Here is a 55,269-nt window from a genome sequence, read left to right on the forward strand (position 1 = left end):
ACGGGAAGATCCACTCCGGGCGGCCTGCCGAGATCACCTGCACCCCACCATGATCCACGATGGACGCGAGACCCAGTTACGAGACGTCCCTTAGGGACGTTCACCGCGTACCTGCTAGGACCATGCTCATGGTCACCTGTTCGAGCCGGGTGAGGACGACGTCGAGGTGCGCCGACATGCTGGCCGGCACCTGCGGGTGGGCCGCCTGCTGGAAGGCACGGAAGTGCGGAAGCAGCCCGCATAGCACCGGCCGCCGGGCGAAGAAGCCCGTCACATCGCCGGCGGCGCGGGCGCGACGCAGAAGCGATGTCAGGGCAACGATCTTGTCGGCGGTGGAGGCGAGTAGCACCGGTTGGTCCTCGACGTCAATGGGCGGGTCGGGTTCGTCGAGGGCCCGGTGTTCGGCCTGGAGGGCGGCGATGATCCGTGGGACCTCGGGCCCGTAGCGGGTGGCGAGGACCTGGTAGACGTCCAACGCCGCAGGCGCGAGGTCCGGTGCGTCGTGCAGCAGTGCCGCGACGATCACCTCCGGCGGCGGCGCGGGTACGTGTTCACCGATGGTGACCGCGACCCGGACGGCGTGAACCAGGGCGGGCCGGTCGTCGATGGAGTGCCCCGCGCACCACGTCTTGGCGTCACGCAGTGCGCGGTCGACGACGGCGGGCCGTGGAGGGGATAAGACGGTCATAGCCTGATACCTCCTGATTGCCGTACGATCGGCGCCATGTCTGAGCCGCTACCGCAGTGGTGTGAGCAGACGTGTGTCGTATGCCCCGCGCAGCAGCTCGGGCCGGGTCAGTTCGATGTCGTCGACCGGCCCGGACCCGAGTTCGCCTACAACCCGGACATCGGCTGGCGGGTCACCGCGGACGGCGTCGCCGTCTGCGTTCACCCCTACCGAGTAGGCCTCCCACCCGGCCGGTACGCCTCTCGAGGGGAACCGGTCCCCGTCGAGGCGCCCCGGCCGGCGCCGGTGCCCGCCGCACTGCGTCTGCCCGACGACGTGGTGGACCTGGAAGGCTGGCTCGTCGCCGTGCTGCGGGACGCATCCCCCGAGGGGATCTTCACCGCTGTCGCCCGCGCCGAGCGGGTAGCCGGTGAACGGTTCGATCCCAAGCTGGTGGTAGCGGCCATGCGGCGGGTGTTGTCGGTGGAGTTGGCTAACCGGTGACCCCGACCGGCACGGCGTGCGAGGCCGCCGGCTGGTCGAAGTCGAAGTCGTGGCTGCGGCCGTCGCGCCCGAGACCCGCCGCCTGGTAGTGGGCGTTGAGCTGGTTGAGCCGCCGTGTCACCTCAGCGGAATCCAGCCAGTACCGCAGGGGCTGCTCACCCCAGCCAGCGGCGGCGTAGTAGGCGTCGGTCACGCACCCGCGGGTGTAGGTGAACTCCTCCAGCTCCGTCGCGTGCGGGAACACCACCCCCAGGTCTGCCTGCATCCGGGACATCAGGGTGAACTGGGCCAGCACCGCGTGGACCATCTCGTCCACCGGCGCCGGCACCAGCAGCTCCGCAGCCTCCTCGTCACCGCCGGACAACTCGAACACCGCCGCCTTCAGCGCCAGCACCCGCAGCGCCTCGACCAGCAGCGGCCCCGCGTCCCGACCCAGTGACCAGCGGCTGATCGCTGGATACCCGGTGAACGTGGCCCAGCAGCTGGAGTACTTCATCGATGAGCTGTGCAACCGGCCGTAGGCCGGGTGCTGCCGCATCTGATCGAGGATCTCGGCGGCTCGACGGCCGACCTGTCCGGCCTCTGGCATGGGTGGATTTGCCATGACGCTTCCCTCCTCGGGGACAGTGAGCATCGGGAGACAAACAGCCGCCTTGCGGCGGCTGCTGCGCCCTCACCGCCGGGACAGAGCCCGTGGGGTGACGTGACACATCAAACGCCGTCGCTATCGGTGTCGATAAGGAGTGTCAGCGACCTCCGACAATCCGCCGACATTCGTGTTTGTCACGTCTGCGCTGGTCACCCAGCCGTGGTCGCTCGAGCGCACTGCATGTGCGATTCATGGGATTGGGTGCCGAACTGCAACCGCCGGCCGGCGGGATTGTCAGCAGCATGTCGGAACTGGCCGACGGTGCTGGCCGACATCGATGGTCCTCGCCTTTAGTCGCTTCATACCCGGCCAGCACAACAGCTTGCCGAGCGCGGAGCAAACCCCGGATGCGCTTTCGGTAGCCGCCGTGTTCGAGGCGGACGACGTGACGCGGATCGAGAAGGAAGGACTGTCGTGCCTGTTGCCAGGAGGCTTGCGCTTCTGCTTGCCGTACCGATGCTGGCGACCCTTGTCTTCGCGGCGTGGGGTGTGGTGTCGACCAGCCGGCAGGCGCGTGCCGCCGACCGGCTGCACGACTTGGTCGCGGTCTCGGCGGCGGGTGGTGACGTGATCCACCAGCTCGGTCGTGAGCGTCACGCCGCGGCGCGCCTGCTCTCCGGCGCGGGCGAGGGCACAAACGGTTTCCTGGAACATGTCGCCGCTTCAGACCGGGCGGTCGAGGCGTATCGGCAGCGGCGTGCTGACCTGGACACCGCAGATCGCGATATGGCCCGACTCGTGGCGCCCTTCGACGGGCAATTGCGGCTGCTGCCCGCTCTGCGTGAGCAGGTCGCGTCCCGGTCGGTGTCGTTGACGGCGGTCCTGGTCCGCTACCGGGTCATGATCGCCCAGGGCTTGGCGGTGCGGGAGACCGTGGGTCAGGTGGGCGGCGCCAACGGCATGGTCGCGGACCAGTTGCGGGTGGCCACGGCGTTGTCCAAGGCAGCGGAGTACGCAGGGATGCAGGAGACCGTTGTCGCGGCGAGCGCTGGTGCTCCTCTCACCCCAGCGGTGCAGCAGGAGCTGGCAGCCAACCGGGCTGGCTACGACGAGGCGCTGCTGACGGTGGCGGACGGGTCGCCCGCGCGGTGGCGGGTGTGGCTGGACCAGGCACTGTCCGGGCCGCAGATGCTGGCCGCGCAGCGCTTCGACGACGAGATCGCCCGCACCCGGATCGGGCAGAAGCTGCGGGTGAACCGCGCTCGGTCAGCCGCAGCGGGTGGTGAGCGCCAGGACCGCCTGCACGAGGTCCAGGCCCGCGTCGATCGTGACATCGCCGCGACGGTGGGCGACCTACGCACCGAGCAGTGGGCGACCACCGTGGTGCTGTCCGGCACGGCGCTCGCGCTCGTGCTCGTCGCGGGGCTGCTCACCTACCGGCAGAGCCAAGGGCTGGCGCGGCGGCTGCGGCGGGTACGCGACGCCGTGACGCGCATGGCGGAGCGGGATCTACCCGACCTGGTGCGGCGCGTCGACGAAGCAGACCCGGCCGATCCCGCGTCGATTCCCCCAGCGCCGACGGCGATCGCTCCCACCTGCGGTGCCCGGGACGAGGTGGACGAGGTCGCCATTGCGTTCGACACGCTCGCCCTGCGCACCTTCGGCATCTCGACCGATCTGGCGCGGCAGCGGCGGGTCGCCGCGGGTGCGGTCGAGGCGGTGGGCCGGCGATGCCAGGGGATGACGCACCGGTTGATGCGGGAGCTGGATCTGGCGGAGCGCGACGAGGCCGACGCGAAGACACTGGAGACGTTGTTCGCGGTGGACAACCTTGCCGCGCAGCTCCTGCACGCCACGCAGAGTCTGCTGGTGCTGTCGGGCCGCTCGCTAGGTGCGGTGCACACGGAGCCGGTTGATCTGGTGACGGTGGCGCAGGCGGCGCAGGGCCGGATCCAGGAGTACCGACGTGTCGTCCTGGGCGTGGTCGACGACCGGGTTTGGTGCCCTCGGCATTGATCGACGATCTGGTGCACCTGTTGGCATCGCTGCTGGACAACGCCACCCGCTACAGCCCCGGTGACGTGGTCATCACGGGCCACCTGCTGGGGGACCGGGCGATCGTGCAAGTCACCGATGCCGGCACGGGAGTCAAGCCGGACCTGCTGCAGCGGCTTAACGCCGAGTTGGCCGCGCCCGCCCCGATGATCGAGGTGGAGCACATCCGCCGGCAGGGGTTGGCCACGGTCGCGTTGCTGGCTGCCGCGCACGGCCTTCGGGTGCGGCTGCTGCCGGTGCGCCCCCACGGCACGGTCGCCGAGGTAGAGATCCCCGCGACCGCGCTGCTTGTCGCCGCCCCGCCGCCGAGCGCCTTGCCCCCGGAGCCGATCGCGGGCCGGCGTGCCCCGGGTGGGACGCCCGCGTCCACCCTCGGCCTGCCCGCTGCGGCCACGGCACCGGGCCGCCCTCGGGAGGTGGCTGCGCTGCCGGGTTACCGGGACGCAGCGCACAGCATGGATGCGCCGACGCAGGCCCTGCCGATGGTCCCGACCCCGCGGCGTCCGCCCGGTCAGCAACCGGCCCTCGCGCACGACGAGACCGCCTGCGGGCCGGCCGCTTCACCGTGGTTCGTCGAGGGCGCGACCGTCCATCTGGCCAGTGCCGCCCCGCCGTTGGACCACGCCGTGACGACGCCGAACGGTCTGCCGAGACGGCGGCCGATGGCCACCACGTTCGGCCCGCCTGTCCACCCCGCCGTCGACGTGCCCCTACCTTCCCGCGGCGGTCTGGCCGGTACGGCGGCGGCCTACCAGCGCGGCTTGGGCCGCCGATCCCCTCATCCGAAGGAAGGCACGTCATGAGAGAGCTGAGTTACCTGCTGTCGAACAACCTCGTCGCCCGAGTGCCGGGAATCAGCCAGGCCGTTGCGGTGTCCGCTGACGGGCTGTTGTTGGCCTGGACCGACGGGCTCAACCGGGAAGCCGCCGAACGGCTCGCGGCGGTCGCGGCGGGCATGAGCAGTCTGCTCAACGGTGCCGCTCGGGACCTCGGGGCGGGCGGCGTGCAGGGAAATCTGACCGACCTCGCCGGCGGATATCTGATCCTGACTGCGGTCAGCAGCGGCGCGTCCCTGCTGACCCTCGCCACCCGTGACGCCGATCTCGCGTTCGTCACCGAGGAGCTTGGCCGCTTCGGTGACCAGGTCGGTGACCAGCTCACCCCCGCGTTCGCCGGCGGTTTCGCCGGAGCCGGGCGTCGGTGACGCCGGTGGCTGCCGTCGCCAACCCGCCCGCCCGCAGGACCGGGCCACCGAGCCTGAAGATCGTGCTCACCGGTCCGTTCGGCGTGGGTAAGACGACGCTGGTCGGGGCGGTGTCGGACATCGCCCCGGTGACGACCGAGGTTTGCATGTCGGCGGGCGCTGGCGAGGACACCTCGCACGCGCCGGCGAAGACCACGACCACCGTCGCGATGGACTTCGGCCGATTGGATGTCAACGGGGTGACCGTCTACGTCTACGGCACGCCGGGCCAGGACCGGTTCTGGTTCATGTGGGACGCGTTGATGCGCGGCGCCGCCGGTTCCGTGGTGCTGGTGGACACCCGCCGGCTGGCGGACTCGTTCCGGCACGTCGACTACGTGGAGAACGTGGGGCTGCCGTTCGTGGTGGCCGTCAACCAGTTCAGCGACGTCCGCAACTACCCGGTGCCCGACATCCGCGAGGCCCTGACCCTCGACCCTGACGTGCCGATCGTCGACATCGACGCCCGCGACCGCGACAGCGTCCGCCGCCTGCTGATCGCCCTGATCCAGCACGTCCTCGCCCGTACTCAGCCCGCCGCGGCGGTCGCTCCGTCCTGACCACCACCGGCATCCCCGTCCCCAACCACCGAAGGAGCGCCAACCGTGCACCGTTCGCCCTCACGACTGCGACGCGGACTCGCCGCGGCGACCGCCGCCAGTCTCCTGACGAGCATCGCCGCCTGCACCAACTCGACCGCCGACACGGACACGGTCCGGATTGGGCTGCTGGTGTCGCTGTCGGGCACCTACACCGCAGTCGGCGAGGACATGAAGCGCGGCTTCCGTCTCTACCTCGACACACACGGCGGCAAGCTCGGCGACCACAAGGTCGACCTGGTCGTGGCAGATGAGGGGGACGGCCCTGCCACCGCGGTGCCAGCGGCGCAGAAACTCCTCGAACGCGACCGCGTCGTCGCGCTGACCGGACTGGTGGGCGGGGCCACGGTGGACAAGGTGCAAACCCTGACTACCGAGCGCAAGGTGCCCCTGCTGGGCGCGAACGCCCGGCCCGCGTTCGCGGCAGTCGCCGGGAAGCCTCGTGACCTGTCCTACACCTGGCACACCTCCTACAACTCCGACGAGCCGGGCATCGCCATCGCCGCCTACATCAAGCAGCAGGTGGGTGACGGGACGGTGTATGCGATCGGCCCGGACTACCAGGGCGGCTGGGACGAGCTGCGCGGCTTCACCGACACCTTCACCAAGCTGGGCGGGAAGCTCGCCAACCCGGACGGGAAGGCCCTGTTCACGCCGTTCCCGGGGACGGAGAACTTCCTGCCGTATCTGAACAAGGCCGCCGAGTCGAAGCCGAAGGCGGTCTACACGTTCTACGCCGGGGCGGCGGCGGTGGCGTTCGTGAAGCAGTACCGGCAGTCCGACCTGAAAGACGTTCCCCTCTACGCGGCAGGATTCCTCACCGAAGGCTCCGTCCTGTCGGCGCAGGGACCGGCGGCCACGGGAATCCGCAACGTCCTCAACTACAGCCCCACCCTCGGCAACGCCGCCAACCAGAAGTTCGTCGCCGCCTGGTCGGCGGCCGGCCATCCAGGGCAGCCGGCAACGTTCGCGATGGCCTCCTACGACGCCGCCGCCGTCCTCGACCGCGCCCTGTCCGCCGTCGACGGCGAGGTGACCGGGGAGAAGCTCAACGCCGCGATCGGCAAGGTCGGACGGGTCGTCTCGCCGCGCGGGGACTGGCAGTTCCACCCCAGCGAGCACCGGCCGGTGCAGCGCTGGTACCTGCGCGAGGTCAAGCCCGACGGGCCGGTGCTGTCCAACGTGCTGGTGCAGGACCTCACCACCCTGCCCGCCAGCTGACCCACCACATTCGAGGAGAGGGGCGCTGCGCACGTGGACGCCTACCTGATGCCCGCACTGGACGGGGTTGCCTACGGACTGCTGCTGGCGATCGCGGCTGCCGGTTTGACCGTCGCGTTCGGGGCTGGTGGCGTGCTGAACCTCGCGCACGGCACCCTGATCGCCGCTGGCGGCTACGTCGCTGCCGCCACCAGTTCGGGCACCTGGGCCGGTCTTGCCCTCGCGGTCGCCCTCGCCACCGTAGTGGGGGCGGCCGGCGGCGGTGTGCTGGCGGTGGCGACGGCGGCCCTGCGCGGGCGGGGCCACCTCGACCAGGCGCTGCTCACCTTTGGTGTCTCCCTCATCGGCGCGGACCTGCTCACCACCGTCTACGGACCCGACACGCTGCGCCCTCGCCTACCCGCCGTCTTGGAGGGGACTGTGCAGGTTGCCGGGCACCGGTACCCAGTGGACCGGCTGGCCGGGGTGGGGATTGCCGTGCTGGTCGCCGCAGCGGGGTACGTGGTGTTGCATCGCACCCGGGCGGGGCGGCTGGTGCGGGCCACGGCCGACGACCGGGCCATGGTCGCCGGCATCGGCGTGTACCCCCGCCTGGTCGACGCCGCCGTCCTCGTCGCCGCCGGAGCCCTCGCCGGTCTGGCCGGGGCGCTGACCACGCCGATCCTCGGCGTCGGCCCCAACACCGCCGACACGACGCTGCTGCTGTCGCTGATCATCGTCGTCTGCGGTGGCCTCGGCTCCGTCCCCGGCGCCCTCGCCGCCGCTGTCGCTGTCGGCATCGTGCAGACCCTCGGCGTCACGGCCTTTCCCGAGGTCGCACCCTATTTGCTCATCGGCGCGATGGCCGTGGTACTGCTCGCCCGCCGCTCCTTCCTGCCGGACGGAGGCCAGGCGTGAGCACCCGCGACCGCACTGCCGTCGTCGGCGTGTTTCGGCCGCTCACGCGGCTCCGGCCGCGCTACGCCGCCGGGGCTCTGGCTGCCGCCTCCGTGGGCGCGGTGGTGGTGTCGTCCGATCCGTACCTGCACGCGACCGTGGCGCGGATGATGCCCCTCGCACTGCTGGCGGTCAGCGTCGCTGTGGTCACCGGCCACGCCGGCCTGCCCACCCTCGGCCAGGTCGCCCCGTACGCCGCTGGCGCCTACATCACCGCCCGCCTGGCCCTTTCCGGCGTAGACCAGGCGGCGGCGCACCTGCTCGCCGCCGCTACCGCAGGCGCGGCCGTCGCCGGACTGCTCGGTGTCGTGCTGGCCCGCTACCGGGGCACCGTGGTGCTGATGCTCAGCCTCGCCGCCGCGGAGCTGACCGCCATCACCGCCAGCCAGTGGCGGACCGTCACCGGCGGCACCGACGGTCTCGCCGGCATCCCCGCGCCCCGCCTGCTGCCCGGCCTGCCCCCGCTGCTCGCTGACCGGGCGATACTGCTCTACACCACCGTGGTGGTGATCGCCGTGACGGCCGCTGCCATGGTGCTGCTCGGTGGTGACCGGCGGACGCTGCTGGCGGCCGTGCGCGGCAACGAGGCCCGCGCCGCCGCCAGCGGACATCGGGTCACCGCCTACCTGTGGGCGGTGCACACCGGCGCCGGAGTCCTCGCCGGCACCGGCGGGGCGCTGCTGATCCACACCCACCAATGGATCACCCCCGCCGACGTCGGCTTCACCACCGCCGCCCTGGCCCTCCTCGCAGTGGTCATCGGCGGCACCACCTCGCTGCCCGGCGCCGCCGCCGGCACAGTCGTGGTCCTTACCGTGCGGGACGTGCTTGCCGCCGGGCTGCCCGGCCACGCACCACTGCTCCTCGGCGCACTGTTCGTCACCGCGGTGTACCTGCTGCCTGGCGGCCTGACCGCCGCGCCCACCCGCCTGCGCCGTCTGCCTGCCCGCCTCCGCCCTCAGCGCCGCCGAGACCTGCAGACGGCCGGCGGCGAGGCCCGACCCGCCGTCAGGAGCACGCCGTGAGGACCGTCCACCGCATCGACCCCGAACCGGTGCCCTCGCAGCGCAGCCCCAGCGACATCGACCGCGCCCACGGCAACGGCCTCATCGCCACCGCCCTGCGCCACGCCTACCAGAGCCTGACCGTCCTGGACCTGGACACCTTCACGGTCGCCCCCGGTGACCGGCACGCGGTCATCGGACCCAACGGCGCCGGCAAGTCCACCCTCCTCGGCCTGCTCGCGGGCACCACCCGCGCGCACACCGGCACCATCACCTACAACGGGCAGGTCATCACCCGCCGCGGCGCCGCCTGGCGGGCCCGCTCCGGCATCGGCCGCACCTTCCAACACCCCACCGTCTACCCCGAACTGACCGTCGGCGACTGCGTGCGTATGGCCGGCTGGCACCACCGCCACGATCCCGATCAGACACCGCAGGAAGCGCTCGACCTCGTCGGCCTCGCCGACTACGCCGACCAGCCGGCCGCCGCACTGTCCCACGGGCACCGCAGGATGCTCGACCTGGCCGTCGCCCTCGCCGGGCAGCCCCGGGTGCTGCTGCTCGACGAACCCGCCGCCGGCCTCACCGACACCGAAACCACCCGCCTCCTCGACGTCCTGGCCGGCCTACCCAGCTGGATGGCCGTCGTCCTCGTCGAGCACCACATGGACGTCGTCTCCGCCCTCGCCGACTGGATCACCGTGCTCCACCACGGCCGCCGCCTCACCGACGGCCCCGCCGACCTCGTACGCGCCGACCCCGCCGTCGCCGCCCTCTACCTCGGCCCCGGGGGTGACGATGCTGCGCATCGGTGACCTCACCGCCGGCTACCACCCCGACACCCCCATCCTCCACGCGGTCAACCTTGATCTCGCCGCCGTCGCCGTTCACGCCGTCGTCGGTCCGAACGGCGCCGGGAAAACCACCCTGCTGCACACCCTCGCCGGGCACCTGCGACCCACCGCCGGGTGGGTCATGCTCGACGGCCATGACGTCACCGGCTGGCGTCCCACCCGCGCCGCCCGCGCCGGAGTCGCCCTAGCCCCGCAGGGGCGACGGCTGTGGCCGTCGCTGACCGTCGCCGAACACCTCACCGTCACCCGCCCCGCCCGCCACCAGCACGGCCGTGCCTGGAGCGTCGACGAGCTGCTGGAGATGTTCCCGGCCCTCGCGGCGCGGCTGCGGCACCGCGGCCACCAGCTCTCCGGCGGAGAGCAGCAGATGCTCACCATCGCCCGTGCCCTGCGCACCGCACCCCGCCTGCTGCTGTGCGACGAACCCACCGAAGGACTCGCCCCCACCGTGGCAGCGCACGTCACCAACGTGCTGCGGGATCTGCCCCACCACGGCGTCACCGTCCTGGCGGCCCTGCCTCAGGCCCGCGCTGCCGCCGACCTTGCCGGCACCGTTCACGTGCTGACCACAGGACGACTCAGCGCGCCCCTGGACGCGAACGACGCCGACGGCCTGCTTCGCCGCCACCTCGACCTCGCCGCCGAGACACCTCCGCCTTCCCCTCACAGCCCCGGTCGCAGCGCTCACCTGCCCGCAACCACCGGCCAACGGATAGGTGGCCCACCGGCACCGACCACCACCTGATGCCTCGCTACCGGAGGACGACCAATGACCCACGCACCGCCAGCACCCATCACCAAGTCGGACCCCGGCACCGCTATCTGGCCGGCCGCTGACATCCGCCGGCCAGTCACGCGGCATGGCCCTGGCTGTTCTCACCGACCTGCCGGGTCTGCTCGACTACCCGCGAACGGCCGACCGTGCCGGCCGCTCCGGCTTCGGCCTTGCCGCCGCGAGCCGCGACGGCCGAGCCCGCTGGCTGCTGATCCTGCACCCCGACACCGGCGAGGTTCCCGCCCACGAAGCGGCCCGCCGCACCGGCGTCGGCTGGCTGGTCGTGAACTACGTCCTCTACCTCATCCACAGCCACGCTCCGCGCCGCTGCTGGGAGCCCTCCTACCTCCCCGAGCGGGCGCAACCGCCGCCGCGCCTGTACCCGCACCTGAAACGGCGCTGGATCGTCCATGCCGACCACCCCTGCACCACCACAACCGCACCAGCATGAGGAGAAGCGTGATGACCACCCCGCAGCGCTACCAGTTTCGCAACGCCCCCGCCCAGCTCGGCCCCTTGCAGCAGGTGTTGGACCCGATCACCCGCCGGGAGCTGGCGGCCGTCGGAGTGAAGCCCGGCCAACGGGTGATGGACGTCGGCGCGGGAGCGGGCTCAATCGTCGCCCACCTAGCCGACCTGGTCGGCCCCACCGGCTCGGTCACGGCGGTCGACCTGGACACCAGCCTGCTCAACCCCACATCGGTCGTCGACGTCTACCAGCGGGATCTGCGCACCGAGCCGCTGCCCGCCGAACCCGGCAGCCTGGACCTGGTCACCGCTCGGTGCCTGCTGGAACACCTGCCCAACCGGGAGGGCCTCATTCGGCAGATGATCCGCCTGTTGCGGCCGGGTGGGTGGCTGGTCCTCGGCGAGATCGTCTACTCGCGGGTCGTGGTCCGCCGAGCGCCGACCGAGACCGACGTCGACCTGATCACCACGGTGGTGCACGCCGTCCTCGACACCCTCGCCGCCCGCGGCGTCGACCTGCATTGGGGTGACAAGACCCCTGGTGTGCTGCTCGCCGCCGGCATCAAGTACGTCCGGGGCCGCAGCCACACCGAGACCTGGACCGGCGGCGGCCCGGGTTGCGCCTTGTACGCCGACAACGCCCGCCAGCTGCGCGACCCGCTGCGCGACGCCGGCATCACCCCCGCGCAGCTGGACCGGTTCGCCGAGCTCATGGTCGACCCGACCGTGGTCGTCGGCTCCTACCAGTTCGCTTGCACCCGTGCACAGACGCAGCAGTGACCCCCACCTGCTGCTGCGCTCCTACCAGTTCGGTGCACTCCACGCCCGCAAGGCGACCTGACCCATCGGTCGGGAAGGTTCGCCGTCTACCTCACCGATTCGAGGCGCCCCGTCCCGGCAGTGGTTCGCGCCCCGCTGACCGGAGTTGGGGCGGCGGCAGTCAACCCGAATGACTGCCGGGCCGGCCCCTGCCACGGTCCCCACGCGGGCAGGGACATCCGCCGGCCAGCGGCCGGCGGCGGGCACTTCCTTCACTCCTCCGCCGCCGGCCGCCTCCATCACAACCAGAGGAAACCGCATGCGATCCCTGCTAGACCGAGGCACCCGGTCACCGTCGACAGCCCCACCACACCGCCCACCGCACATGGCCGGCGCGGCCGGTCGCCGCGAGGCGATCGCCGACGCGTTGCGCCGCAGCGCCGGCCTGCGTGCCGACGGTGCTCTCACCGACGCCTACGCGTGGGCGCAGTACGCCCACGACCACTGCCGGTACCTGCCCGCCGACGACCCGCACCGGGTGGGGGCCGCGCTGCTCAGCAGCTGCGGCTACCTCGACCCGGTCACCATCGCCGTATGCCTCACCTGGTCACATCTGCACCCTCGGGCTGGCCGGCTGCCTACCGCCGACGGGCTGCAGGCGGTCGCCGCCCGCGCCCGCGCCCTCGACCACGTCCCGCACCCGCTGCAACGCGCCGCCCTGACGGGTCTGGCACGCCTGACGGTCAGCCCACGTCCCACCGACGTAGCGCCCCGCCACGCCCGCAGTGGCCCCATCACGCACCAGACCACCACCCACCTGTTCCCGTTGAACACCAGGACGGCGGCGCCGTGACGCCGTCATACCGGCCCAGCATGCTCGGTCCCTGCTGGGCGGCGGTCACGCCGGACATCCACCGCGCCGCCAACCACTTCTGGTCCCTCCTCGCCGACCGGCTCCGCCCACCCCTGCCCGAACGCGACGCGCCCCTGCTCCTCGCCACCCTCGGCCACCTCATCGCCGCCGACGACAACCACGCCGGCCGCATCGCCCTGCTCGCCGCCCTCGCCCCCACCTACCAGCACCTCGGCATCCAGCTCTACCACCACCAGCTCATCCTCGACGCCCTCATCGCCACCGCCGCCCGCCACAGCTCCGGCACCTGGACACCCGAAGCAGCCAGGCAATGGCAGCGCTGCGGCCACCACGCCCTAAACCTCACCCACCGCGCGACAACCAGGGTCGCAACCAGCTCTGCCTGGACACCCGCCGAGATCATCGACCGCGAACAAGCCGCCGACACCATCACGGTCCTTACCCTGCGGCCCCGACGCCGACTGCGCTACGAAGCTGGCCAAGCTCTCCCCGTCACCACACCCCGCCGGCCCGGCGTGTGGCGGTGGTACTCCCCAGCGAACACCCCCCGACCCGACGGCACCATCGAGCTGCACATCCGCGCCATCACCGACGGACCGGTCTCACCGCTGCTCGCCCACCACGCTGCCGTCGGCGAGCAAGTATGGCTCGGCGCACCCTACGACACCGGCCTCACCCTCCACCCCCACCAGCCTGGCGATCTGCTTCTCGCCGCGGGCGGCACCGGCCTGGCGCCCCTGCGCGCCATCGTCGAACACCTCGCCGCCACCCCGCCCCAGCGCCGGGTCACCCTCGTGGTCGGGGCACGCACCATGCCCGACCTCTACGACAGCATCGCCCTCGACAAGCTACAAACCATCCACGGCGACTGGCTCACCGTCGTCCCTGCGCTCTCGGACGAACCGTTCGTCGAACCTGCGGCCCAAGGCGACGTTCTTACACTCGCCCTGGCGCACTACCAGCCCGGCCACCACGTCTACGTCGCCGGTCCGCCCGACCTGATCAGACGGGCACGGCTACGTCTTCCGGCCGCCGGCATACCGCAGGAGCACCTGCACCTCGCGGAAGCCTTCACCCGTCACGACATCGCTCGTCGGCGCTCGACCGACCAGCAGCGACTCACTCGCCAGGACTGACCCAGCCGCGATGACAGCCCTACAGGAGCTCCGTGCGCCGCAAGCGCGCGCCGCACTGCAACAACCGCAGGCCGCGAGGCGGAAGATCCGCCCCTGCTGCCGGCACGCGTTCCCGGAATGCCTCGTAGCCGCCGCCACACCCCGCGGGCTTCCCACACCCGGGGCAGCCATCCGCACAGCCTTCAACGGAGAGGAGTACGTCATGCCGACGCGGACCCAGCCGGCCGTCACGTGGACACCGGCGTTCGTCGCCGGCACGGTCGCCGCGACGCTCGACCGCGCCACCGAGCACAGCCTGCCACGCGCGATAGGCGATGTCGCCCGCGCGCACGGCCTGTCGTCAGCCACGGTCGAGGAGTGGGTGTCCCGCGCCCGGGCTGTGCAAGCCGCCCCGGTGCCGCCCGAACTGCTGTCCTGCCGTGCCTGCGACCAGACCATGATTTTGGTGCAGCTTCCCGGCTGCGGGCAGATGTACCTGTGCGCGCCCGCCTGCGGTCGGGCACCCGTGCCGGCGGAGACGATCCGCGAGACTGTCGCCGCAGCGGTGCTGCACCGCACGCCGCATCTCGTGCCTGCCTGCAAGACCGCCGACGCCGCCTCCTACGCCCCCGGTGCCATCCACCGCGTCAGCGTCGGCGCCATCCCCGCCGACCTGCACATCACCTGGCGGACGGTTCCCCGGCAGCTCGCCGGGCCTTTGATGGCGATGGCACAACGCCTCTACCACGCCCGGCTGTACGCCGACGGCGGCCAGCGCACCCGGGCCATCGACGTCCTGTACACCGGTCTGCTTCACATCGATCCCTCAGGCGACAAGCTCGCGTTGGACACCGCCACGGCGAGGGCCTCCATGCTGCTGGCCGCACTCACCCTCGCCGACGGCGACCCAGCGGCCGCGCTGCCGTGGGCCGCTTGGGCGCACCGCTCCCTGCGGCGCCTCCTCGGCGCCAGCGACCCGGAAACCTGTGCCGCTCTCAAGGTCCTCGCCGCCGCCCACCGCAGCGCTGGGGACCTGACCAATGCCGCTAACGCCTACAGCGACCTCATTCGCCACTACACGAAAGCCGAGGGTCCCCACACGCTGCCCAGCCTCGCCGCCCAAGCCACCCTCGCCCTCGTCCTCTACGACGCCGGCCGCTGCGAGGCAGCACAACAGTTGCTAGCCCACACCATCGCCACACATCGCCGCGCCCACCCCCAGCATCGTGGCAGCGCCAGCATGGTCGAGGCACTCGACCGCATGCGCTCTACCTGCATCAACCAACGTCACGATCACCGAGCAGAACCATACGGGCGGTAAGTTGCCCCGAATCTCTGTTCTGTAGGCCGCCGGGGCTCGCTCGGGGAGGATGGAGTGGGGGAAACCGGTGAGCCTGTCCGATCACCCGGTGAACGACAACCGGCGGTGCGTCTACCGGGCACTGCTGTGTGCCCCTTCGCGGACCTGGACCGTGCGCCAGCTATCGCAGGCGGTGCCGACGGTTGCGGGTGGGGCGGTCCGGGACGCCGTCAACCAGCTCCTCGCCGAAGGCCTGCTGCGGCAGGTGCCCTACCAGCGTGCCCTGACCTGCGGCCTGACCGACAAGGGACGGCAGGCGTTGGCCCGGCTGCTGCGAGGCGCGTAATATTTCAGCCGTACCTGGTGGAGTCGGATTCTTCGCTGGCGGCGGGCTGTTTTGGCGCGGTACTGGTGTTGGCGACGCCATCGTGACCATCGATGTATGTGGTCGATGGGTCGGATGGTGGTGATCAGGTGTGTCAGCAGACGGCTGACCTCGCCGAGGGCGAGGGGAATGAGGCCGTGGTGGTCGGCTCCGGAGCCCCCTTTTTGGCATGGGCGGCGGTGACGGCGAGGTAGGCGTGGGCGCGCAGAACAAGTACTGGTGGCCAGGAGCGGCACGACGGTGATGCCTGGAGATGGGGGCGAGTGGCTATGACGGACGAGATGGTCTCCACCGGGACGGGGCCATAACTGGCCCCACCCACGAGCTGCCTGTCGCTGTTCCCGGTTACCGAAGGTAGTCGGCGCTGATGCTTACCGAGCGGCGATTGGCGCCGACCCGCGCGGTGTCTGCGGCAGATGCGTGCGTTCGTCCAACAGGAATCGCGAGGCGCGGGCGTCAGCTCAGGGAAGGTCGGGATCTCGATGCTCGGCCACGAAACGCTTGCCTGCTTCCTCGTCGACCAGCGAGTTGTCGACCAGCCATTCAACCGCCCGCCGCCTTGCGCGCACGTCGCGGAAGGCGTGCCATGCCGGCAGCAGGTGCGGGTACTCCTCGTGCAACTCGTTCTTGAACCGGCGGAAGGCGCCCCTGCCCTGGATAGCTCGCGCGAGTCGGCGACCGGCCGCCGCGTCACTGATCCGCTCAGCGAAGTCGGCCATGTCCTGGTACCAGACGTAGGAGGGCAGCGGGTCGATGCCTACCAGGTCGAGGTCGTCAAGGTCGACGGGCCTGTGTCCGTCGATGCCGCCGTCCGTCGTCCAGAACACGATCTCGCCGGTCCGCGGGTTGATCAGCCATCGGTGCTCGTAGTCGGTCTGGTCCTCGAGCGCGGTGGCGATCTCCTCCAGGTCTAGCCTGCTCAGGTCAAGCATCCGGCCACCATAAACCCCGCTTCTGTCCGCGCTTCGACTAGCGACAGCGCGACCAGCGGCAGATGAGTGCATCTGCAACGACCGGCAGGGGACCATAATGCAGGTGATGGATGCACGCGGCGTGAAGGGAGGACTGCCGGTTGACGACGAGCGCTGACGAGCTGTTCGCGGCACGTCTCGCCTTCCCGTTGGGCGATCGGGTGCGAGGCACCGTAAGTGCCGTCCCGATGGGCGCGGGACGGGCAGGGGTTCTGGTAGACCTTGGCCAGCCGCCGCAAGGATGGGTTGACGTCCTCCACCTGCCGGATGACCCGGCCGACTGGCCCGCGGTCGGCAAGGCTGGGCTCTTCGAGGTGGGGCAACACCGGCCCGGCCAGGTGCGGCTGTTTCCGTTGGACGCCGGGATGCGAAGTCGTGGGGCCCGCTTTTTGCGCTGGTCTGGTGAGGAATGGGCCGCGATCACCAGACGGTACTCCGAGGGTAAAGTTGTCGTGGGAACTGTCACCAACGTTTTTCCAGGCAACCGCGAGTACACAGTCACGTTCGACGACTGCTGGTCGGCGGTCGAGTATGAGGACAATGCGCCGTCGGTCGGTTGGACCGGCCCATTCCGTGTGACCCGTCTGCTGGAGTGGACCCACCGAATCTTGCTCACGCCGGCGAAGTAGCGATCGAGTAGCTGGGCGAAACTAGATCAGTCGGGCCGAGCGCCTCCGAGCTACGACGGGCTGGCTGACGCACTCGACTCGGCTACAACCGTGCACCGTCATCCATGGACACCGGCTCCGCTCGCTAACGCACGGTCGGCGGCATGAGCGTGCAGTGGATCATCGTGGCGGACCGCGACGCCTTTGCCTTCTTTATCGCCGTCTGCGGGTGCTTGGCGGCGCGGACCAGCGGGATGCACGATGCAGTTATGCCAGGTCAGGTCGAGACGGCTATTCGAGCTCGGGTTGGGGCGGGTACGCGCCTCCCAACGCCGACCGGTCGCGCCACCTTCGGGGTCGGCGAGGTTTCCCCAGCCGGGTTGGTCTTGCTCTTCGGGACCAAACAGACTCGGACGGTCTTCAGCTGGTCCTGCCTTGAGGGCATCCCGGGGTACCTGCACGGACGCGGCTGGGTTCGGGTTGGGGCAAACCGTGATGTTCACGGCAGTCAAAGCACATTGGACGGGTATCTCAAGACATTCGTCAAACGGCAGGCGGCGGACTATGTGGCCGTCGTCTTGGAGCGCGCTGGAGTCGTCGATCTGGATCGAGAACGTCCCGCACGGGTGCGGCTGCGGCGGACGTGACCACCGTCGGGCGGTGGCCGCCGCTCAGGGCATTCCGTGCAGATGGTGACGAGTGCTCGGGTAAAACGCCGCGCGTTGTCGGCGGCAGATCCGGATAACGGCTGGCGGGCCGACGACCTGGCACACCATGGTGGATCATGGTCACTGCCCGTCCAGTAGCGTCGGGATGTTACACGGCGAGCAGTTCGGCGATCTTCTTGGCGATGTCCTCCATGGAGTCCTCCTCTGTGCTCAGCCCGTTGCGGGAGCCGAGGAGCGGGCTGACCGACCGAATCTCGTCGTAGGTGACCCCATGCGCGACAGGGATCAGCAGGTCACGCGACAGCAGTTCCGAGAGTTCCTTCTCGGACACCCCGCCGCTCTCGACGCGCCTGAGGAAAGCAGGCGTGATGAGGGCGAGACCGATGCGCGTCTTGGCCAGGCCCTTGTCGATCTCCCGCATGAACGGCTGGCCGAGGATGATGTCCTTCTCGCTGAACCAGACCGACACGTCCTCGGCTTCGAGGAGGTTGTGCAGTTCAGTCGCGGCCTCACGCCGGTCGTCCCAGGCGTGACAGAGGAACAGGTCGTACGACTCGGTCCGAGGTCCTACCGCCTCGACCTTGCTGCGGTAGCGGTCCAGCGCCGCGACCTCGCCAGAGGTGTAGGCAACGGGCGAGCTAGCTGGCGACCACCGAGGTCGCGCCGATCGACTGCCACCGCCGCCACCGGAGGACCCGCTTCCGCCGCCGCTGCGGGACGGGGTTGGCGAAGCGTAGTTGGACGAGGACGGGTAGGACGTGTAGGACCGGTACGACGATCGGCCATGGACGGGACATGCGGCGGCACCGCTGGAGGTGCGGTGGCCCTGACTGGGTGCTGTGCATCGCATGAATCCACTGTAGGAACGACCCCGCCAATCCCGTCTGTACGGACCGCCGCAACCGCACATCGACAGATCCGCGCACGGTCACGCAGCAGCACCAACAGTCTTGGCCCTTACGCACCGTTACGTGACTCTTGGCGAGACGCCCCCGGGGTGGGCCAGTTATGGCCGTCCCGGTGGCCCATCTCGTCCGTCATAGCCAGGCGAGGCTATTCCTTGTGCGGTTGCCGAGCGGTAGGACCTGAGCTCACCCGTGTTGGTTCCACAGGTCGCGTAGTGGCGCCCAGGAGGAGCCCAGGTCCTCGGACCAGTAGGAGAGGAAGACTCCGGCGATCGGCTGGTTCGGGTCGCTCCACCACACGGCGGCGACGACCTGCCCTGCGCGCTTCCCAGAGGGGACCTTGTAGGCGTACTCGATGTAGTGGACGGTGCGGGAGTCGCCGAGGGCGCGTCGGTCGACGGGGCCTGCGGCGCCGGCCGCGAGCTTTGGTGCGTCGGCAGCCTGCGTCTGGTATCGGGCCTGTGCGCGGTCGCGGTCGGCGAGGGTGCGGTAGGAGATCCAGTAGGTCGTGATGATGCCAGCGGTGCAGCGGGTGCGGCTCTGCTCGCCGGTGCCGGGTTGTGGACCACCGTTGTTGGTGTCTGTGGTGCAGTTGCCGATTTTGTCGAGCCACGGCTCGGCGAACGCGGCGACTGCCGGGGTTGGGAAGTGAGTACGGTTGGCGGCTGCTTGACGCCGCGCGAGTGGCCCAGCGGCGGTGGGGGAGTGGCGTGGGGCTACCGAGGAGACGGTGGTCGCAGGCTTGTCATGGTCAGGCTGGTTGCCCCGCCATCCGAGGCCGAACGCGATGGATGCTCCTGCGAGTGCGGCGACGACCACCACGAGACCGAGGCGTGAGTACCGGCGCCGGGCCATCCCCGTAGCCGCCGCGGCAATCATGTCGTCCTGCGTAAGCGCGGTCGCGGTGGATAGTGTGGGGCAGACGGCTGGGACGGCAGGCGCCCGGCCAGGCGCGGTAGCTGGCACGTCATCGTACGAGACCGGCCAGATCGCCTGGTCCGGGCGCTGCTCGGTCACCGGTCGTCCCTCCCTATTGGCCGGAGCCTCCAGGCTCACTGCGGCTGGTGCGGCTCGTGGCTGACTCCGACCTGCGGCGGCCAGCGAGGAATAGGCCGATCCCGGCGGCAAGCGTCGTGGCGCCGAGGCCGACGACTGGGGCGAGGTTCCCACCGGTTACTGGCAGCGAGGGCCCCGACGGCGGGCCTGCCTCGCTTCCACCCTTTCTGTCCGCGTGGGTGCCGGACCGCGACGGCGCTCCAGATCCCGCTGGCGGACTGGTCGACGGCCGCGGTGACCTGCTGGTCGGATTCGGCGCGGGTGGCGGGGTGCTCGGGTCGGACCCGGGCGGCGGGGTGGTGGGATCAGGCCCGGGAGGAGTCGTCGGCTCTGGGTCCGGCGGCGGTTCAGTCGGTTCGGGCTCTTGGGTCGGCGTCGGCTCGGGAACGGGCGGATCCGTTTTGACCTTGGACCGATTTGGGTCCGGCTGCCCCGCTGTGGCGGTCGGGGTTGCGCTGGTTGGAGTGGCATCGGCGAAGGCTGGTGTCGGCAGGGCAGATCCCGCGCCGAGCAGCCCCGCCGTCAGGGCGGCCCAGGCCGTTAAGCATTGAACGGACCGCATCGGATGGCGTCTCACGAATCATGTCCTTCCCCCGTTGATGTACCGGATTCCGATATTCGGAACGGATTCATGACTGCGGGTTATCCGCGCCGGGAAGGCTAGCGAAACGGCGCCACGAGAGCCAATGGCAGCTCGTGATGCCCAGCCCAAACCGCAAGGTATTTTCGCTGCTCAGCGTATCTGTTTTGAGCTGAATGAAGGCATGTGGATTCGGCTAGGGCTAGTCGGATGTGTGGACACGCGTGCAGCCGCCATGCTGAGTTGTTGAGGCATGGCGTGGCCCGAAACGGGGCAAGGGGCTGCTGTCTGGCGATCCAGCGCGGATTCCGCGACTGGGTGATTCTCTGCGCCCCGGGAAAGGCTAAACCTCGCCACGTCCGAATTGGTCGGCTCATAGGCGTTGCTTGACCAGGCGTAGCGAAGGTCGCACCGGAGGCACTTGCAGCCCCGGCTCCCTTGTCCCACCCGTTCCCACGCGGTCGCGTCGCCTGCGAGCGGGGCGCTTCGCAGTATGGAGGAGATGGCATGACCCTGACCCTGCCGGCGACCGGACGGCGCCAGATCAGACTCGACCACGTCGGGCTCAGCCTCGTCACCGTGGCGGCGCTCGCCGGGTGCTCGCAGACCGACGAACCCCCGCAGCGACCGGCCTCTACTGGTGCCTCGTCTACCGCGGAGGCGAGCGCCCTGCCGTCCTCGACCGCTCCGGCGGTTGGGGCAACCTACCGTCACGTCGAGGAGCTGTGCCCGGTGCTGGACTTGTCCGCGCTGGCCGAGTCGTTCGGACCCGTCACCAACCACCGGGATGAGATACGGGAGGCGGGCAGCAACACCAGCAACTTGACGTGCTCCGCGACCGCAGGCCGGATACCCGACGGCATCGTCGTGGTCATCATGGCCACCATCGGTGCCCCCGCTTCCGGTCAGCTCATGTACGAGGGGCTGCGCGGCGTCCAGGAAGACACCGGCCCGATCACGGACGTCAGCGGTCTCGGCGCTGCCGCGTACACCTACAGCGACGAGCTGACTGGCACGCACGTCGTGACCTACGACAACAACCTGTACCTGACCATCACCGCAGCTCCGCTGCGGCCCGGCGCGGCCATGCCCCGCGACCTGGTCAACCGCCTCACCACAGTCGCCGACACGGCCCTGTCCGGCCTACGCGACTGATCCTTCAAGCCCAAGGCCCTGGCGCGGCCCCGCGCTGCCGCGCTCGACCTACCCGATCGACCCGGAGGACCGAGCTTGTCTACGACATCCCTGCCTGCCGTGCTGCCCGGATCGGGAGCAACCGACTACGCGCGCTACATGCGCACCGACGACCTGCTCTCCCTGCAACGCACCTCCGCCGAGTGGATCCACCCCGACGAACTGCTGTTCCAGATCGTGCACCAGAGCAGCGAACTGTGGCTCAAGCTCGCCCGATCGCACCTGGCGCGGGCCGTGGAACACATCGGCGTCGACCAGCCCGGCGCGGCGGAGTTGGTGCTGCGCCGGGCCGGGCTGAGCCTGCACCTGATCACCGACCAATTGCGGATGCTGCGCCACCTGAACCCAGCGCAGTTCGCGCTCATCCGGACCGTCCTGGGCAACGGGTCCGGCTTCGAGTCCCCGGGCTGGCGTGAGCTTCGCGACGCCACGACCGAGCTGGACATCGCCTTCACCCGGCTGCTGGCATCGCTGCGGATCACACCGGTCGAGCTGTATCAGGGACAGCCGTCGGACCCGCTGTATCGGTGCGCTGAGGCCCTGGTGGAGCTGGACGAGCGAATCGCACTGTGGCGCACCGAGCACTACAGCATCGCCACCCGGATCATCGGCCACGACGTCCTCGGCACCCGCGATACGCCTGTTGACACCCTCGCCCGCCTTGTCGCCCACCGGCGATTCCCCAACCTGTGGGAGGCGCGCACGGAGTTGACCGAGGCCAGCCCGCGGGGCCGGTCCAGCAGGCAGGCTGCGCGATGACCATGACGATGTCAACGCCGCTGACGACGTTCCGGGACCGATTCCCTGCCCTGGCGGACACCGTTCACCTGGCCGCATGCAGCATCGCCGCCCGCAGCACCGACATGGACCACGCCCTGACGACGATGCTCGACGACCTGTCGCGGCCCGGTTTCTGGGCCACGTGCGAAGAGCACATGCTTCAGGCCCGGCGGCGCTTCGCCCACCTGATCGGCGCCGACACCGACCAGATCGCCATCCTCCCCAACGCCAGCGTCGCCGCGTACCAGGCCGCAGCGGGCCTGCGGTGGCGCCGCCGCCCTCACCTACTCACTACGCCCGCCGAGTTCCCCGGAATCGCCCATGTGTGGCTGGCACAACGCAGCCGCGGGGCACAGGTGCGATGGTGCGACACCAGCGCCGGCCGGGTCACCGCCGTCGACTACCTGAACGGCATCACCGTCCGCACCGGACTGGTGTCGATACCCGCCGTCACCTACCGCGACGCCACCCGGCTGAACATCGCCCGCATCGCCGACGCCGCACACGCCGCCGGCGCAAAGGTCTTCGTCGACGCCTACCAGGCCGCCGGCGTGATGCCGATCGACGTCGACGCGCTGCGCTGCGACTATCTCGTGGCCGGCACCGGCAAGTACCTGCTCGGGCTGCCCGGCCTGGCATTCCTCTACACCCGCGACCCCCAAGGGCCTGCGCCGACGCTGACCGGCTGGCTCGGTCGGGTCGCCCCGCACGCCTTCGACCCGACCACCCTCGACTTCCCACCCCACGCACGCCGGCTCGAGATCGGCACGCCGTCGGTGGCCGCGGTCTACACCGCCGTCGCCGGCCTGTCCCTGACCGAGCAGCTCGACCTCGTCGCGGTGCGCCAACACACCCGGAGGCTCGTCGCTGACGCCGCCACCCGCCTCGTTGGCCAAGGAGAGATCGTGCTCCTCAGCGGCAACATCGACGAGCAGGGCGCCCACCTAGCCCTGATGGAGCCGCACGCCGAGGCGATGGCGGCGTGGCTGGCGCACCGGAACATCATCGTTGCGCCACGCGCCGGGGTCGTCCGCCTGGCGATGCACGCCTACACCACCCGCGAGGACCTCGACGCGGTATGCGAGGGGATCGCCGCCTACCGAGTCGGCTCCCGAACCCGCCAGCGCGCCGGAGCGGCGCGATGATCAGCCCCGAACCCCTACACCGCTGGCTGGCGCAGCGCCGGCTGATCGCGGCACGGTTCCCGTACGCCACGGTGGTCGATGCCTACCAGTACCACGGCAAGCACTTCATCCCCGACGAGTGGCCGCCGCTGCTGGCCGCGGCGCGGGACCGCCTGCCCGAAGTGACCGGCAACCGCCGCTACCTCGCCGCGTTCCTATCCACCGCCCTCGACAAGGCCGACGGCAGCTACGACTACCGCACATACCTGGCGTTGAACCTGCTACCTTTCCCCGACGTCAACGACGCTCCGGCCTCGGCGGCGAAGCTGCTGGCCCGCCGGGACCGGCTACACGCACACCTGCTGACCGACCTGATCCGTTTCGAACTCGCCGCAACCGGCGGCGCCGTACCGCTGCCGCAGATGCGCCCCGAACCGGCAAGGACGGCTAAGCGAGTGCGTCACGCGCTGCGCGCGGCGATGCCCGCCCTGCGACGGCTCAGGCTCGTCGACACAGCCGCCAGCGGCGAACCGGTGGCGCTCGCGCGCCGCGTCATCGCCGCCGTTGACGTGGACCTCACCCCCGAGGAACGCCTGACGTTACGGACCAGCATGCTCCCGGTCTGGACCATCCACGACGAGTGGATGTTCATCCGAGTCCTGCAGACCTTCGAGGCCACCTTCGCGCTGCTCGCGGGGGACCTTCGGGAGATCGTCGCCGCCGTGCACGCCGGCTGGCTGCATCCGGCGGCGACGCGGATGTCGGCAGCGGCCACGCTGCTGCGCGAGACCGCCCCCCTGTGGTCGGTGATGGCCACCCTGCAACCGCGGGCGTTCCATGCGTTCCGGGCCTACACCGAAGGCGCGAGCGCCATCCAATCGCGCAACTACAAGCTCGTCGAGTCCCTGTGTCGTGCCCCCGGCCCCAACCGCCTCGATTCCCCGGCCTACCTGTCCGTGCCGGACGTCCGCGCCCTGATCCTTGACGGCCAGGCCAGTGTTGACGGCGCCCTCGAGGTGCTCGCCATGAACGGCGGAGCCGGTGTGGACTCGACGCTGGTTGGCGCGATGGCTGAGTTTTCCGCCGCCCTGCGGCAATGGCAGCAGACGCACTACCGCCTCGCCGTGCGGATGCTCGGCGCCGACCAGCCCGGCACCGGCTACACCCAGGGCGCTCCCTACCTCGCACACGCCCGCACCGAGCCGGTCTTCCGGCGCCGTCCGCACGACTGCCCAACGCCCGCTGGCGACCCATGACCCCGCTGCCCGTCGGTCTGCGCAGCCCCTGTTGCGGCAGGCCAACGCGCCAAAAGTCCTCGTCGTCGCCGCGTAGCGCACCGCCCCCTCCACAGCCGCTGCCGCACATCCGCACACCGAAGGAGGAGCCGTGCCAGGATCTACCCGCGCCGCCACCAACAAGACCAATCAGCGACCCCAGAGTCGGCGCTTCCGAGGTCTCACCGCCCTCGTGATCAGCCTGGTCACCGTCGCCGCGACCCTCACCGTTGCGGCGTCACCAGCTGAAGCAGCTGGCTGTCGCGCCGCACCCTACAGCGCTTCCATGGGCGTCACCGACGTCTTCGATCAATACAACGGAGTCGAGGTCTTCTCGTACCCCACGTCGGGCACCTACCGCACCACCACACAGTGCCGCGACATCCAGGTCCGCAACACCGGCGACGGAAAGATCAGCGGGCCGTTCCACGCCTGCGTCGTCTTAGCCGGCCGCGCGACCTGCAACAACGGGTGGACGTACGTGCCGCCAGGGCAGTGGCGCAACCTCGCCGTCAACGTCAAGGACGGCACCCGCTTCTACATCTGGATCAGCGTCAACCTCGGCACCTGGTACAGCGCCAAGGCGGTCGGCGACTGGTAACCCTGCACCAGTCGACGGCGGGCCGGGGTACGCCCCGGCCCGCCGGCCCATCAACCACTCCCCGAGAGGACGCATTGCATGTCCCAGCATCCGCACCAAACCGCGGTGATCACCGGTGCCACCAGCGGCATCGGCTACGAGACGGCCCTCGCCCTCGCCGCTCAGGGCATCACCGTCATTCTGGCGTGCCGACACCCCGGCCGCATGCGCGCCGCAGCGGAAACCATCCGGTCACGACATCCCACCGCCAGCATCGACGAAGTGGCCCTCGACCTGGGCAGCCTGACCTCCGTCAGGGCCGCAGCCGAGCAGATCAACGCCAGACACCAGCACCTCGACATCCTGATCAACAACGCCGGCATCATGAACACCCCACGCTGGAGCACCCTCGACGGATTCGAGATGCAGTTCGGCGTCAACCACCTCGGCCACTACGCCCTCACCATGCTGCTACTCGACAGCCTTCTGAAAGCACCACAAGCCCGGATCGTGACGGTCTCCAGCACGGCCCACCGACGGGCACGCACCGACATCGAGCAGTGGCCGAACCCGCACGACTACCGCCCAGCCCGCGCCTACGCCGCGAGCAAACTGGCCAACACGCTCTTCGCGATGGAACTGCATCGACGACTGAAACATGCAGGGCACTCCGCAATGAGCCTTGCCTGCCACCCCGGCTGGTCATCGACCAACCTGCCCTACGCTGGCCTTCGAGCAACCGGGCGCCACACAGCAGTCGCCGTGCTGCGTGTCCTCGCCGCTCTCGTCACGCAACCCGCCGCCAAGGGAGCCCTGCCCACCCTGCACGTCGCGACGAGCCCCGACATCGACTCCGGCAGCTACTTTGGGCCAACCCAGCTCGCTCACAAAAGAGGGCCCGCAGGACCCGAGCAACCTGCGGCGGCAGCGATGGACCCCGTTCTCGGCCGACGTCTGTGGAGCCTGTCGGAAGAGCTGACAGCCACAGAGCACCCGGCGCTGGCGGTGCAAGTCCGTTGAACGGGCAACGCCGTCTTCCCGGTTGGAGCCCCTAAACTATCCTCCTAGGATGCTTTAGGGGCTGGCTCGTCGGACACGCTCCGAGGGCGGACGCTGCGGAATAATCATCGGTGCTCTAGTTCCTGTAGGACGCAATGGTGACGGCAATGAGCAATTGCTCTGCTGCATTGGTCGCGCTTCGCGCATGATTCTGCTAGGCCAAACTCGTCATTCGTGGACCGGGTGATCCGATTGACGGTGACACTGTTGGTGGGAGAGAGTGTACGTATGACTTCGGCGCTGATATCCGACGTGCAGCGAAATCTTGCGAGCAACCCAGATCCGGATGGGGTGGAGGCGCGCGCCGCTCTCCTGGTCGCACGCGAGATCGGGATGTCGACAGCTGACCTTTCCGTCGGCGCTTCGGACCGGTGGACGTTCGCCAGCCTCGCCATCAGTGAATGCATCGACCGTTTTTTCGAAGGAATGACCGATCACCTGAGCCTTTCGGTAAATCTTCCGGACCCCATCACCGAATCGGCCGATGAAATGCGTGATTCGATGCGGTCACTGCTCATTGACCTCGTCGACCTTTACGCTAACGCCGCTACTGAAGGCACGGCGCCTCCATGGCGACGACTGGCATGGGCCTCCGCCGCGCAACATCTGGACCGCGCCTTACGGGAACTACCGTGACCTACGGTCGATACCTCGACCGGGCAGCTGGTGCCATGGCGGCCGCACAGGCAAACCTCCGGAGTCCTGCGCCTGGAAGCCTCGCCGATCATGCTGCTGCCGCGATCGCCCGCACCCACCTTTATCGCGCGCTCGAACGGCAGGTACGACGCCTCACGGTGCACGAGAAGGAGAACGACCTTGTCCGGGAACTCCACCACGCCACCCACACCACAGCGGTCGAGATCCCTGCCTCGCCACCGACAAGCCATCCCGTTGCGTCCGAGCTCCACCAGGCCGCCGAGGCGACCCGGATAGCGAGTGACATCCTCAGCGCCCAGTTCGACCCATTAACCGGACGCCCCCGGTCGTCGGAAGGCTTCGCCGTGCTGGCAAGCTCCTTCCGTGCCGACACCCTCGGGTGCTTGGCCAAGCTTGCCCGAGCTGCCAGCGAAATGGACCAGCGACTGGCGACATGGCTAACTCAAGGAATAGCTGCCGGCAGTCACCAGCTCATCGTACGGACCGCAGCATCAGACGCTCTGACGACGAGCTTGACGCTGCCTCACGTCGCAGATGCCGTCGCGTCCGACGGTCCTCTCGGCAGCCTGCTGCGTAACCTCCGTCCGCCGCCGCTAACCGATGCCGAGCAACGTTGGACATCGATCGCGTCTCCAGCAGACTGTGCCCTTGCGCTGGATGTCGCTCGCACCTGGCTCGCGCAGCACTACCAGAACCTTACCGCCGTCGACCTAAAGGTGCTGCTTCGAGCCGGCCTTGCACTTACCTATGAGATTGACTACCTCATCGGCATTGCCAATTCCAGCACCCGCAAGACTGGCAACGTCGACATTCTCGCCAGCGTCTGGCGCGGGGCAGCCCGCGCGGCAAACCACATGCACACCCTCGGCAGCGCCGCTCCTGGCGTCGGCCCCGCCGTCGTAGGCGCTGCTGAAACCTGGCTGAGAAGCCAACTTCGAAGCGATGGGGATTGGCAGAATCCAGCAACGATTTTGCGGGCCGCAGGGGCTAGGGAATGGCAGAACGCCGCTGCTGCTCTCTCCGGTCGGATGCCTGACCTCGTCACTCTCGTGCACCAGGGCGCGTTGTGCGCCATGCGTCGTGGCGACATGCTCGAACCTGACCCACAGCAACGGCAACCCGCTATTCATGCCCTCGGACCGAGATGGATCCGAGCAGGGCCAGCCAGCCTGCAAGGTTCGACACTGCTCAGATTCACCGGCCAGCTCCGCGAAGAGACGATCTTCATGGCCAAAGAGGCGGACGCTGCCGTTCTCCCCGGCTTCTACGAGGCTGAACGCCACAAAAGCACCGCACGTAAGCTGCCCCGCGCGCCCGGCATGGCAGTGACCGTACCGGATACTCCTGACGGCGCCCTCCATCCGGCCTCCTCGCAACCTAGCGGCGACCGCCGCAGCTTGGCCGCGAGCGGCAAAGCCAGAAGCCAAGCCATCGCCGGGACGCAGGCGTCCGCGTGGTCGCACCGGTACGAGCAGGAGAGAACAGAACCACATCTCTACGGTGATGGGCCGGAGGACGAACCCAGCCTCTGAACGCGCCGGTCCCCACGGGGTTGCCCGAGTTTGGCCAACTACCGCCCACCGAGCCCCCTTTCGATCAGCCTGGACGAGCCTCCGAATGTCAGGGGTTCCACGCGCGTCCAAAGAGTGAGTGGGGAGATCACCGGCACTGCTGCCGGCGACATGATCAGTCCTGGGATGTGTGCTCGCGCCACGAGCCGGGCGAGGGTGCCCGCAGGAGGCGGTCGACCATCTCTTGGGCTTCTTCCCGGGTGTCGAACTCCCAGCGCAGCACCTTGCCTGTCTCGCTGTCGCCGGCTCGGGCGATCACCTTCCAGCGAGTGTGGCGCACCAGCCACACGTCGCGGCGCGCGAGACGACCCCACACGTTGTTCCACCACCGCTTGACCACCTCATCCACGGTGAGAATCGAACGTATGTTCGACAGCGGGTTGACTGGTGGGCGGGTCATTCGCAGCGGTCGTCGGCACCCTGACCGTAAGCCTCGCAGCAGGCGGGGCAGTGCCGATACACCCGCAGATCACATCCCCGCCGATGGCCAAGCTCGAGCGTGATCTCGTACAGGCAGGCCCGCCACACGACGGTCTCCCCGCCGCCGGGCACGACCTGCCCGTCGCCGGGACCGCCGCGCAGCAGCACCTCCATACCACCGACGGTACGCATTCCGCCCCTGCCCGAGACCCGGATCCGACGTCGAGTCCGTCACCTCCCGACGTGCGGACGCCTGAGACCGAGAGCCCGGTCAGAGGCCGTCCGGTGGCGGGGCGTCCGGGTCGGGGAGCAGGCCCTACTCGCGCAGTTGCGCGAAGTGGGACTCGGGTGGCGGCTCAGGGTCGTGGTCGGACGGCCGGGGGCCTTCCGGGCCGTCAGGCGAGAAGCGCAGCAGGGTCTCGACGCGGGTGATCCGGAAACGGCGGCCGAGCACCTCGATCTCGTCGACGCGGTCGCCGTCGAGGGCAGCGGCGGCCTGCTCGTAGGCAGCGGTCTCGTCGTCGGCGAGTTGGCTGGTGCGCGGCTGGATGTAGGTGAAGGAGAAGGCCAGGGTGTCGCGGGCGTGCTGCGGGGTAGCGACCACGCGGCTGTACGGCTGCCATCCGCCGTTGACGTACTCGGCTACCGCGTAGCGGGTGGGTAGCACGACCCCGTTCGGGTGGGAGTGCACGGAGGCGACGCTGTCGGCGTACACCTGGGCGGGGACGCGGGCGCGGGCGTAGTGCGCGGGAATGAGCTCGACCCGCAGCGTGGCCTCACCGACACCGCTGGGGGCGGCCGGGTCGGCGATCAGGTCACCGGCGAGGAAGCTGTCGCACTCCTCGGCCTCGCGGGGATCGGGGTCGGTGGGCCGTGGCGGCTCCGGCCCGTCCGGGCCGAACCGGGCGAACGTGTCCGCCCGCACGATCCGGTGCACGCGGCCGGCCACGGTGACCTGGTCGACCTTCTCCCACTGTAGTACCCGCGCGAGCGCGGTCAGTTCGGCGGCCAGCGCCGGGTCGGTGGTTTCGGCGAGCCGTTCACGTAGCCAGTGGGCCAGGGTGTTCCGGGCGGCCTGCGGGGTGTCGTCCACCAGGGCGTGTATCTGCCACCGCCCGCCGCCGCGGTCCACGGCGTAGCCGAACAGCGGCGCCCCGATCCGGACCATCGGGTACGCCGACGCACGCCGGACCGCGTCGTCCTCGGTCACCGCACCGACCGGGTCGGTCCGCGGCTGAACCCGAATCACCGCACCCAGACGCCGTTCACCGCCACTCATGGGGAGCATTGTGTAACGCCCCGAGTCGGTATGCCGAGCCCGGCACGCGAACGGCACGTCGATAACCGGGCAGGCGATGCTCGCCTCAACCGATCCCTCCAATGGGGTCCGAGCAGTGCCTCCCGCTCGCAGGCGCACCGCCCCTACACGGGGGGCGGCTCAGGTCGAGGAGGGTCTGCGTCATGACGGGTAGAGCTTGCGGTCGTGGACGAGGTGACCGGGCCAGAAAGCTCAGAAGCGGCCATTCCTGGTCCCTTCCCTTGGTGGTGATCGAGTTGTTGCCTAGCATCGAATGGCCGGCCGATTCGCACAGCACTATGGCGACTGCCGTCCGTTGACTGGCTTTGGTCGGGTGGAAAGACACGAGTCTGGCAGGGGGCAGCAGAATTCCAGTGCGCGCCGCCTGCTCAATTGATGCTAGGTGCCGCCGAAGGCAAATCGTTGAGGCGGTGGGCGGTCGAAAGTAGGTGAGGCAAGGTGGAGCCGACGGCGGCCCCGACTCCGACTTTTGGCGGACTTCCTCTTCCTCGAATCGGTGAATGGCCGAGAAGGCCGCAGGCCTACTACTGCATAACGGTAATCGATGCGCGGGGCCGCCTAGCGAACCGTTCCCCCCTAGCTGTAATGCGTTGGTCACCTGGTGACCCGGTGGAAATCAGAATTCAGGGAAGGGTTATCGCGGTCACGGCACGTAAGGGGCGGTCATCAGTGATCACCCCTCAAGGTCATCTGCGATTCTCGCCTGCAGTGCGACAAAGCGCGGGCATCATGCCAGGGGATCGCCTCCTGGTGGCGGCGCTTCGCACAGAGGGCCTGCTGATGGTCTTTACAGTCGGCCTCCTTGAATTAGCGCTCCTCTCATACTTTGATTCCCGCGGTGAGGCGCCATGACAGACGCAGAATCCCCCGTTCTCAGCAACGGAGAACTAGAGGCGGTGCGCGCCATCCTCGCCCGGATGGGAGTCACGCCTGAGCAACTCATCGCGGAAAGCGCAGCACCCAGGGCGGTTCCGACCTTTGACGAGTACATCCAGCGTGTGTATATGGCCGTCACACCAGCAACGCGGCGAGTATACGGAACCTATTGGGGGCGAGTGAGCGACGCCTGGGGCAGCCGACGGTTGAATGAGCCAACTTCCTTGGAAATCAAACAACTCGCCGAACAGATGAAGGAAAGAACAATCGTACGCCGAAATTCCCGGGGAGGTCGCACCGCCGCCGAACATCTCATCTCGGCGCTGCGATGCCTCTACAGCCACGCAGTAGCTGATGGCCTCATCGCTGAGCGCGACAACCCGGCCAAGCGCGTTCCGAAGCCACGACGCCTCGCCAGTACCCGTCGAGCCCTCACCGAACGGCAACTGGCGATGATCAACGACGTCGCAGGTACGACCGGCAACGACCCGAACCTCGACACGCTCCTGCTCAGACTCCACATCGAAACCGCATGCAGGCGAGGAGGCGCGCTAGCGCTCCACCGCACAGACCTCGACACCGACCAGTGCCTCCTTCGGCTGCACGAGAAAGGCGGCACAGTCCGACCGCAGCCCATCTCGCCTACGTTGGCAGGCTGCCTGCTCCAGCACATCGAAGAACGAGGAGCCAGCGAACCAAGCGGTCAGCTCTTGAGGTATCGCACGGGCGCCCCGATCACCAGCCGCCGCTACGACCATCTCTGGCAACGCCTCGGAAGACACCTGCCATGGGTAGCGGCGCAACAAATCAGCACCCACTGGCTGCGCCACACCACCCTGACGTGGGTGGAGCGCAACTTCGGTTACGGCATAGCAAGGGCCTACGCGGGCCACAATGGCAGGTCGGACGCCGGCACGACCAGCACGTACGTCAGGGCGGACGTGTATGAAGTCGCGCGTGCCTTGAGCGCCCTGACCGGCGAAGGTCATCCGCTCCTGGCCGAGTCTGCGGTCGTAGCTCCAAGGCGGACATTCGCCGGTCGTGCTACGCAGCCTGAACAGGAAGAGCTCCCGTCCAGCATCTTCAGCCGGAACTACTATCGGCGGAAAGAATACGGCGCAGATCCGTACGAGGTTCATCAGCCGGGGCACGCTGGGTGAGCCTCCCAGAGGTCATGATTGATCTCCAGTCTCCTGCGCTCGTCGCTGGCGATGCCGAGCAGATCAGGCGCCCGGCAATCTCAGCGTTTTGGATAAGCAGCGACGCCGACGCCGAGCGCTGGAGACACGGCTGCCCCGCCCAGACCAGACGCTCAGGATACGCAGATCCGTGAGTCAGGCAGCATCGTCAATCTTGGGAGTTACGGACTGTAATCGGGCTGGTACCTGTACTGCGTTGGCTGGAGTGCACCGTTGCTGGGCATCCAATGCTCGTCGAGCCAGAGGTGCCCGCCGTGGACGGTCCACGTCCCGTCGGCCCGCAATGTCAGCTCGAGGCCATGAACGATGGCGAGGACCGTGCGGATGCCGTCTTCCTGCGCGGCACGTACCTCGCCGGCGGTGACGAACACGGAGCCCCGCTGGCTGAGGGTGCCTTTGACCTCGACCCGGAACTTCGGAGCGCGCTCTGGCCCAACCTCGTAGTCATACGGATGGTTTGCCGATGTGTTCCGGATGCTGCGGCGGCTGTGTCCTCGGCTGACGAGCCACTGGTGGACCTTGCGCATGGCGGCAAGCTCGACTTTGCGGCGCAGCAGTGGATCTTCGAGCCGCCCTTGCCGGCCGGTACCGTTGCCGCCGATACCAAGGGCGTCAGTAGTGCCCCAGCCGTGCCTGCCGATTCGGTGCTCGGGCGCGCGTGGCTCCATGATGAGCCGGACCGGCCGGTAGGTCCAGCCGAGGAGCCACCCGGAGTCGGGGGCGTTGGTGGTGTAGTCCTGATTCAGAAAGGCAGTGCTGGAGATGTCGAGTTTCCGCATGAGTTGCGCGGCATGCTCGTGATCGTCGTAGCGGCCCTTCACGACTTCGAGGACCTCGACCTCCCACGTCAGCATCCCTACATTCGGCCCGCCACCGCTGACGAGAACGACCCGAGTGCCGACATCGAGCTGCGCGAAGGGCAGCAGACGTCGCTGCCACATGTTCCACTCGACTTCACGTTCGCTGACGTCTAGCTTGCCGCCAATGTTCCATGGCTGGTGCTTGAGCAGGACTACCATCGAGTCACTGCCTTGCCCGCGTCCACAGAGCCACGTCCAAGAGCCGCAGCGGCGGATCGTTGGCCGGCAGGACGTCGAGAAGACCACGTATCTGCTCGTCGCGCATGAGTTGCTGATAGATCTGCCAGTCACGCCGGTAGGAGTAGGGTCTCTGCATGCCCAGGTACTGGCGGACCAGTCCGTCGCGCACTGGTAGCAGCCGCGGACGTTTACGGGCGGCCAACTTCGCCGGAGCTACCCATGGATCCGATCGTGCGGCCCGCGGGTCTACAAACAGTTGTCGCAGCGTCTCGTAGAACCTTCCTGCGACGTCAAGCACGCCATCGTCCGCGTCCTCCAAGCAAACGTCGGTCGGTACCGCCTGCAGGTTCACGGCCAGGTGCTCATCGGTCAGGACGCGCCTGGCGGCGCGGGCTCCGATGTCGGCGTTGAGCAGCGTCACCGCGAACAGGTCTGCGGTCGTCACCTCGGTCGGCACGTTCGGACCGAGTGCCAGAAAGGAGCTCCCGGCGTAGTCACCCTCCGGGTCGTAGTAGCCAGCTATACGCGAGGCCGCGTCACCAGTTAGAGCGTCTAGCGTCGCCGCACGGGCCTGGGCGAACTCGTCCACGCTGGGCACCGTAACGGATCCTCGTTGGGAGAGCATTCGTTCATCCGCCCGCTTCCCGGCCGCCGTTCGGACGGCCTGATGCCAGCCTGCGCCTGTAGAGCTGCCGTGGCGCGGCGCCGGGCTCGGGAAACCTCCCGGTAGAACCGAACCCTAGAAGGTCCAACAACGCCAGGTGCCATGCGTGCCTTGTTCAAGCTGCGATTGTCGGTGACCCGACAAACACCTTGAGCTTGGGCATGCGGCACTGGTCAGCGGTCCAGCTGGTGCTACGAGTGATCAGTCGATCAGGATCGAGTAGGTCACCGGGTGTCCTTGTCGAGCGGATGTGACGGTGCGCAACCTTATGATCGCGTAGCGGCTCGTGTTCGGCGTGACAAGCGCGTCTCGTGCCTGGCCCGAGCGCGAGCCCTGGGATGTGGTGTGGAAGGGGATGTGAGTGCGGCCGGACGGCGCAGAGCTCGACGACGATGAGGAATGGTCGGCTGACGGCCCGGATCTGTGGCAGCTGGCCGGGCTGCCCGGCGGGTTGCTGCAGGCCAGCTATCTGACGAGCCGGTTCTCGGCCCAGTACCGGCTAATCGTCGATGTGCTGCTCGCCGAGCAGGAGCACACCCTGACCGGGGTTGCGGCCACTGAACTGCCCGGGCTAATGCGCCGCCGCCTGCAAGTGCTGGGTGCCGATCCGGGGCTCCTCGACGACCCGGCGTTCAAGCTGAAGGATCGGATGGGCCGTCTCGAACGGTGGGGTGTCGTCTACCGGTTCCAGGACAAAGCGGTCCGAGACGCGGAGTTCGTTCTCGACCGGGACCGGTACCAGCTAACCGAGACCGTCGCCGAACTGCACCGGGCGATCACGTCCCTCGGCGACGACACCGCCGCAGCCGCCGCTGCAACCCTCGCCCCCGGGATCCTGATGGCCAACCTGTCCCTGCTGTACGAAAGCGCAGAGGCGGATCCAGCGGGGGCGGCGGCCGCCTGGTCCGTGATCGCGACGACGCACCAGGCAATGGTGAAGGCCGCTGCGGGCTGGCAGGCGCGGCTCGCCGGTGCGCTCGCCGGCCCGCCGACACTGGAGAAGATCACCACGGTCCAGGAGACCCTGCGCCGTTATGTGGATATGTGGGGCGCCGGCGTGGACACGCACTCAGAAGCGATCACCAATCTCGCGGCGAAGCTCGCGGTGCTGCCGACACCGGCGTGGCGGCGCATCGCTGTGCACACCCTCGGCGCGAACGCGGACGAGCCAGCGATCGAAGCGCTCGTCAACGCCCACCTGCTCACCCTAGAGACGCTGCGCCGCTGGTTCGACGGACCGGACTGCCAGGCCCGCAAACTTCGCCGGCAGATGCGCGACACGATCGGGCCGCTGTTGCGCGGGCAGCGGACCCTGGCAGCCGTCGGCGGGCACGTGTCCCGCCGAGCGGAACTCATCGATCTGGCCACCCGCCTGGAATCGACCGCAGACGACGACGCCGCCTGGCGGCTATGGTGCAGCTCGACCGGGCTATTCTCCGCCCGGCATCTGCCGGGCGCGGGGGACCCACCGGCGGGCAACCCCGGCGCGGTGTCGTTCTGGGATGCCGATCCGGTCCCCGTGGAGGCCCGCCTGCGCAAGCAGGGCCCGAAAGCAACGACCGGGACCGCAGCGCGGATTCCCGACCGGACCGGCGCGAAACGCGCTGCCCGCGAACGGGCCGCAAGAGCTGCCGCGCAGGCCGCGATCACCGAATCGGCAATTCTCGCCCGATCCGGACAACGGCTGTCGCAATGGCGAGACCTGACCGCCGCCGAGCTGCAAATGCTGCTGGTTCTGCTCGGCGCGGTCGCCGCCGCCCAACCGGACGAAACCGGCCGGCGATCTGCGACCACCGGCGACGCACGGTGGATCCTGCGCGCCGACCCGCCGGAGGACGGTGCGCCGGCCGCAGTCGTGCACACGCTGGACGGCCGGCTGGTGCACCCCGACATCGTCCTGCACATCACCCCAGCCGGGAGCCGGCCGTGAACACATCTACCTCCGCGTCCGTGCGGGAGGCGCAGCAGGCGTTCCTCGGCCTGCTCGCCCAGCCGCTGGTTACTCCGGCCACGAACCGGGTCCTGCACCGACACGTCCTGCGCCACCAGCGGCAGATCACCGAGCATGCCCGTCGGGCCGGGTACCGGATCCAGCGGGTCGGCCGGGCCGTACGCCTGATCCGGGTTCCGATCGCCGGGACCGTTACGGCCCCACCCCGCCCTGCGGACGCACCTGGCCGACGGCTGCTCTCGCTCGTCTGCTGCCTAGCCGCATGCTGTGAGGAGATCTCCGGGACGGTGACGCTGCAGCGGCTGTCCGATATGGTCCGGGACTTGACCTCCGCACCCGGGGTCACCGTTACCGGCTACGACCCGGAGCAGAAGCCGCAGCGTCGGCTGTTGCGTGACGCGGCTGCCCTGCTCGCCAGGTGGGGTGTGCTGCGCCGCCGGACCAGCGACGAGAAGATGCTTTACGACTGGACCGAAGACGGGGCCGGGCCTGGTGCCGGCTACGAGGTTGACCGGGACGCGCTGCTGCTGTTGACCAGCCCTGATGTGCTCGCCGCTGCCGTGCATTCGCAGGACACCGACGCCGAGCAGGTCGCCGCAACCCGTACGGTCCGGCAGTTGCGTGCCCTGCTGGAAACTCCGGCCGTCGTGTACGCGGATCTGGACGAGCAGGACGCGGAGTCGTTGCGTAAGGCCCGCGGGCTGCGCACCACCGACCTTGCGCAAATGACCGGCGGGACGGTCGAGGCCCGCGCCGAAGGTCTCGTCCTCGTGCTGCCCGACGACCCGGATCGGTCGCCGACCGTGGCCGACTGGCCGCGCGCGCGAGCGGCTGATTGGGTGGCGCTGTTGATGGCTGACCTTGCTGGACGCCATGGCACCCGTACCGTGTCCGGCACAGTGGTGCTCACCGACGGGCAGGTGGACGAGGTCGTCGAGGACCTGGTCGGCTGGCGCGGCGAGTACATGTCCAAGGACCAGAAGACCGTGCCCGGCACGGTCCGCGCCGACGCGGAAACAATCCTGACCGAGCTCGGTCTGCTGCGCGTCGGCCCAGACCAGTCATGGACTCTGTCCCCGGCCGCGGGCCGGTATCGCGACCCCGACGTCACCCTCATTGACCCGACGGAGACGACTCGATGACCACGACCGACTTGTCGACCCCAGGCCCGGCCGCCACCGACACGCAGCTGGCCGCGTGGCGCGACGCGGTCACCACCGCCGGCCTGCCCGACCCGGCCCGCACCCGCTGGCAGGTACTGCGCGCCGGGGTGGTCGGCCTGTGGGAGTTCGATGTGGCTGAGTACTGGTTCGCCGACGGCCGCGCCCAGTTCGTCGGGCAGAACCAGTCCGGCAAGTCGACGCTGATGGCGCTGACGACCCTGCTCATGCTCGCCGGCAGCCTCGACCGCAAATACGTCGACACGTTCGGCCAGTCCGACAAGGAGTACCGGTACTACGTCGAACCGGTCGCCGACGACCGAGACCGGCGGGATGCCTCCGCCTCCACGAACCGCGGCTGGGCGTGGGTCGAATACGGCCGAATCGGCCCGCTCGGCACGCCGGAGTTCTTCACCACGATGCTGTACACCCAGACCAAACGCGGCGTGGCGCAGATGACCCGTGCGTGGGTCGTCTGCCACGGCAGCGCCCGGGTCCGCGCCGGCCTAGATCTGGCGGCAGGCCAGGCGGTCACCGAGCCCAAAGCTCTCGAAGCCGTCGACGGTGTCACTGTGTACCCAAAGGGCCAGACCTACGCCGAGCGGCTCGCCACTGACCTGTTCGGGTTCGACGACACCGACCGGTACGCGACTGTGATCGAGATGCTGAAGGTGCTGCGCACCCCGCACCTGGGGCAGAAACTCGACCCTGATTGGTTCACCTCCCAGATCCGCTCGGCGCTGCCACCGGTTGCGAAGAGCGAGGTGACCGAACTTGCCCACGGCTGGCAAGAGCTCGAACAGTTGGCTCGCGATCGGGACTCGGCCGAGGAGGCCCGCAAAGCAATCGCCGTCTATCTCACGCGGGCATGGCGACCGTGGGCCGACGCCGTCCTTCGTCTGCACGCCGACACCCTGATCGCCGCCGACACCGGTGTCACAGAGGCACGTGTCCAGGTCGGCGCCGCGAAGGCCGACCTGGACGAGGCCCGCAAACGTCTGGACGAGGAGTCGAGGAACACCCAGTACCTCGAAGAAGCTCGCGACCGTACGCGCACGGAACTGATGCAGTTGTTGCGCTCCGCGGCGTACACGAGCGCGGTAGAGCGGGCCAACGACGCCAAGCGGCTGCGCTCGGAAGCGAATGCGGCGAAACGCCGCGCGGAGAAAGCCGCCGCTCACCTCGGACGGACCCGCGCTGACCTCGAAGCGGCCAAGTCCGAGCAGGAGAAAGCTGACGAAAAACTCGGAAATGCTGAGCAGGAGCTGAACCTGGCCGCTCGCCGTGCGGCCGACACCGCAGCGGTTGCCAGGCTCGGCGACCAGGTTCCGCAGTGGGCAGCATCCGGAGACGTCGACCGGTTCGACGCAGCGATCACCACCCGCCGCGCCCAGGTCGGCACGCTGCGGAAACTGATCCGCGCTGCCAGCAAAGCGTCCTCGGCATGGCAGGCACTCGACGACGTGGCTCAAAAGGCTCAGGAGCAGCTCGACGAACGCACCGAGACAGCGGAGGCCACCGAGCACGCCCTGGCGCAGGCAGTGCAAATCCTGTCCGACGATCTGGAGCGGTGGGTAACAACACTCGGCGATGTGCGCCCGCCGGTCGAAGTCCGCAACGCATGGATCACCGCCGTTACGGCGCAGACAGGAACGCTCCGGCCACGGGAGGTACTGACCGGCCTGCTGAACAGGGAGTGGCTCGACCCAGCAACCGGACCCCTCACCACCCGCCTCGCTGAACTACGGGCCGCAGCGAAGACGGCAGCCGCCCGCGCCGCCGAAGCCGAACGCGACGCCGACGCACTCGAAAATGCCGGCGACCCGACGCCCGATCCGCCAGTGCGATGGATCCGTCGTGACCGGCCATCATTCCCGTCCGATGCAGGCGCCCCGCTGTGGCGTCTGGTCGACCCGGTCGACGGTCTCAACCCAGTAGTCCTCGACCGGGTGGAGGCCAGCTTGTCGGCCGCGGGTTTGCTGGACGCCTGGGTGACTCCCGACGGTGTCTGGGCACCGGACCGCGACGGAGACGAACTCATCATCGTCCCCGTCGCCGTCCCCGCCAGCACGGGAAACCTTGCGCAAGTGCTGCAACCGGCCGAGGATGCCGGCAGCCTGTCCGCCGCGGTACTGCGGACCCTCGCCGGCATCGGATACACCACCGACGGGCCGTTGACCGCACCGACCTGCCTGGCCGCCGACGGACGCTGGCAGACCCCCGTCGCGGCGGGCCGGGCTGGAACCGCGACGCATGGTGCCGAGCTCATCGGCACCGCCGCTCGGGCTGCCGCCCGTCGCCGTAAGATTACGGAGTTGCGCGCGCAGGCGACCGGGTTTCGGGCCGAATTTGGGCAGCTGGCAGGTGAAGCGGACCAGGTCAGTGAGCAGATTACGAGCTTGCGGGCGGCAGCGGATCAAGCGCCTACCGACGCGGATGTCGTAGCAGCCGCTGCTGCACACACTGCTGCAGCCGACGAGGCGGACAAGGCATCCAGCGCTTACCGTGACGCTCGCGGCCGCGAGCAGGAAGCCCGGCGTGTCTCGGACGCGGCGACCGGAGAGGTGACCAGGTACGCCGCCGAGCACCTGCTGGCAACCTGCGAGGAGCAACTCGACACCCTCGCGGGGGCTCTCGATGAGGCCGCGACCGCCTCCGGTGGTCTCCGTCTCGCCCTCTCTGCACAGAAGGCGGCCATGTCGGCGGTCATGGCCGCAGCCGGACGGGTCGCGATCGAGGACAGTCGAGTCCATGAGGCCGTCAGCACCGCCGAGGATGAGGCGCAAACGGCGCAGACCGCAGACGTGAACGCAACGCTGGCCGAAAAGTCCGTGGACGCTGACGCCCAGCAACTGTTCGCCCAGGCCGAACGCCTAGAACTCCAGGTTGAGGAATACGGGCCGTCAATCTCGGCGAGCAAACGCGAAGGCCTCGCCCGCTCAGCGGCGGCCGGGGAGGCGAACTCTACCTGGCAGCAGTGCTGCAACGACCTCACCGCCGCTCTCGAACGCCGGGACCTCGCAGCTGCGGCATGGTGGGTACCGGTCGACGCCGGCCTGGCCGCAGCTCGCAACCTCACCATCCCGGACAGCCGGGATCTGGATGCCGCGCTCGCGCATGCTTGCACGGCTGCCGACCAGCTAAGACCTCAAATGTGGCCGGAGCGGCTCGACGAAAAGGCCCGACGAACCGAGGCGGCCTTGTCGCGCATGCTCGGCTCGTCGCTAGTCGACCTTCGCACAGTCCTGGAAACCTCTGGCGGCCGATCGGCGATCACCACAGAGGCTGACGAGCAGCATCCTCTGCCATCAGTCACCCTGATCGTGGACGCCTCCGGCACCCAGCTCGATCCCGCTGATGCAATCCGGCATCTGCAGATTCTGGTCGAGGATCTGTCGCGCACCCACGACGAAAAGCTGCACCAGATGTACACCGAGCTGCTGTCATCGACTTTCATCGACCATCTCGCCGACCGGATGAAGAAAGTCATCAAGCTCCTCGACGTCGTCAACGACGTACTCAGAAAGCATCCGACCGGGGCGAACAAGACCACGCTGCGGCTGCGCCGCGTCCCCGCCGAAGGACAGGAGCCGGGATTCAAGATCCTCAAGGCATTGCAGGAAGGATCGATCGAATCCGAAAGCGCACAGCATCAGATCCAGCTGTTCCTCGGCGCCCGGCTGCGCGAGGCGCAGGACGCCGGCCTGGTCGGCACCGAAGACTGGACCGACCGCCTCGCGGAACTCCTGGACTACCGAGCCTGGTTCGACATCGTCGCCCAATACAAGGTGGGTGACGGCGACGACGAGACCCGCTGGAAAGACCTGACAAGGAAAGCCCACGGCGTCGACTCCGGCGGCGGGAAGGTGATCACTCTCCTCCAGCCGCTGCTGGCGACGCTGGTCGCCTTGTACTCCGAATCGGAGGACGCGCCGCGGCCGTTGTGGCTCGATGAGGCGTTCGAAGGCGTCGATCCGGGCAACCGGGCCACGATGATGCGAATGCTCATTGACTTCGACCTGGACTTCCTCCTCGCCGGACCGGCGCCGCTCGTCGCGGTCGCGCAGGTCCCGACAGCCGCGCTATGGATCATCACCCGCGCCCCAGCACCGGCCGACGGCGTTGACCTGTCCCTGATGCTGTGGGCTGGGAAAACCCTAGAGCAGGTTCCGGTTGGCGACTACGCAACCCGAATCCTCACGCCGCGTCGCCCAACCGACGACGCCGGTCCGGACTTGTTCACCACCATTCCCGAAACAGGCGGCCCAGCCGGGGCGAACCACACCGGCAACGACGTGGGCGTTCCAGCGAGCATCGTCGCCGTGGACACGGGCGGGCCAGCGTGACCGCCGCAACGGATCGATGGGCGGCTCAGGCCGGCCCGCAGAAGGTACTCATGGCAGTCCGCAGGCTGTTGGAAGAGCACCGCACAGGAACCGGGGTCACCGTCCGTGTAGCCCTGACCGAGCCCGAACGGGCGCAGGTCGGTCGGATCCTCGGCCTGGACTGGGAAACATCCGGCCGGCCGATCACCCTAGGCAAGCTGCGGGTCGCGCTGACCCGCGCCGGTGACGACCTGCTCGACCTACTGACCCGCACCGGCGGCCCAATCGTCGACGTCCGCGGCCGCAGGGAGCAGGCCGCCGCGCTGGCGGCCGCCACCATCGAATCCGCCTATACCACCCTCGACAAAGCCGGGCTGCCCACGCACGCAGTGGAACTGGCCCGGACTCGGCGATGGCTTGAACGCCCTAGCCCGGACCTGGCCACCAGCCGAGCCGCTGACCTTACAAGGCTGTGGCAGACGCTGCCCGGCACCGGCCGACCCCTGGCGGAGGTGGCGAACAGCCTCTTCGTCGACCCTCACCGGCTGGACCGCGACACCGAGCTGGGCCGGATCGCCGCCCGCCTACTCGCGGCCGCCACCGCCCTACCCGCCGACGCCGCAGCCGCCGCTGACACGGCGCTCGGCGCAGCCCGGTGGCGGCAGGTGTGGGCCGCACACGGGGTCAGCTGCGACGAAGTGTCCGCCACCGTCCTGGTCCTCAACCTCCCGCTCACCGGGACCGCGCCGGCAACGAGGATCGCGGCTGCGGCCGCCGGGTGCGGCGAGCCAGTGTGGCTGACCAGCCGGTCACTACGCGGCGAATGGGCACCCTGCCCGGACGTGGACATGGTTCGGGTCTGCGAGAACCCGGCAGTAGCGGAAGCTGCTGCCGAGCGTCTCGGCCAGACCTGTCTGCCGCTGGTGTGCATCTACGGCCGGCCATCGTCGGCGGCCTGGACACTCCTGCGCGGCCTGGCCGGCGCCGGCGTGCGGCTGCTGGTAACTGCCGATAGGGACGACGCCGGCCATCGGTTCCTCACGGAAATGCTCTCTCTCCCCGGCGCCACCGAATGGCTCACGGACGTCGACGGTGTGTACGAGGAGGCCCGCCTGGACGCGCTGATCACCGACCTGACCCCGGCACTCAGCGTCGCTGCCACGCGTACGACAGATGATCCTGGCCGCGTCCCGGGCTCTGCTTGCTCGAATGGACTGATCTGACCGTGAGGCGGGCCCGCGCAGCCCTACCCGCCGGGCATCACTACATGATCTGGATGGTCCGCAGGGCCACGCGCTACTCGTCGACGGTCAGGGCCGAGCTGTCCTCTTCCTCGTTGGGCGACTGTGCTGTGCGGCGATATTGAGGATGGTCCTCGTCCATCTGGATGGCGGCGTGCAGTGCGACTGGGTAGCGGGCACGGCCGGACCAATACAGGGTCTGGTGACAGAGTTGAGCGGTGGCGACCGCGAGTGCCTCATGAGACACGCGGTCGTTAAGGGCGATGGGGAAGATCTCGGTAGCGGTCATCGAGTACCACGGCTCGGGCATCTCGCTCTTGCGGCGTTCTTCGCGGTTCTCGGAGATGACGGAGCGTTTCGCGTCCCACCTGGTGTACTTAGCGCCGAGCCGACCCGAGTTGCCGCCGTCGTAATTGCGGGGCACGTTGCACAGGACCCATACCGGGGTGCTGAAGTCCGTCTCGATCTCGTATAGAGCGTTGGTCGTCTCGCCTTCCGTTACGGCGTCTCGTGAGCTGAGCACGCGGGTGTAGGCGATCGGCGGAGGCACTCTATCGTCGGCGATGTTGAGGCGGATGACCGCGTCGGGCCGTTCATCGTCCTGGAGGCTGTAGCCCGGCAGCCAGTACTTGCTTTTCCGTGCATCTGGTCGGCTGCCCTGCTTGCTGTTCTGCAACCCGTCCCAGATGCGGCGGGCGCCGTCCTCGTCGACGGTGACGATGTACGGCCGCCCGTCGAGCTCCTCGACGAGGTCTTGCAGTGCCTGCTCGATCACGGTGCCGACGTCGTCCCAGCGCTGACGGTACGACTTCTTGCCGCCGCTCTCCTGTGGGTATTCGGTCTCGTGGAACTGGTTCTGGGCTGAACGGTAGGGCTGCCAGGAAGCGACGGTCGAACTCCAGCCGAACAGTTGCCACACGTCGCCCGGCGCCGTCGGCGGGATCAATGCGGTTGCGGTCACGACCGTTCTGGGTGAGCTCTTCTCACCCTTGCGTTTGTTCTGCTGGCGGATATGGAAGCCGACGTGCGCGATGCGGTCAGCCCCGTACGCCGCGTGTCGCGCCTCAGGCCGCAGGGCCTTGGCGATGCGGTCATCGATGATGCCAAGGGAACGATAGAGGTCGAGCAGCGCCATCTCGGCCGGGTGGTCGGGGTCCTTCGGCTGGATGATGCCGTTGGCGTTCTTCCCGAGCAGGTATTGGCTGGCGATGTCCTTGCCGGCCAGGATCGTCTTGGTCTGTGGCTTCGCGTCCGCGTCCTGCAGTTCGGCCGGTTTGAGGCCCGGCAGGTCGTCGACGGTGGGGATGTGGGTTTCGCACCAAGCACCGATCAGGACACCGCCGCTGGCGTCGAGTGCCGCTGCGGCCGGTTTCAAAGCCTTTGTCCGGCCGTTCGGGCTACCGTGCGCCAGAAAGCCCGCCGAGAGGTGGAAGACCGCGGTGATCGTCCCGCCGAAGAGATCGATCTCCTGGCCGTCGTGTGGGTCAAGACCCTTGATGTCGAGGCCGTACGTCTTGGCGAGGGCGGCGATCATCCGCAGCCGGGTTTCATCGCGGTACCAGAGGCAGACCAGGCGCAGCTTAGTGAAGCCGGCCGCCTTGACTGCAGCGGCGATGGAGGCGGGTTCAGGAAACGCGCTGCCCTTGCCGCGCAAAGCTTCTTTCGACCCGGTGGCTTCACGTTCGGCCTTACGGCGGTCCATCTCCGCCTTGGACACCTTCTCGGGGTCAGTCGGGCGGTGCGGCAGAGCCATGGCGGTGGCGCGGGCGACGAGTGGTTCGGCCCGGCCCTCGAACCGGCCTAGAATGTGCTGATTGAGGACCCGCAGGTGGTGCATGCCCGTGCCGACGCCGATGGGGAATGGGCGGCTCTTGGGCAGCACGGGCCAGATCTGGTCGGGGCGTTCACGGGAAAACTTCAGGGTGGGCTTGCGGTCCTTGCCGGCCTCGGCGATGGCTTCGGCGCGCATGCGCTGTTCGGACTGCGAGCGGGTCGCGATGGCCTGCAGGATGGAGTAGTCCATCTTGAGGCGTCCGAGTGCCTCGACCGCGTATCGGCTGATCGTGCGGGCTCCGCCGCCGCCGTGCAAGCCAACTTCGAGGATCGGGTGGTTGTCACCCGGCTGGACCGCCAGCACCGTCCTGCTGTAGATCAGCGAATCCGAGATGCGGGTAACCCGGGAGGTCACCATGAGCACGGGGGTGGCGATGTTCGGCAGCGTCTGTAGGGTGAGAGCGGTACGTGACAGGGCGTACCGGCCGCCTTGGTCGTTCTCCCAAGGGTCGTCGAGGGCGATCAGCCCGCCGGTGACATCCGGCCGCAGCGGGATGCTGCGGCTGTCGGAGACTGCCCAGGGGCCGGCTAGCTTTTGCGCCAGACCCCAGGCGATGGTGCGGAACACCCAGTTCGGGGCGGTCGGCTGGGTGCCGGTCTGGGGTCGGATGTGCTCGGCGAGGTAGGTCGCGGTCTCCGGGGTGCCGGCGATCTTCTGCGCCAGTTGTGGCGGCTGGCGCAGGTCGATCTCGTGGATCGCTGTGCCCTGGGCCAGGCCGTACGTGAGGGTGAACACCCGGCAAAGGAGCTTGTCGTCGATCCGTTCCCGTGATGCGAGGAAAGGCTGGGGCCCGCCGGGTTCGAAGTAGACGTATCCGCCGGTGAGCACGCTGAGCACGGTGGTGGCGATCGAGTACGGGGCCTGCGCCGAGTCGTTGCCGTACCGCCTCTGGCAGGCGCGGTCGAAGTTCTCCCACAGGGTGCGTGTCTCGGCGTCCAGATGCCTCAGGTACACGAGGTCGCCGCCGACGAGGTCGGGGGTGCAGCGGTACGCGAGCGTGTCGAGATAGCGTCCGGGCTCGCGGCGGTGTCGGGTCACTCGTCCTCTTCTCGAAAAGCGTCCAGCATGGTGGGCTCGTTGGGGTCGATGCCGGCGTACGACAGGAACGCGTTGAGCGCTTCGCCGTACAGGGCGTTCATCTGTTTACGCACGTCGGGCGGCCATTTGGCGTGGATACGGCGCAGAATGGTGTCGAGGTCCGCGCTCCAGGTGTCCTCGTGAAAGGCGAAGTCGACCATGTGCAGGACGGCTTCGGTGCCGCCACGGCGCGCCCGTCCGGCGAGCTGGATGAGGTCGACGATCATGCCTGCGACGACTTCCTCCTGCAGGGACTTCTGCATGGAGGTGAACTGGCTGGCCGAGCGCAGCAACAGTCTCAGCCGCTCCCACGCCGCGTCGCGCGCACCCGCGAGCGCAGCGACGGGATCGCTGCTTCCGCCGGCCGGAAGAGCCCGCATGCCAGCCGCGTTGATGCTCCCGTACATCTCGGACGGCTCATTGAGCAGCGCCAAGGGCCGCACGCACAGATACACCGACCGTACCGCAGAGCGGATGCCCTTGACGATGTTGAGGCCACGCGCGATTAGCGACAGCGGCACAACCAAGATGTTGCCCCGGTCCGGGAAGGTTTCGAACTCTTCCTGGGTCAACCGGACGGCGAGGTTCTCGCGGGGCAGATCTGGGTTGAGGCTGTGCCGATCCTCGGCGCGCACGGCCACGCACAGCCCGGAGCGGTAGTGGCCGGACTGCGAGATGCCGCGGGCGAGCCAGGCGCACTGCGCGTAGGAGTTCGCGACGACAAGCACGTGGGCGCGGTCGCGATCCTCGCGAGCGGCCCGTTCCAGCTCCCGGCGAATGTGCCGGTCGTACAGCTGGTCGCCGAGTTCGATCAGAGCGTCGCGTTTACGGCTGGCGTGCAGACCTGAGACTTTGATCGGTTCGCCGAACAGTGGATGCCCTTTGCCGTAGTCGATACGGCGTTTTCGAGCGCGGATGGAGCGAGCTTGTGCGTCGGTCATCCACCAGCGGACCGGGGCGTGGACGTGCTCGCGGACGGCCTGTGGGAAGAACGCGGTCGCGGACAGCCCCATGACCGGCCGTTGCGTTCCGGCAAGGCTCAGCGAGACGATCCCGCCGAGTTCGGCGGTGAACAGGTGCGGGTCACCCCCGATGGTCTGGGCTACCAGTTCGGCGCTCTTCTGCTTGTCGTCGAGGCCGGTAACCCGGTAGCCGGTCAGGGAGCGGCCGAGCATTCCGATCGGCATCACTGAGGTGATCGCCGAGTTCTGCAGCTGTTCGATGATTTTTTGGGCGGAGCGCAACCCGGACGACCGGAAGCGCTGTGCGTTCTTGCGGACCTCGGCCAGGGCCTCGTCGAGTTCGATCATCACCGCGCGGGTCGCCAGCAGGTTGATGATCTGAGCTCGGCGGTGCCCGTCCTTGATGACGTCACCCAACAACTCGTGCAGTTCGAGCTTGACCGCGTCGAGCAGGCTCTCGCCGCGGGGTCCTACCAGTGCGCTCAGGCCCCGTTGGACGTCCGCCCATACCGGTTCGAGCGCGCCGCTCGCGCGGCCGTGCCGGTCGGCGTGCTGGTAGCGCTCGGGCATCAGTGCGTTGAGTCGTTCCACGATCTGGCTGGGGATGCCTGCGTCGCCGATGTCGAGATCAGGCCAGAGCAGTCGGGCCAGCGTGCGGTCGCGGCCACGGGACATGTGCCAGCGGCTGCTGGTCTGGTCAGGGATGCGTTCCTCGGCGCGCTGATCCTCGGCGGCGTGCAGAGTGAGCGCATTGCGGCAGATGCTCAGCAGCAGGAACTCGGCCATGAGCCGGACGTGGCTGACCGACGGGAGCAGCATGTTCTCGTCGTCGATGGGCAGCCGTTTCGCGTCAGTGTCGATTTCCTGCGGGGTCGATGTCCAGTGACGGCGCGAGTGCAATTTCACGTCGCTGGCGCAGCGTTCGATGGCCCTCGACTGGAACTGATCCACTTCGTCGATGAGCACGGCATGGCAGGTGCGCAGCGCGAACTCGGCGGCCGTCAAGGTGTACACGGGGCGGCCATCGAGATTGACGCCGATCCGCAGGGTGCCCTGCAGGAAGAGGAAGTGGTTCATGACGACCACGTTCGCGTCGCACGCCTCGTAGGCCGGGGTGAATTTGCCACAAGTCGGGATCCACGGGCAGGCCGAGACCCCGACGCCCTGACGGCTGAGCGAGAGGCAGGGCTCTCGTCCGGGCGGGTAGTCGCCGGTGGCCTCGGTGAATTCCCGCTGCGCGCATCCGTAGGCGAGCGGGTCGATGTCGCGTTCTCCGCGTAGCCCCCAGTCTCCAGGCGACTCGGGGTCCTCGTCGATCAGCGACACGTGCTTGACGGCCCGCTCGTACATGCTGCGGGAGGACATCAGATGTGCGCACCTAGGCGCGTGGTCCAGGACTTGCTTCGTCTGCAGGTAGGCCAGGTCGTTGCGAATATTCCACGTCATGGCCAGGCAGGACTTGATGTCGGGCTGCACGATGGTGAGGCGCAGGTTCCGCAGGGCGAACCAGCTGGCCACGACACGGACCAGCACGCTTTTGCCGGTACCGGTGGGCGCGTGGAAGATCTCCAGGCCGACGGCCGACAGTGTCAAGACTTCGCGGGGCGAGACGACGTCGGTGGTCTGCAGCACCTCGAACAGGCCGGTGAGCGTGGTGTGCAGGAACCGCTTGTCCTGCGGGAAGCGTTCATCGATCTGGGCGGCCAGCGTCAGGAGCTCATGCGTGGGAATCTGCAGCTCAGGCTCGTACGGGACGGTCGAGACGTGCGGCAGCCGGTCGAGGGCGAACGGTTCGGTGAAGTGCGGATACCGGGGGATCCGCACTCGCCCGTGGATCTGACCGCCGTCCTTGACATAGATCGTGGGGGTACTCCACGTTCCCGGGCCCGCGAAGTCCGGCGGCTTCGGGCGGGCGCTGGGGCGCCGGAACCGGGCGGTCTGACGATCGACGTAGTCCAGCAGGTTCCCGCCCACACGAGGAAACGCGGCGTCTGCCTTGAACGGGTTGTTCCCGGCGAGCTCGAAGGCCGCAATGGGTGCCTGTTCGCCGTCCTCGTCCGGATCTGATGGGGCGAGGACGGTGCGGGCGGCGACCGAGAAGGCGCGATACTCCGCCAGGTCAGCCGGGGCGATCGATCCGACCAACGCGATCCGCTGCTTCTCGTCGTGGGCGAGACTGTTCCAGCGATCCCACACCGTGTATTTGCCGGACAGCATGAACGCAGCGTCTGCGAACCCGGCGGCATCACGCGCATCACCGGGGATACGGCGCGGGAAGTAGTGGGCTGCCAGTGCCAGGGCGGCGTGCACCACGCTGGCCTGCACGGTCGGTTCGCTCATGCCCACCTCACCCCCGCTTGCTTGCAGACCATCTCGCCGAAGGCCGAGGCGGTCGTCACCTTCATGCCGTACTGGTGGCACACCCCGGACAACAGCGGGACCTGCCCGGCCCGGTAGTCCGGGACCACGAGCCATTCGGCACCGCCGCGGTCACCCTCCTGCGCATGGATGAGGCTCGCGAGCGTAGTCGCCGACGTGTAGTCCTTGACGTCGACCTTGAAGGATGTCTTTGTGCCGGGGATCTTCACCAGCAGGTCGTAGGCGTCCAGGGCCGGCCACAGGTCCACCCTCAGCCCGCGTTCGACCAGCCGGTCCCGCAGCGCCAGCTCCGGAATCCCTGGCACCGTGGTATATCGCCAGATGCCCCTCGCCAGCGCCTTGTGGTTCTCCGCCGGCATCGGCTGGGGAATAGCGTCGATGTCGGGAAACAGCACCGCTTCGCGGCCAGCTGGACGGTCCGGGTGTGGTTCGGGAAGAAGTTCGGCAGCAGAACCGTCATCGCTCGGACGGAACAGGTAGGAGGCCCCCATGTCAGCGTGCGGGGTGTGCCAGCATCGGGCCGACCCCACCAGCGCACCGGCGCTCTTGCCCAGCGCCAGCCGCATCGGCCATCGACAGATCGGGCACGCGTACCACCAGCCCTGGTGAGTCGAGGCGTACGGGATGTCGGTGTAGAACTCGACCACGGTCGGTGGCAGCCGCAAGTCCGCCAGCCCGTCGGTGAGCCCGGACGGATATCGGATCAGATCCTCACGCCCGTTCTCGTAGACAGATTGAACGCCCTGTTTACTCAGCGCCAGGTACACCGTTTCCTGCTCGACCTCCTCCCGCAGCTCCCGCACGCTTCCGAGCATGTCCGTGCTGCGATCGAGCTTGCGCAGAGTGTGCAGCAGCATCCGCTGCTCGAAGTCCAGATCGAAGGCGTCCTCCGTGACCTGCCCGTCCTGATCCATGACGAACAATCCCTTGAGGTCGACTGGCTCTACGTCGTCGGGCAGCAGTTGCGCGAGATCACCCGAAAGCGCCTCGCGGAAACGCCCGAACGGCAGCGGGCTTCCCGGGCCGCGGGCAGCAAGCACGATGCCGTGGCATTCCATCAAGGTCTCCAGCCGTCGCGCCGGCTTCCACCCGGCAGCAGTGAGAGCCTTCGCGGCGTGCAGGGCTGCCCTGGTCACTAGGTAGCGAACATGAAGATCACTTAGCATGCGGGCATCGTCATCGACAGCATGGGCCACGAGGGCGGATGTTAGACCCACCCTCTGACAAGAACGGGCCCCGGAAGCGATCGGGGCCGGTGTCAGAAATCAGACGACGAGGCTTTCGAGTCCGCTGCAGTCTACGCGCGGATACCGCTGACGATAGGTGCCCGTGAATTCGACGACATGACGTCGGCCGAGATCAGTCAACCGCCACCGGAACTCCGCCACATGCGTCCCGCCAGGAGCTAGCACGGGCACCGCCTCGATCAGCCCTCTGCTGGGCGGACCACCGGCCGCGTTGCGATAACCGACGCCAAGAAAAAACAAAGACCTGCCCGCCAGCCGATCCTCTGGCAGACCGTCGGGCTCGGCCGCCGCGACCCGGACCAATACGCCCCACAACCACTCCGACAATAGATGCGGCTCGTGATCCAGATCGGCAGCCTCATCTAGGCCCGCCCGTGCCGCAGCCCGTCCGCGTCGGGTGATCTTGACGGCAACCCGGGCGACCTCACCGGCAACAGGATGATCGATGACGTCCTCAATCACGATTACCAGGCCCCGCCGGGCAAGGGCGTGCAACGTCCGGCCGGCGCCCGGGTCATGAACCCCACGTCGGCGCAGCCGCTCCTGTAGACGCGTATAACCCGTCTCTGACGACGCCGACTTCAGGGCCAGCGGCAGCTGACGCCACTCGGCGGCCGGCGGCACCGGTAACCGCTGCAGCCGGCGCATCCACATCTCGGTCTCGGTCATTCGGTCGTCGCGCATGATCTCGCCCAGATACACACGCTGGCGCTCATTGAGCGACGCCCATGCCTCGACCGCGGCTCGAGACGGGCCGCTGCGGCCTCCGCTTTCCACCACCGGCGCAGGATCCGCCGGTCGGGTACGCATCCACGCATCCAGAACCATCCGGGTCGGCACCCCGTAGATCTTGGCCAGCGGCGGCAGGAGGCGACCGGTCATCACAGGCTCAGCCCAACCCTGCCCGGCCATCGGCTCACCGCATTCGAGCGCAGACAGCGCCTCAGCCGACACACGCAATTCCTGACCAGCGTGAGACGCCCCCAACAACTCCGATGCACGGGCCAGCGTCAGCCCGATCAAAAACCGCAAATCGGCAAGTCTCTCCTGGCCTGGCACGATGTCGATCAGCTCATCAGGGCGGCAACTCACTGCCTCGGCCAGACGCTCCAGCTCAGCCGGAGTCGGCGCGAGCAAACCTTCCTCGTAGAGGAAGACCTCCCGGGCGGACAGGCTTGCGCGTGCGGCCGCATCGCGCCGCGACAAGCCACACGTCAATCGCCGTGCGGCCAGCGCCCCCGGAATCAGCCGACGAGCCGCAGGCGCGTTCATGTCGGCGCCGATAACCGCCGTCATTCGGCCCACGTCAGTCCGACATCCGCAGACATAGCCTTCATAGCCATCGCAACCGTCTCCACCTGCGACGATAACCCGTTACAAGCCAGACTGCAGGTGACCTAGCCCGGACTGCCCACCGAATCGCTGCCACGAAGTATCGAACATATGTTTGATCCTCGCACGGATGTGCCGACTAGTCGAGCAGCCGTGATCGCAGGGCTCGTAGCTCAGAAGAGCCGCTTGGGCGTTCGGTGTGGCGACCGTCAGTTCGACTCGGCCAAGTCAGAAGTGGGGCTGGATGCCGCAGTTGCGGCTGATGACGGGAAGCGTCCTAGCTGCAGGTCCCACATCGACCGGGCCCTGCACATCATGGCCATCGTCCAGCTGCGCCGTGACATCGAAGGGCGCCGCTACTACCGGCGCAGACTGGCTGCGGGCAAAACTTCGATGGAGGCCCTACGGGCACTGAAACGGCGTCTGTCCGACATCCTCTACCGGCAGATGGTGGCCGACGCGAAGCTGGTCAGGACGGGTCCGGAGGACACGCGGGGGCGACTCTGCAATCCAGCGCGGCCGACCCAAACCCCGTACCCCAGCCCAGAACAACCCTCGCCGCCGCCTCTTGACCCAGAGGGGTGCCATGAGCTTGCAGCTTGACCCAGAGGGGTGCCATGAGCTTGCAGCTCCACGTGACGGCGCCAGCGGCCGCGACCGTCACGCACCGTCACTTGATGCGCGGCGAGATCAGGCTGCGGTGGGGCCAGTTATGGCCGTCCCGGTGGAGTCCAGTTCATCCGCCATAGCCAGCTCTCGCATGAATCCGTTGAGTCTGCGGCAGCGGGCGGCTTCAGCCGCTGAGGCATCCGGAAAATGTCGTACTCGGCTGGGATGATGCCGGCGTGGCTGCCAAGACCCGGGAGACAGTGGCGAGCGCCCATCCGGATCTCCTGCCAGAACTGCTTGAGGTCGAGAGTTGGACGGGGGCTTTGGGCGACCTTCCCCGGGGCTCGAACCGCAAGGCCCGGTGGAGGTGCGCGACCTGTGGGCTCGAGTGGTGGCAGGCCGCCGCGGTGCGGGTGCGAGCGGCACCTGGCTGCAAGACTTGCCGGCGCCGTCTGCGACGTAAGGCCGACACGCCGGAGCCGGGCCGTAGCCTGGGGGAAGTCATGCCGGAGCTGGTCGAGGAGTGGCTGGAGTGCCTGACCTACCCCGCCGCCACACCCGAGACGATCAGCGCCCAGTCCTCGGCCGAGGTGCGATGGCGCTGCTCGGCCTGCGGCCACTCCTGGGTAGGCCCGATCTCGCGGCGGACCGGGTCCGGGGGCGGCGGTTGCAAGCCGTGCGCGGGCAAGCGCCGGTCCGACGCCAACTCCCGGCGGGTGGCCAACCGGGTCGGGGACACGTGCCCGGAGATCGTCGAGTTTTTCCTGCGCTGGGAGGACCCGGCCGAGCAGGCGCCGGTGGCCGAGGTGAGCGTCCGCTCCGACAAGGTGGCCTGGTGGCGCTGCGCCTGCAGCAACACCTGGCACACGAGAGTCCGGCTCCGGGTCGCCGGGAGCGTCTGCCCACGATGCCGGGCCGCGAACCGTCGGCCGCCGACCACTGCACCACTTCGCACTACCCACCCCACAGTCGCCGACATGTTCGTCCGCAACCTCACCCATCCGCACCGCACCCCCGACTCCCTGCCGAAATCCGCGACCGACCGGTGCCGATGGCGGTGCAGCGCCTGCGATCACGAGTGGGAGCAGACGGTGTTGAACGTGGTCGGTGCCGGCCGGCCCTGCCCTCGATGCGCCGAGTTGATGGGCGGCGCACCGCAGCCCGGCCGATCGCTCGCTGACCTGTACCCAGAGATCGCGGCCCAGTTCGTCGCCAACCAGCGGCGTCCCGAGCGCGGCCCCGCCCTCCTCCGTCCGAACTCGGTCGACCGATGCTTATGGCGCTGCGGCGACTGTGCGCACGAGTGGGTGTCCACCGTGACGAATCGGACCGCTGGCCGCGGCTGCCCGCCCTGCGGGCGCCGTCGGGCGGGCGAGCTGCTGCGGGACCCCGGCGAAGCCGCTTCGTTCAGCAGCACGCATCCGGAGCAGGCCGCCACGTTCGTCGCCAACAAGTCCCACCCTGGTCGGGACCCGCAGAGCTTCACCGCGGGGACCAACGACATCTGCGTCTGGCGCTGCCCAGAGTGTTCCCGGCACTTCGAACGCTCCGTCGTCACTCACGCGACCCGGCTGCTCTGTGCTGCATGCGCGTACCTCGCTCGGGGCGTCGCCAGTCGGGTCGCCCCCGAGAAGAAGTCGCTCGCCACGCTCATGCCGGAGGTCGCCTCGTCCTTCGTGGCGAACCTCTCTTGGCCCGGGCACGGACCGGCGACGCTGTACCCGCGCGCCGGCGCCCTCTGCTCTTGGCGCTGCCGGTGCGGTGCGCTATTCCAGGCGCACGTGCGCGACCGCGCGAAATCACCGGACTACGGCTGCGGCCGGTGCCGCCGCCGCGGTCGAAGCCTCCTCGAACTGGAGCTCGCCCACCTGCTGGCGGCCGCGACGGGCGACGAGGTGGAAGTCGACGTCCGCCTCGACGGCGGCCGGCGCTCGGCGGAGCGGCTGGACCTCTTCCTGCCCTCGGCCGAAATCTACATCGACCTGGACCCGGCCCAGTGGCACGCCGGCGCCACTGCTCACGCCCGGGACCTGCGCAAATCCGAGGTCATGGCCAAGCTGGGCGTGCGCTATGTGCGGGTTCGGCAGCCCGGCACGCCGCCGGTTCCGGGGGAGACCGTGGTCGCGGGCAGCAAGGACGCGACGGAGTGGTTTCTGGTCCTCGCGGAGTGGCTGCGGTCGCAGTCCGTGCCGTGCCCGCCCCTGTCCGTCGACCGGATCGCCGCATGCCTCGCCGCAGCACGCGAGGAGTGGAAGACGTTCCAGAACACACCACCCGGCGAGAGCCTGGCCATCTTGTTCCCCGAACTGGCAAGCGAACTGGTCGAGAACCTGACGCGCCCGGAAATGGGCGCGCAGTGGCTGCTTCCCGGCTCCGCGGACCGGTGCGTCTGGCAGTGCCGGACCTGCCGGCACGTCTGGCGCACCCGAGTGGTCAGCCGAGCCCAGCGCAACACCGGCTGCCCGGAGTGCTCCCGGCGGGAACGCTCCTACCAGACTCGTCTGAGCCGAGCAGAACTCCGGGTCCGCGACGTCGCTCCCGAGCTGCTCACCCAGGCCGTGCGCATCCTCGACGTCGACAAGGCCCGCGACATCGAGCTGCTCGATCTGGCTCGCGGGTCGACCATCCGGGTGCTCTGGCGATGCCCAGACTGTACGCACGAGTGGGTGGCGCCCGTTGTCACCCGCACCTCCGGGCGTGGCTGCCAGCCGTGCGGCATCCGCCGGCGCACCGCGTCCCGCCAGCAGCCTTCGCCCGGTGGATCGCTGGCCGACCTACATCCCGAGATCGCGAGCACCTTCCTGGCGAACCTGGACCACCCTGATCGGGGGCCTGATCGGCTCCGCCCGGGGTCCGGCGACCGCTGCCGGTGGCACTGCCCCTGCTGCGGGTCGAAGGAGTGGGAGACGAAGGTCTCAGCCCGGATCCAGCGGCAGGGCTGCAGAGGGTGCCGCCGCTTGAGGAGCGGCAGGCGTGGTGTCATCGCCAGCAAGGACGAAGGGCCCCAGTTCGACGCGCTTCTACTCTTCTGAGGGCGGCCGGTCGCGCGGGTATCGCCGCACCCGTGCAGTAGAACGCGATCAGCAACGACCGGATCTGACGGCCGGACGTGCTCATGTCTCATCTCCATCCGCGTTCAAAAGACCGTTCTCGCGTACTCATCGGCTAAGGGACGTCTCGTAACCGGGTGAAGGCGTTGCCTGGGACGGGGTCGGCGGTCAGCCGGCGAGGATGATGTTGTGGAGGTTGGCGATGCCGGA

46 protein-coding genes and 1 pseudogene are annotated in these 55,269 nt (G+C 68.7%); 33 read left to right on the top strand and 14 right to left on the bottom strand.

The genetic code is table 11. The features are described from left to right. Window positions 1-100: 100 nt before the first annotated feature. On the bottom strand, window positions 101-688 hold the full coding sequence (locus tag ACZ6Q9_RS32050; protein WP_396831006.1) for a metal-dependent phosphohydrolase: 588 nt from the start codon (window positions 686-688) through the stop codon (window positions 101-103). A 36-nt stretch (window positions 689-724) separates the two neighbouring features. Between ACZ6Q9_RS32050 and ACZ6Q9_RS32055 the strand changes: the two genes are divergently transcribed. Continuing rightward, window positions 725-1,171 (top strand): hypothetical protein, encoded by a 447-nt coding sequence (locus ACZ6Q9_RS32055; protein ID WP_396831005.1) that lies wholly within the window; start codon window positions 725-727, stop codon window positions 1,169-1,171. On the opposite strand, the gene ACZ6Q9_RS32060 is transcribed toward ACZ6Q9_RS32055, so the two are convergent. Further along, a complete protein-coding gene (locus ACZ6Q9_RS32060) occupies window positions 1,161-1,775 on the bottom strand; it encodes a hypothetical protein (protein WP_396831004.1) in 615 nt (204 codons plus the stop codon). The genes ACZ6Q9_RS32055 and ACZ6Q9_RS32060 overlap by 11 nt on opposite strands. A gap of 459 nt (window positions 1,776-2,234) precedes the next feature. On the opposite strand from ACZ6Q9_RS32060, the gene ACZ6Q9_RS32065 reads away from it, so the two are divergent. The 15 genes from ACZ6Q9_RS32065 (at window position 2,235) to ACZ6Q9_RS32135 (ending at window position 15,309) form a co-directional block, all read left to right on the top strand. Continuing rightward, a complete protein-coding gene (locus ACZ6Q9_RS32065; protein ID WP_396831002.1) occupies window positions 2,235-3,776 on the top strand; it encodes a nitrate- and nitrite sensing domain-containing protein in 1,542 nt (513 codons plus the stop codon). Continuing rightward, a complete protein-coding gene (locus tag ACZ6Q9_RS32070; protein ID WP_396831000.1) occupies window positions 3,773-4,618 on the top strand; it encodes an ATP-binding protein in 846 nt (281 codons plus the stop codon). The genes ACZ6Q9_RS32065 and ACZ6Q9_RS32070 overlap by 4 nt, the downstream gene beginning before the upstream one ends. Next, window positions 4,615-5,019: a roadblock/LC7 domain-containing protein gene (locus ACZ6Q9_RS32075; RefSeq protein WP_396830998.1), complete on the top strand. Its 405-nt coding sequence runs from the start codon at window positions 4,615-4,617 to the stop codon at window positions 5,017-5,019. Before ACZ6Q9_RS32070 ends, ACZ6Q9_RS32075 begins: the two co-directional genes overlap by 4 nt. A gap of 5 nt (window positions 5,020-5,024) precedes the next feature. After that, the gene (locus tag ACZ6Q9_RS32080; protein ID WP_466021463.1) at window positions 5,025-5,618 is read left to right on the top strand and encodes a GTP-binding protein; all 594 of its coding nucleotides are present in this window, start codon (window positions 5,025-5,027) and stop codon (window positions 5,616-5,618) included. Between the two features lie 45 nt (window positions 5,619-5,663). After that, window positions 5,664-6,878: an ABC transporter substrate-binding protein gene (locus tag ACZ6Q9_RS32085; RefSeq protein ID WP_396830996.1), complete on the top strand. Its 1,215-nt coding sequence runs from the start codon at window positions 5,664-5,666 to the stop codon at window positions 6,876-6,878. Window positions 6,879-6,911: 33 nt separating this feature from the next. Then, on the top strand, window positions 6,912-7,775 hold the full coding sequence (locus ACZ6Q9_RS32090) for a branched-chain amino acid ABC transporter permease (protein WP_396830995.1): 864 nt from the start codon (window positions 6,912-6,914) through the stop codon (window positions 7,773-7,775). Continuing rightward, entirely contained in the window at window positions 7,772-8,839 is a 1,068-nt protein-coding gene (locus ACZ6Q9_RS32095) for a branched-chain amino acid ABC transporter permease (RefSeq protein ID WP_396830993.1), read from the top strand. The genes ACZ6Q9_RS32090 and ACZ6Q9_RS32095 overlap by 4 nt, the downstream gene beginning before the upstream one ends. Continuing rightward, complete coding sequence (locus ACZ6Q9_RS32100) at window positions 8,836-9,633, top strand: ABC transporter ATP-binding protein (protein ID WP_396830991.1); 798 nt, start codon at window positions 8,836-8,838, stop codon at window positions 9,631-9,633. The genes ACZ6Q9_RS32095 and ACZ6Q9_RS32100 overlap by 4 nt, the downstream gene beginning before the upstream one ends. Beyond that, window positions 9,617-10,417, top strand: coding sequence for an ATP-binding cassette domain-containing protein (locus ACZ6Q9_RS32105; protein ID WP_396830988.1), 801 nt, complete (start codon window positions 9,617-9,619; stop codon window positions 10,415-10,417). Before ACZ6Q9_RS32100 ends, ACZ6Q9_RS32105 begins: the two co-directional genes overlap by 17 nt. A 115-nt stretch (window positions 10,418-10,532) precedes the next feature. Continuing rightward, window positions 10,533-10,898 carry a hypothetical protein gene (locus ACZ6Q9_RS32110; protein ID WP_396830986.1) on the top strand — a complete coding sequence of 122 codons (366 nt, stop codon included), beginning with the start codon at window positions 10,533-10,535 and terminating at the stop codon, window positions 10,896-10,898. 11 nt (window positions 10,899-10,909) lie between these two features. Continuing rightward, entirely contained in the window at window positions 10,910-11,695 is a 786-nt protein-coding gene (locus ACZ6Q9_RS32115) for a methyltransferase domain-containing protein (RefSeq protein WP_396830984.1), read from the top strand. Window positions 11,696-11,993: 298 nt separating this feature from the next. Further along, window positions 11,994-12,527, top strand: coding sequence for a hypothetical protein (locus ACZ6Q9_RS32120; protein ID WP_396830982.1), 534 nt, complete (start codon window positions 11,994-11,996; stop codon window positions 12,525-12,527). Window positions 12,528-12,547: 20 nt separating this feature from the next. Beyond that, window positions 12,548-13,684, top strand: a complete 1,137-nt coding sequence (locus ACZ6Q9_RS32125) for an FAD-binding oxidoreductase (protein ID WP_396830981.1) — start codon at window positions 12,548-12,550, stop codon at window positions 13,682-13,684. Between the two features lie 202 nt (window positions 13,685-13,886). After that, on the top strand, window positions 13,887-14,984 hold the full coding sequence (locus ACZ6Q9_RS32130) for a hypothetical protein (protein WP_396830979.1): 1,098 nt from the start codon (window positions 13,887-13,889) through the stop codon (window positions 14,982-14,984). Between the two features lie 88 nt (window positions 14,985-15,072). Then, complete coding sequence (locus ACZ6Q9_RS32135; protein WP_396830977.1) at window positions 15,073-15,309, top strand: hypothetical protein; 237 nt, start codon at window positions 15,073-15,075, stop codon at window positions 15,307-15,309. A 500-nt stretch (window positions 15,310-15,809) separates the two neighbouring features. On the opposite strand, the gene ACZ6Q9_RS32140 is transcribed toward ACZ6Q9_RS32135, so the two are convergent. After that, window positions 15,810-16,280, bottom strand: a complete 471-nt coding sequence (locus tag ACZ6Q9_RS32140) for a UPF0158 family protein (protein ID WP_396830976.1) — start codon at window positions 16,278-16,280, stop codon at window positions 15,810-15,812. 140 nt (window positions 16,281-16,420) lie between these two features. Here ACZ6Q9_RS32140 and ACZ6Q9_RS32145 point away from each other — a divergent pair, with 140 nt between their 5' ends. Together ACZ6Q9_RS32145 and ACZ6Q9_RS32150 are read left to right on the top strand one after the other, a co-directional pair. Next, window positions 16,421-16,948, top strand: coding sequence for a hypothetical protein (locus ACZ6Q9_RS32145; protein ID WP_396830974.1), 528 nt, complete (start codon window positions 16,421-16,423; stop codon window positions 16,946-16,948). Window positions 16,949-17,091: 143 nt separating this feature from the next. Next, window positions 17,092-17,574: a hypothetical protein gene (locus ACZ6Q9_RS32150; protein WP_396830973.1), complete on the top strand. Its 483-nt coding sequence runs from the start codon at window positions 17,092-17,094 to the stop codon at window positions 17,572-17,574. 169 nt (window positions 17,575-17,743) lie between these two features. Here the strand turns inward: ACZ6Q9_RS32150 and ACZ6Q9_RS32155 are convergent, their stop codons facing one another. Both ACZ6Q9_RS32155 and ACZ6Q9_RS32160 read right to left on the bottom strand, forming a co-directional pair. Further along, complete coding sequence (locus ACZ6Q9_RS32155) at window positions 17,744-18,445, bottom strand: toll/interleukin-1 receptor domain-containing protein (protein ID WP_396830971.1); 702 nt, start codon at window positions 18,443-18,445, stop codon at window positions 17,744-17,746. Window positions 18,446-18,686: 241 nt separating this feature from the next. Next, complete coding sequence (locus ACZ6Q9_RS32160; RefSeq protein ID WP_396830970.1) at window positions 18,687-19,379, bottom strand: hypothetical protein; 693 nt, start codon at window positions 19,377-19,379, stop codon at window positions 18,687-18,689. 1,264 nt (window positions 19,380-20,643) lie between these two features. Between ACZ6Q9_RS32160 and ACZ6Q9_RS32165 the strand changes: the two genes are divergently transcribed. The 8 genes from ACZ6Q9_RS32165 (at window position 20,644) to ACZ6Q9_RS32200 (ending at window position 28,336) form a co-directional block, all read left to right on the top strand. Next, entirely contained in the window at window positions 20,644-21,291 is a 648-nt protein-coding gene (locus tag ACZ6Q9_RS32165; RefSeq protein WP_396830968.1) for a hypothetical protein, read from the top strand. Window positions 21,292-21,366: 75 nt separating this feature from the next. Next, window positions 21,367-22,089 carry a tryptophan 2,3-dioxygenase family protein gene (locus ACZ6Q9_RS32170; protein WP_396830966.1) on the top strand — a complete coding sequence of 241 codons (723 nt, stop codon included), beginning with the start codon at window positions 21,367-21,369 and terminating at the stop codon, window positions 22,087-22,089. Next, window positions 22,086-23,255, top strand: coding sequence for an aminotransferase class V-fold PLP-dependent enzyme (locus ACZ6Q9_RS32175; protein ID WP_396830964.1), 1,170 nt, complete (start codon window positions 22,086-22,088; stop codon window positions 23,253-23,255). Before ACZ6Q9_RS32170 ends, ACZ6Q9_RS32175 begins: the two co-directional genes overlap by 4 nt. Then, window positions 23,252-24,490 (top strand): hypothetical protein, encoded by a 1,239-nt coding sequence (locus ACZ6Q9_RS32180; protein WP_396830962.1) that lies wholly within the window; start codon window positions 23,252-23,254, stop codon window positions 24,488-24,490. Before ACZ6Q9_RS32175 ends, ACZ6Q9_RS32180 begins: the two co-directional genes overlap by 4 nt. Before the next feature lie 304 nt (window positions 24,491-24,794). Next, window positions 24,795-25,109: a hypothetical protein gene (locus ACZ6Q9_RS32185; RefSeq protein WP_396830961.1), complete on the top strand. Its 315-nt coding sequence runs from the start codon at window positions 24,795-24,797 to the stop codon at window positions 25,107-25,109. Window positions 25,110-25,187: 78 nt separating this feature from the next. After that, window positions 25,188-26,108 carry an oxidoreductase gene (locus ACZ6Q9_RS32190; RefSeq protein ID WP_396830959.1) on the top strand — a complete coding sequence of 307 codons (921 nt, stop codon included), beginning with the start codon at window positions 25,188-25,190 and terminating at the stop codon, window positions 26,106-26,108. 213 nt (window positions 26,109-26,321) lie between these two features. Further along, window positions 26,322-26,783 carry a hypothetical protein gene (locus ACZ6Q9_RS32195; RefSeq protein WP_396830957.1) on the top strand — a complete coding sequence of 154 codons (462 nt, stop codon included), beginning with the start codon at window positions 26,322-26,324 and terminating at the stop codon, window positions 26,781-26,783. Beyond that, the gene (locus ACZ6Q9_RS32200) at window positions 26,780-28,336 is read left to right on the top strand and encodes a hypothetical protein (RefSeq protein WP_466021464.1); all 1,557 of its coding nucleotides are present in this window, start codon (window positions 26,780-26,782) and stop codon (window positions 28,334-28,336) included. Before ACZ6Q9_RS32195 ends, ACZ6Q9_RS32200 begins: the two co-directional genes overlap by 4 nt. Before the next feature lie 154 nt (window positions 28,337-28,490). Here ACZ6Q9_RS32200 and ACZ6Q9_RS32205 read toward each other — a convergent pair whose 3' ends face one another. From ACZ6Q9_RS32205 to ACZ6Q9_RS32215, 3 genes are all read right to left on the bottom strand, one after another. Then, window positions 28,491-28,775 (bottom strand): hypothetical protein, encoded by a 285-nt coding sequence (locus ACZ6Q9_RS32205; protein WP_396830953.1) that lies wholly within the window; start codon window positions 28,773-28,775, stop codon window positions 28,491-28,493. Continuing rightward, a complete protein-coding gene (locus tag ACZ6Q9_RS32210; RefSeq protein ID WP_396830952.1) occupies window positions 28,772-28,969 on the bottom strand; it encodes a hypothetical protein in 198 nt (65 codons plus the stop codon). Before ACZ6Q9_RS32210 ends, ACZ6Q9_RS32205 begins: the two co-directional genes overlap by 4 nt. 142 nt (window positions 28,970-29,111) lie before the next feature. Beyond that, on the bottom strand, window positions 29,112-30,005 hold the full coding sequence (locus ACZ6Q9_RS32215) for a DUF5954 family protein (protein WP_396830951.1): 894 nt from the start codon (window positions 30,003-30,005) through the stop codon (window positions 29,112-29,114). A 956-nt stretch (window positions 30,006-30,961) separates the two neighbouring features. Here ACZ6Q9_RS32215 and ACZ6Q9_RS32220 point away from each other — a divergent pair. Continuing rightward, the gene (locus ACZ6Q9_RS32220; protein ID WP_396830949.1) at window positions 30,962-32,149 is read left to right on the top strand and encodes a tyrosine-type recombinase/integrase; all 1,188 of its coding nucleotides are present in this window, start codon (window positions 30,962-30,964) and stop codon (window positions 32,147-32,149) included. A gap of 200 nt (window positions 32,150-32,349) precedes the next feature. Here the strand turns inward: ACZ6Q9_RS32220 and ACZ6Q9_RS32225 are convergent, their stop codons facing one another. Together ACZ6Q9_RS32225 and ACZ6Q9_RS32230 are read right to left on the bottom strand one after the other, a co-directional pair. Continuing rightward, window positions 32,350-33,207 carry a protein NO VEIN domain-containing protein gene (locus tag ACZ6Q9_RS32225; RefSeq protein ID WP_396830947.1) on the bottom strand — a complete coding sequence of 286 codons (858 nt, stop codon included), beginning with the start codon at window positions 33,205-33,207 and terminating at the stop codon, window positions 32,350-32,352. A gap of 4 nt (window positions 33,208-33,211) precedes the next feature. Beyond that, window positions 33,212-33,817 (bottom strand): DUF6308 family protein, encoded by a 606-nt coding sequence (locus ACZ6Q9_RS32230; RefSeq protein WP_396830945.1) that lies wholly within the window; start codon window positions 33,815-33,817, stop codon window positions 33,212-33,214. A 436-nt stretch (window positions 33,818-34,253) separates the two neighbouring features. On the opposite strand from ACZ6Q9_RS32230, the gene ACZ6Q9_RS32235 reads away from it, so the two are divergent. From ACZ6Q9_RS32235 to ACZ6Q9_RS32250, 4 genes are read left to right on the top strand one after another with little or no spacing between them, the layout of a single operon-like run. Next, on the top strand, window positions 34,254-35,822 hold the full coding sequence (locus ACZ6Q9_RS32235) for a DUF2397 domain-containing protein (RefSeq protein WP_396830943.1): 1,569 nt from the start codon (window positions 34,254-34,256) through the stop codon (window positions 35,820-35,822). Window positions 35,823-35,842: 20 nt separating this feature from the next. Further along, on the top strand, window positions 35,843-36,985 hold the full coding sequence (locus tag ACZ6Q9_RS32240) for a TIGR02678 family protein (RefSeq protein ID WP_466021465.1): 1,143 nt from the start codon (window positions 35,843-35,845) through the stop codon (window positions 36,983-36,985). Next, a complete protein-coding gene (locus ACZ6Q9_RS32245) occupies window positions 36,982-41,349 on the top strand; it encodes an SbcC/MukB-like Walker B domain-containing protein (protein ID WP_396830939.1) in 4,368 nt (1,455 codons plus the stop codon). Before ACZ6Q9_RS32240 ends, ACZ6Q9_RS32245 begins: the two co-directional genes overlap by 4 nt. Before the next feature lie 50 nt (window positions 41,350-41,399). Next, the gene (locus tag ACZ6Q9_RS32250; protein ID WP_396830937.1) at window positions 41,400-42,551 is read left to right on the top strand and encodes a TIGR02679 domain-containing protein; all 1,152 of its coding nucleotides are present in this window, start codon (window positions 41,400-41,402) and stop codon (window positions 42,549-42,551) included. Window positions 42,552-42,624: 73 nt separating this feature from the next. On the opposite strand, the gene ACZ6Q9_RS32255 is transcribed toward ACZ6Q9_RS32250, so the two are convergent. The 4 genes from ACZ6Q9_RS32255 to ACZ6Q9_RS32270 all read right to left on the bottom strand — a co-directional run bounded on the left by ACZ6Q9_RS32255 (window position 42,625) and on the right by ACZ6Q9_RS32270 (window position 51,364). Then, window positions 42,625-45,441 carry an RNaseH domain-containing protein gene (locus ACZ6Q9_RS32255; RefSeq protein WP_396830935.1) on the bottom strand — a complete coding sequence of 939 codons (2,817 nt, stop codon included), beginning with the start codon at window positions 45,439-45,441 and terminating at the stop codon, window positions 42,625-42,627. Then, window positions 45,438-48,782 carry a hypothetical protein gene (locus ACZ6Q9_RS32260; protein WP_396830933.1) on the bottom strand — a complete coding sequence of 1,115 codons (3,345 nt, stop codon included), beginning with the start codon at window positions 48,780-48,782 and terminating at the stop codon, window positions 45,438-45,440. Before ACZ6Q9_RS32260 ends, ACZ6Q9_RS32255 begins: the two co-directional genes overlap by 4 nt. Continuing rightward, entirely contained in the window at window positions 48,779-50,017 is a 1,239-nt protein-coding gene (locus tag ACZ6Q9_RS32265; RefSeq protein ID WP_396830931.1) for a restriction endonuclease-related protein, read from the bottom strand. Before ACZ6Q9_RS32265 ends, ACZ6Q9_RS32260 begins: the two co-directional genes overlap by 4 nt. A 69-nt stretch (window positions 50,018-50,086) precedes the next feature. After that, window positions 50,087-51,364 carry a helix-turn-helix domain-containing protein gene (locus tag ACZ6Q9_RS32270; protein WP_396830929.1) on the bottom strand — a complete coding sequence of 426 codons (1,278 nt, stop codon included), beginning with the start codon at window positions 51,362-51,364 and terminating at the stop codon, window positions 50,087-50,089. 905 nt (window positions 51,365-52,269) lie between these two features. Between ACZ6Q9_RS32270 and ACZ6Q9_RS32275 the strand changes: the two are divergent. Both ACZ6Q9_RS32275 and ACZ6Q9_RS32280 read left to right on the top strand, forming a co-directional pair. Further along, window positions 52,270-52,863: pseudogene (locus ACZ6Q9_RS32275) on the top strand (zinc-ribbon domain-containing protein); the annotation flags it as partial. A 123-nt stretch (window positions 52,864-52,986) separates the two neighbouring features. After that, window positions 52,987-55,041 carry a zinc-ribbon domain-containing protein gene (locus ACZ6Q9_RS32280; protein ID WP_466021466.1) on the top strand — a complete coding sequence of 685 codons (2,055 nt, stop codon included), beginning with the start codon at window positions 52,987-52,989 and terminating at the stop codon, window positions 55,039-55,041. The last annotated feature ends 228 nt before the right edge of the window (window positions 55,042-55,269 follow it).

The sequence above is a fragment of the Micromonospora sp. NPDC049139 genome (assembly GCF_055586845.1).

What these genes read in the sequence shown, in the direction of transcription:
- ACZ6Q9_RS32175 (WP_396830964.1), top strand. Translation starts at nt 22,086, where the DNA reads ATGACCATGACGATGTCAACGCCGCTGACGACGTTCCGGGACCGATTC.
- ACZ6Q9_RS32120 (WP_396830982.1), top strand. Translation starts at nt 11,994, where the DNA reads ATGCGATCCCTGCTAGACCGAGGCACCCGGTCACCGTCGACAGCCCCA.
- ACZ6Q9_RS32105 (WP_396830988.1), top strand. Translation starts at nt 9,617, where the DNA reads ATGCTGCGCATCGGTGACCTCACCGCCGGCTACCACCCCGACACCCCC.
- ACZ6Q9_RS32055 (WP_396831005.1), top strand. Translation starts at nt 725, where the DNA reads ATGTCTGAGCCGCTACCGCAGTGGTGTGAGCAGACGTGTGTCGTATGC.
- ACZ6Q9_RS32150 (WP_396830973.1), top strand. Translation starts at nt 17,092, where the DNA reads ATGAGCGTGCAGTGGATCATCGTGGCGGACCGCGACGCCTTTGCCTTC.
- ACZ6Q9_RS32140 (WP_396830976.1), bottom strand. Translation starts at nt 16,280, where the DNA reads ATGCTTGACCTGAGCAGGCTAGACCTGGAGGAGATCGCCACCGCGCTC.
- ACZ6Q9_RS32060 (WP_396831004.1), bottom strand. Translation starts at nt 1,775, where the DNA reads ATGGCAAATCCACCCATGCCAGAGGCCGGACAGGTCGGCCGTCGAGCC.
- ACZ6Q9_RS32185 (WP_396830961.1), top strand. Translation starts at nt 24,795, where the DNA reads ATGGGCGTCACCGACGTCTTCGATCAATACAACGGAGTCGAGGTCTTC.
- ACZ6Q9_RS32110 (WP_396830986.1), top strand. Translation starts at nt 10,533, where the DNA reads ATGGCCCTGGCTGTTCTCACCGACCTGCCGGGTCTGCTCGACTACCCG.
- ACZ6Q9_RS32280 (WP_466021466.1), top strand. Translation starts at nt 52,987, where the DNA reads ATGTTCGTCCGCAACCTCACCCATCCGCACCGCACCCCCGACTCCCTG.
- ACZ6Q9_RS32115 (WP_396830984.1), top strand. Translation starts at nt 10,910, where the DNA reads ATGACCACCCCGCAGCGCTACCAGTTTCGCAACGCCCCCGCCCAGCTC.
- ACZ6Q9_RS32180 (WP_396830962.1), top strand. Translation starts at nt 23,252, where the DNA reads ATGATCAGCCCCGAACCCCTACACCGCTGGCTGGCGCAGCGCCGGCTG.
- ACZ6Q9_RS32225 (WP_396830947.1), bottom strand. Translation starts at nt 33,207, where the DNA reads ATGGTAGTCCTGCTCAAGCACCAGCCATGGAACATTGGCGGCAAGCTA.
- ACZ6Q9_RS32130 (WP_396830979.1), top strand. Translation starts at nt 13,887, where the DNA reads ATGCCGACGCGGACCCAGCCGGCCGTCACGTGGACACCGGCGTTCGTC.
- ACZ6Q9_RS32125 (WP_396830981.1), top strand. Translation starts at nt 12,548, where the DNA reads ATGCTCGGTCCCTGCTGGGCGGCGGTCACGCCGGACATCCACCGCGCC.
- ACZ6Q9_RS32160 (WP_396830970.1), bottom strand. Translation starts at nt 19,379, where the DNA reads ATGATTGCCGCGGCGGCTACGGGGATGGCCCGGCGCCGGTACTCACGC.
- ACZ6Q9_RS32165 (WP_396830968.1), top strand. Translation starts at nt 20,644, where the DNA reads ATGACCCTGACCCTGCCGGCGACCGGACGGCGCCAGATCAGACTCGAC.
- ACZ6Q9_RS32210 (WP_396830952.1), bottom strand. Translation starts at nt 28,969, where the DNA reads ATGGAGGTGCTGCTGCGCGGCGGTCCCGGCGACGGGCAGGTCGTGCCC.
- ACZ6Q9_RS32220 (WP_396830949.1), top strand. Translation starts at nt 30,962, where the DNA reads ATGACAGACGCAGAATCCCCCGTTCTCAGCAACGGAGAACTAGAGGCG.
- ACZ6Q9_RS32270 (WP_396830929.1), bottom strand. Translation starts at nt 51,364, where the DNA reads ATGACGGCGGTTATCGGCGCCGACATGAACGCGCCTGCGGCTCGTCGG.
- ACZ6Q9_RS32205 (WP_396830953.1), bottom strand. Translation starts at nt 28,775, where the DNA reads ATGACCCGCCCACCAGTCAACCCGCTGTCGAACATACGTTCGATTCTC.
- ACZ6Q9_RS32050 (WP_396831006.1), bottom strand. Translation starts at nt 688, where the DNA reads ATGACCGTCTTATCCCCTCCACGGCCCGCCGTCGTCGACCGCGCACTG.
- ACZ6Q9_RS32155 (WP_396830971.1), bottom strand. Translation starts at nt 18,445, where the DNA reads ATGCGATGCACAGCACCCAGTCAGGGCCACCGCACCTCCAGCGGTGCC.
- ACZ6Q9_RS32250 (WP_396830937.1), top strand. Translation starts at nt 41,400, where the DNA reads ATGGCAGTCCGCAGGCTGTTGGAAGAGCACCGCACAGGAACCGGGGTC.
- ACZ6Q9_RS32075 (WP_396830998.1), top strand. Translation starts at nt 4,615, where the DNA reads ATGAGAGAGCTGAGTTACCTGCTGTCGAACAACCTCGTCGCCCGAGTG.
- ACZ6Q9_RS32260 (WP_396830933.1), bottom strand. Translation starts at nt 48,782, where the DNA reads ATGAGCGAACCGACCGTGCAGGCCAGCGTGGTGCACGCCGCCCTGGCA.
- ACZ6Q9_RS32245 (WP_396830939.1), top strand. Translation starts at nt 36,982, where the DNA reads ATGACCACGACCGACTTGTCGACCCCAGGCCCGGCCGCCACCGACACG.
- ACZ6Q9_RS32190 (WP_396830959.1), top strand. Translation starts at nt 25,188, where the DNA reads ATGTCCCAGCATCCGCACCAAACCGCGGTGATCACCGGTGCCACCAGC.